The sequence below is a fragment of the Burkholderia sp. MSMB1498 genome (assembly GCF_001526245.1).
In the GTDB taxonomy this organism is placed as follows: domain Bacteria; phylum Pseudomonadota; class Gammaproteobacteria; order Burkholderiales; family Burkholderiaceae; genus Burkholderia; species Burkholderia savannae.
This window is the reverse complement of sequence record NZ_LOYJ01000064.1, coordinates 1-49540: the sequence shown is the minus strand read 5'-3', so window position 1 is coordinate 49540 and position 49540 is coordinate 1. Positions and strand designations below refer to the sequence as shown.

The following is a 49540-nucleotide window of genomic DNA, read 5'->3' as shown; positions in this document are numbered from 1 at the left end:
CGCCCTCGGCAGGAGCCTCGCGCTCCAGCTCCCGCCTCGACTCCCTTCTCGCTCGAGCGCGGGCGGGCCTCTCGGACCGTCCGCACGCGCTCTTGGGATTCGACCGACCCCCGCGTCTAGTCCGATCCGGTGCGTGAGTCCGAGGTTAAAGCTGGTGCTGCGTATGCGAACATCATAGGCTCAAGCATCCAGTGCTTCGCCGCGAACTCCGAGCCGCTATCAACGGTGATCGAGGTAGGCAACCCACGCATCTTGTCCAAGCGCTGCAAACCTGTACCGCGCGAAGTCAGGACAACGGGGTGTTGACCTCGATAACCCGGCATTTGCGCGTGTAGTCGTCGACCACATTCAGGCAGTGCACGCGCTGCTCATGAGCTCACCCGTCAGCGACAAAGTCCATCCGCCAGCTCTGGCTCGGGCCAGTTGGCAACAGCAGTGACATGCGCTCGACAGCGGCAATGCGCTTGTGTCGACGCTTGCGCACGCCTAACCCTGCAAGCGGAGATTCATATTGGGGCCAGATTATTGATTCTACTTTTACATCCGTGACGATTTCTTTTCGAGCCCAATCGCCGTTTGGCACTTGGCGGCGTTCTTCCAACGCCGTATGATTCAGGTCTTCCGTTTTCCGGCGCGTTTTTTGCCGGGCAGACGGGGGCGGCGACAGGCGGTACCAGACGTCCCGTTGGATTCAGTAGTACGCAAGCTCGGTCCTGTTGCCGATGCAATGACAACTGAAAAACGGCGGCGCAGGTCGAACGACATCGGCGCGCTCGAAGAAGATGCAAATAATCTCAACGAAGCGCTTGACACGAATTCGATGTACCCCCATAATCGTCAGTTCTCTACGGAGGGGTGCCCGAGTGGCTAAAGGGGGCAGACTGTAAATCTGTTGGCTTACGCCTACGTTGGTTCGAATCCAACCTCCTCCACCAAGACATAAGCACAGAGCGGTATAGGGAATCGTTGCTGGCCCTTGCGGGTGTAGCTCAATGGTAGAGCAGAAGCCTTCCAAGCTTACGACGAGGGTTCGATTCCCTTCACCCGCTCCAGTTCAGGCAGTTGAAGCGTAAAGCGCCCATGTGGCTCAGTGGTAGAGCACTCCCTTGGTAAGGGAGAGGTCGGCAGTTCGATCCTGCCCATGGGCACCAGCAGGTAGTCGGTGTCTGTTTGCGCGCGGCGCAACATGTGAAATTCCTTTCGGGAGTTGAAAATGGCCAAGGAAAAGTTTGAGCGGACCAAGCCGCACGTGAACGTTGGTACGATTGGTCACGTTGACCACGGCAAGACGACGCTGACGGCGGCGATCGCGACGGTTCTGTCGGCGAAGTTCGGCGGCGAAGCGAAGAAGTACGACGAAATCGACGCGGCGCCGGAAGAAAAGGCGCGCGGCATCACGATCAACACGGCGCACATCGAGTACGAAACGGCGAACCGCCACTACGCACACGTCGACTGCCCGGGCCACGCCGACTACGTGAAGAACATGATCACGGGCGCGGCGCAGATGGACGGCGCGATCCTGGTGTGCTCGGCAGCAGACGGCCCGATGCCGCAAACGCGTGAGCACATCCTGCTGGCGCGTCAGGTCGGCGTGCCGTACATCATCGTGTTCCTGAACAAGTGCGACATGGTGGACGACGCCGAGCTGCTCGAGCTGGTCGAGATGGAAGTGCGCGAACTGCTGTCGAAGTACGACTTCCCGGGCGACGACACGCCGATCATCAAGGGTTCGGCGAAGCTGGCGCTGGAAGGCGACAAGGGCGAGCTGGGCGAAGTGGCGATCATGAACCTGGCGGACGCGCTGGACACGTACATCCCGACGCCGGAGCGCGCGGTGGACGGTGCGTTCCTGATGCCGGTGGAAGACGTGTTCTCGATCTCGGGCCGCGGTACGGTGGTGACGGGTCGTGTCGAGCGTGGCGTGGTCAAGGTCGGCGAGGAAATCGAAATCGTCGGTATCAAGCCGACGGTGAAGACGACCTGCACGGGCGTTGAAATGTTCCGCAAGCTGCTGGACCAAGGTCAGGCAGGCGACAACGTCGGTATCCTGCTGCGCGGCACGAAGCGTGAAGACGTGGAGCGCGGCCAGGTTCTGGCGAAGCCGGGTTCGATCACGCCGCACACGCACTTCACGGCTGAAGTGTACGTGCTGAGCAAGGACGAAGGCGGCCGTCACACGCCGTTCTTCAACAACTACCGTCCGCAGTTCTACTTCCGTACGACGGACGTGACGGGCTCGATCGAGCTGCCGAAGGACAAGGAAATGGTGATGCCGGGCGACAACGTGTCGATCACGGTGAAGCTGATCGCGCCGATCGCGATGGAAGAAGGTCTGCGCTTCGCGATCCGCGAAGGCGGCCGCACCGTCGGCGCCGGCGTCGTCGCCAAGATCATCGAGTAAGCCAGTTACTCGCTGATCGACAGTTTGGGGGCCGGCGCCAGCCGGTCCCAACATGGTCTAGGGGTATAGCTCAACTGGCAGAGCGTCGGTCTCCAAAACCGAAGGTTGGGGGTTCGATTCCCTCTGCCCCTGCCACATAAGCCACGTTTCTTTGCGTGGCGTTTGTTTTAGAGTGTTATGGCGAATCCTTCCGTCGAAACTGTTAATACCTCCGGCGATAAGCTGATGCTGGCCCTGGGTGTATTGTTGGTCTTGGCCGGATTTGCGGGCTTCTTCTTGCTTGGCGGCAAGGAGTGGTATGTCCGCGGCGCTGCTTTGGCAGTGGGGGTGGTCGCCGGTGTGGGCGTCGCGCTGATATCGCTTCCTGGTAAGAGCTTCATCGCTTTTGCGAAGGATTCGTATCGCGAAGTGCGTAAAGTCGTTTGGCCCACGCGCAAAGAAGCCACGCAAACCACGCTCGTCGTCTTCGGTTTTGTGCTGGTCATGGCGCTCTTTCTTTGGCTAAGCGATAAGTCCATCGAATGGGTGATTTTCTCGGCGATTCTGGGTTGGAAATGATATGAGCGATACTCCGGCATCCCCGAGCGGAAAACGTTGGTACGTCGTGCACGCCTACTCCGGCATGGAGAAGAGCGTGCAACGCGCGCTTCAGGAGCGCATCGAGCGTGCCGGCATGCAGGACAAGTTCGGCCAGATCCTGGTTCCGACCGAGGAAGTGGTTGAAGTCAAGGGTGGTCACAAGGCGGTGACCGAGCGTCGTTTCTTCCCCGGCTACGTGCTGGTCGAAATGGAAATGACGGACGAAACGTGGCACCTCGTGAAAAACACCGCGAAGGTCACCGGTTTCGTCGGCGGGGCGCGCAATCGCCCGAGCCCGATTTCCCCGCGGGAAGTCGAAAAAATCATGTCGCAAATGCAGGAAGGCGTGGAAAAGCCGCGCCCGAAGACCCTGTTCGAAGTCGGCGAGATGGTGCGCGTGAAGGAAGGCCCGTTCACGGACTTCAACGGCACGGTCGAAGAAGTGAACTACGAAAAATCGCGAGTTCGGGTGTCCGTCACCATCTTTGGCCGAGCAACGCCGGTCGAGCTGGAATTCGGGCAGGTCGAAAAGGTTTGAGCAAGTTCAGGTGGGCAGCTCCGGGAGCTGCCCACCTTCGCGCTTACGGCCCGCGTTAATGGCTGTTGAGGAGCGCAAGTAGTCGCACGACGAACCCGCGTTATCACTCACCGAACGCTTGCATGCGTTCCAACGAGGTTTCCAAATGGCAAAGAAGATTGTCGGCTTTATCAAGCTGCAGATCCCTGCAGGTAAAGCCAACCCGTCGCCGCCGGTCGGTCCGGCGCTGGGCCAGCGCGGCCTGAACATCATGGAGTTCTGCAAGGCGTTCAACGCGCAGACTCAAGGCATGGAGCCGGGCCTGCCGGTGCCGGTCGTCATCACGGCATACGCGGACAAGAGCTTCACGTTCGTGATGAAGACCCCGCCCGCGACGGTTCTGATCAAGAAGGCGGCGAAGGTCGACAAGGGCTCGAGCAAGCCCCACACCGACAAGGTCGGCAAGATCACCCGCGCACAAGCGGAAGAAATCGCGAAGACCAAGATGCCGGATCTTACGGCAGCTGATCTCGACGCGGCCGTTCGCACCATCGCTGGTAGCGCACGCTCGATGGGCATCACTGTGGAGGGCGTGTAAATGGCCAAGATCTCGAAGCGCCGTCAGGCATTTGCCGCTAAGGTCGATCGTCAGAAGCTGTACGCGATCGACGAGGCCCTCGCTCTCGTGAAGGAATGCGCGAGCGCGAAGTTCAACGAATCGATCGACGTCGCGGTTCAACTCGGCATCGACGCGAAGAAGTCGGACCAGGTCGTTCGCGGTTCGGTCGTGCTGCCGGCCGGTACCGGCAAGTCGGTTCGCGTTGCCGTGTTCGCGCAAGGCGAGAAGGCAGAGCAAGCGCGCGCCGCCGGCGCCGAAGTGGTCGGCATGGAAGATCTGGCTGAGCAGATCAAGGCCGGTCAAATGGACTTCGACATCGTGATCGCTTCGCCGGACACGATGCGTATCGTCGGTACGCTGGGCCAGATCCTCGGCCCGCGCGGCCTGATGCCGAACCCGAAGGTCGGCACGGTCACGCCGGACGTCGCGACCGCAGTGAAGAACGCGAAGGCGGGTCAGGTGCAGTTCCGCGTCGACAAGGCCGGTATCATCCATGCGACGATCGGCCGTGCATCGTTCGAGTCGACCGCGCTGCGCACGAACCTGTCGGCGCTGATCGAAGCGCTGCAGAAGGCGAAGCCGGCGACGAGCAAGGGCGTGTACCTGCGCAAGATCGCGCTGTCGAGCACGATGGGTGTCGGCGTTCGCGTCGACCAAGGCTCGCTGGCCGCGCAGTAAGCGAAGTATTCGAGCCGCGTCCGGGAGAGGCGGCTCAAAAGGGCTTTGGGCGGTCGTTCGAAGGAGCACCATCGAGCGACCGGTTATCAAAGACCGTTGGTGGGAATGCAGCAGTCGGGCGCTCCCTTAATTCAAGCCAACGCAGATGGCGAACCCGAAAGAGTTTTGCAGTGGTGAAGCGAGAGATCGACGAGAGATCGGCGATCTTCAGCGGAAATACTCCTAACGAGTCGGACGCCGTTGTTGAACGAGGTGCGCGACGCGTCATGCGAAGCGTATCGTTTCTGGAGGCTAACCGTGCCGCTTAATAGAGAAGACAAGCAAGCCGTCGTCGCTGAGGTTGCCGCGCAAGTTGCGAAGGCCCAGACCGTTGTGCTCGCTGAGTATCGTGGAATTGCGGTTGGCGATCTGACCACGCTGCGCGCGAAAGCGCGCGAGCAAAAGGTTTACCTGCGCGTTCTGAAGAACACGCTGGCGCGCCGCGCCGTCGAAGGTACGCCGTTTGCTCCGCTGGCAGAGCAGATGACTGGTCCCCTGATCTACGGCATCTCGGAAGATGCAATTGCCGCTGCTAAGGTCGTCAACGACTTCAGCAAGAGCAATGACAAGTTGGTCATCAAGGCCGGTTCGTTCGATGGCAAGGTGATGGACAAGGCAGGCGTGCAAGCGCTCGCCAGCATCCCGAGCCGCGAAGAACTGCTCTCGAAGCTGCTGTTCGTCATGCAAGCGCCTGTTTCCGGCTTTGCGCGCGCTCTGGCCGCGCTCGCCGAGAAGAAGCAAGCCGAAGCTGCGTAATTGCTACGCGCGAACGCACATCAGCGTCACTGATCGCTGGCTGTATCCGAATTCAATTTAGGAGTATTTCAAATGGCAATCGCAAAAGAAGACATCCTGGCCGCAGTCGAAGGGATGACCGTTCTGGAACTGAACGAGCTGGTCAAGGCGTTCGAAGAGAAGTTTGGCGTGTCGGCTGCTGCTGTCGCCGTTGCTGGCCCGGCTGCCGGCGGCGCGGCTGCTGCTGCTGAAGAAAAGACCGAATTCACGGTCGTTCTGGCTGAAACCGGCGCCAACAAGGTTTCCGTCATCAAGGCCGTTCGCGAACTCACGGGCCTGGGCCTGAAGGAAGCGAAGGACCTCGTCGACGGCGCGCCGAAGCCCGTCAAGGAAGGCGTGGACAAGGCCGCTGCCGACGATGCGAAGAAGAAGTTGGAAGAAGCTGGCGCGAAGGTCGAAATCAAGTAAGTTTCGACGCGCTGTGCGAAGGCTGGCGGTTTTTCACCGCCGGCCTTTTTGTGCTTTGTGGGGGCAGTGTTTTGACACTCTTTGAAGAGGTTGGACGAGCCCCCTTAGAAGCCAAAGAAAAACGCCTATCCACGATCGATCGGCGATTCTCTTTGTCTTCTGAAGCGACTGCAGAAGGCAAGTTTGGTCGGGCAGCGGGCAACACAGGCATCCGCTGCCGTCAGCCAGCGGTTGGTAGCGGCCAACCACCAAGCTTCTCGGCTCGTGCCGTCGGACGGCCATCGGGTCTCAGTCGGTGAACACTCGGGTTTGACACGTCAAGGTATCCCGCCTCGATAGCGCCCGTCGTGATTCGGAGATCGTATGCAATATTCCTTCACCGAGAAGAAGCGCATTCGCAAGAGTTTCGCGAAGCGTTCCATCGTTCACCAAGTGCCTTTTCTGCTGGCCACCCAGCTTGAATCATTCAGCACATTTCTGCAAGCCGATGTGCTCACCGCGCAACGCAAGTCCGAAGGGTTGCAGGCCGCCTTCACGTCGGTGTTTCCCATCGTCTCGCATAACGGCTTTGCTCGTCTCGAGTTCGTGAGCTATGCGTTGTCGTCGCCGGCGTTCAACATCAAGGAATGCCAGCAGCGCGGCCTGACCTATTGCTCGGCGCTGCGCGCGAAGGTGCGCCTCGTGCTCCTCGACAAGGAGTCGCCGAGCAAGCCCGTCGTCAAGGAAGTGAAGGAACAGGAAGTGTACATGGGCGAAATTCCGCTCATGACGCCGACCGGTTCGTTCGTCATCAACGGCACCGAGCGCGTGATCGTGTCGCAGCTGCACCGGTCGCCCGGCGTGTTCTTCGAACACGACAAGGGCAAGACGCATAGCTCGGGCAAGCTGCTGTTCTCCGCGCGGATCATTCCGTACCGCGGCTCTTGGCTCGACTTCGAATTCGATCCGAAGGACGTGCTGTTCTTCCGCGTCGACCGTCGTCGCAAGATGCCGGTCACGATTCTGTTGAAGGCGATCGGCCTCACGCCGGAACAGATCCTCGCGAACTTCTTCGTCTTCGACAACTTCACGCTGATGGACGAAGGCGCGCAGATGGAGTTCGTGCCCGAGCGCCTGCGCGGCGAAGTCGCGCGCTTCGACATCACTGATCGCGAAGGCAAGGTCATCGTCCAGAAGGACAAGCGGATCAACGCGAAGCACATTCGCGATCTCGAAGCCGCGAAGACCAAGTACATCTCGGTGCCCGAAGACTATCTGCTCGGCCGCGTGCTGGCGAAGAACGTTGTCGACGGCGACACGGGCGAAGTGATCGCGAACGCGAACGACGAGATCACGGAAGGTGTGCTCGAGAAGCTGCGCGAAGCGAAGATCAAGGAAATCCAGACGCTCTACACGAACGATCTGGACCAGGGCCCGTACATCTCGTCGACGCTGCGTGTCGACGAAACCGTCGACAAGACGGCCGCGCGCATCGCGATTTACCGGATGATGCGCCCGGGCGAGCCGCCCACGGAAGAAGCCGTCGAGGCGCTGTTCAACCGCCTGTTCTACAGCGAAGACGCGTACGACCTGTCGAAGGTCGGCCGCATGAAGTTCAACCGCCGCGTCGGCCGTGACGAGATCATCGGCCCGATGACGCTGCAGGACGACGACATCCTCGCGACGATCAAGATCCTCGTCGAGCTGCGCAACGGCAAGGGCGAAGTGGACGATATCGACCACCTCGGCAACCGGCGCGTGCGCTGCGTCGGCGAACTGGCGGAAAACCAGTTCCGCGCGGGCCTCGTGCGCGTCGAGCGCGCGGTGAAGGAACGCCTCGGCCAGGCCGAGAGCGAAAACCTGATGCCGCACGACCTGATCAACTCGAAGCCGATTTCGTCGGCGATCCGCGAGTTCTTCGGTTCGTCGCAGCTGTCGCAGTTCATGGACCAGACCAACCCGCTGTCGGAAATCACGCACAAGCGCCGTGTTTCCGCACTGGGCCCGGGCGGCCTGACGCGCGAGCGCGCGGGCTTCGAAGTGCGCGACGTGCACCCGACCCACTACGGCCGCGTGTGCCCGATCGAAACGCCGGAAGGTCCGAACATCGGTCTTATCAACTCGCTCGCGCTGTACGCGCACCTGAACGAGTACGGCTTCCTCGAGACGCCGTACCGCAAGGTCGTCGACAGCAAGGTGACCGACCAGATCGATTATCTGTCGGCGATCGAGGAAGGCCGTTACATGATCGCGCAGGCGAACGCGGCGATCAGCGACGACGGCTCGCTCGTCGACGAACTGGTGTCGTCGCGTGAAGCCGGCGAAACGATGATGGTCACGCCGGACCGCATCCAATACATGGACGTGGCGCCGTCGCAGATCGTGTCGGTTGCAGCGTCGCTGATTCCGTTCCTCGAGCACGACGATGCGAACCGCGCGCTGATGGGCTCGAACATGCAGCGCCAGGCCGTGCCGTGTCTGCGTCCGGAGAAGCCCGTCGTCGGTACCGGCATCGAGCGCACCGTGGCGGTCGACTCGGGCACGACGGTGCAGGCGTTGCGCGGCGGCGTCGTCGACTATGTCGACGCGGGCCGTATCGTGATTCGCGTGAACGACGACGAAGCGGTCGCGGGTGAAGTCGGCGTCGACATCTACAACCTGATGAAGTACACGCGTTCGAACCAGAACACGAACATCAATCAGCGTCCGATCGTGAAGATGGGCGACAAGGTTGCGCGCGGCGACGTGCTGGCCGACGGCGCGTCGACCGACCTGGGCGAGCTCGCGCTCGGCCAGAACATGCTGATCGCGTTCATGCCGTGGAACGGCTACAACTTCGAGGATTCGATCCTGATCTCGGAGCGGGTCGTGGCCGACGATCGCTACACGTCGATCCACATCGAAGAGCTGAGCGTCGTTGCACGCGACACGAAGCTCGGGCCGGAAGAAATCACGCGCGACATCTCGAACCTGGCGGAAGTCCAGCTCGGCCGTCTCGACGAATCGGGCATCGTGTACATCGGTGCGGAAGTCGAAGCGGGCGACGTGCTGGTCGGCAAGGTCACGCCGAAGGGCGAGACCCAGCTGACGCCGGAAGAGAAGCTGCTGCGCGCGATCTTCGGCGAGAAGGCGTCGGACGTGAAGGACACGTCGCTGCGCGTGCCGTCGGGCATGAGCGGCACCGTGATCGACGTCCAGGTGTTCACGCGTGAAGGCATCCAGCGCGACAAGCGTGCGCAACAGATCATCGACGACGAACTGAAGCGCTACCGTCTCGACCTGAACGACCAGCTGCGCATCGTGGAAGGCGACGCGTTCCAGCGTCTCGCGCGCATGCTCGTGGGCAAGGTCGCGAACGGCGGTCCGAAGAAGCTCGCGAAGGGCACGAAGATCGACCAGGCTTACCTGGAAGACCTCGACCACTACCACTGGTTCGACATCCGCCTCGCGGACGACGAAGCGGCGGCGCAGCTCGAAGCGATCAAGAACTCGATCGAAGAAAAGCGTCACCAGTTCGACCTCGCGTTCGAAGAGAAGCGCAAGAAGCTCACGCAAGGCGACGAACTGCCGCCGGGCGTGCTGAAGATGGTCAAGGTGTACCTCGCGGTCAAGCGTCGCCTGCAGCCTGGCGACAAGATGGCAGGCCGTCACGGTAACAAGGGTGTCGTGTCGAAGATCGTTCCGGTTGAAGACATGCCGTACATGGCCGACGGCCGTCCGGCGGACGTCGTGCTGAACCCGCTCGGCGTGCCGTCGCGGATGAACGTGGGTCAGGTTCTGGAAGTGCATCTCGGCTGGGCCGCGAAGGGCCTCGGCTGGCGTATCGGCGAAATGCTCGCGCGCCAGACGAAGATCGAGGAACTGCGCGTGTTCCTGACGAAGATCTACAACGAGTCGGGCCGCGCGGAAGAGCTGGACAGCTTCAGCGACGACGAAATCCTCGAGCTCGCGAAGAACCTGCGCGAAGGCGTGCCGTTCGCGACGCCGGTGTTCGACGGTGCGACCGAGGAAGAGATGTCGAAGATGCTCGATCTCGCGTTCCCGGACAACATCGCCGAGCAGCTCGACATGAACCCGTCGAAGAACCAGGTGCGCCTGTACGACGGCCGCACGGGCGAGCCGTTCGAGCGCCGCGTGACGGTGGGCTACATGCACTACCTGAAGCTGCACCACTTGGTCGACGACAAGATGCACGCGCGTTCGACGGGCCCATACTCGCTCGTTACGCAGCAGCCGCTCGGCGGTAAGGCGCAGTTCGGTGGCCAGCGTTTCGGTGAAATGGAAGTGTGGGCGCTCGAAGCGTATGGCGCGTCCTACGTGCTGCAGGAAATGCTGACGGTGAAGTCGGACGACGTGACCGGCCGGACCAAGGTTTATGAAAACCTGGTCAAGGGCGACCACGTGATCGACGCCGGCATGCCGGAATCCTTCAATGTGCTGGTGAAGGAAATCCGCTCGCTCGGTATCGATATCGATCTCGACCGCAATTAATCGGACTACGGAGAGAAAGCAATGAAAGCTCTGCTCGATCTATTCAAGCAAGTCCAACAAGAAGAAGTTTTTGACGCGATCAAGATCGGTCTGGCCTCGCCGGACAAGATCCGTTCGTGGTCGTTCGGCGAAGTGAAGAAGCCGGAGACCATCAACTACCGTACGTTCAAGCCGGAACGCGATGGTCTCTTCTGCGCGAAGATCTTCGGGCCGATCAAGGACTACGAGTGCCTGTGCGGCAAGTACAAGCGCCTGAAGCACCGCGGCGTGATCTGCGAGAAGTGCGGCGTCGAAGTGACGCTGGCGAAGGTGCGCCGCGAGCGGATGGGCCACATCGAGCTGGCCTCGCCGGTCGCGCACATCTGGTTCCTGAAGTCGCTGCCGTCGCGTCTGGGCATGGTGCTCGACATGACGCTGCGCGACATCGAGCGCGTGCTGTACTTCGAAGCGTACGTGGTGATCGAACCGGGCATGACGCCGCTGAAGGCGCGGCAGATCATGACCGAAGAGGATTACTACAACAAGGTCGAGGAATACGGCGACGAATTCCGTGCCGAGATGGGCGCGGAAGGCGTGCGCGAGCTGCTGCGCGCGATCAACATCGACGAGCAGGTCGAGACGCTGCGCACCGAGCTGAAGAACACCGGCTCGGAAGCGAAGATCAAGAAGTACGCGAAGCGCCTGAAGGTCCTCGAGGCATTCCAGCGCTCGGGCATCAAGCCCGAGTGGATGATCCTCGAAGTGCTGCCGGTGCTGCCGCCGGAACTGCGTCCGCTCGTGCCGCTGGACGGCGGCCGTTTCGCGACGTCGGACCTGAACGACCTGTACCGCCGCGTGATCAACCGTAACAACCGGTTGAAGCGTCTGCTCGAGCTGAAGGCCCCGGAAATCATCGTTCGCAACGAAAAGCGGATGCTGCAGGAAGCCGTCGACTCGCTGCTCGACAACGGCCGCCGCGGCAAGGCGATGACGGGCGCGAACAAGCGTCCGCTGAAGTCGCTCGCCGACATGATCAAGGGCAAGGGCGGTCGTTTCCGTCAGAACCTGCTGGGCAAGCGCGTCGACTACTCGGGCCGTTCGGTCATCGTGGTCGGCCCGACGCTGAAGCTGCACCAGTGCGGCCTGCCGAAGCTGATGGCGCTCGAGCTGTTCAAGCCGTTCATCTTCAACAAGCTGGAAGTGATGGGGGTAGCTACGACCATCAAGGCTGCGAAGAAGGAAGTCGAGAACCAGACGCCGGTGGTGTGGGACATCCTCGAAGAGGTGATCCGCGAGCACCCGGTGATGCTGAACCGTGCGCCGACGCTGCACCGTCTCGGTATCCAGGCGTTCGAGCCGGTGCTGATCGAAGGCAAGGCGATCCAGCTGCACCCGCTCGTCTGCGCGGCGTTCAACGCCGACTTCGACGGTGACCAGATGGCCGTTCACGTGCCGCTGTCGCTCGAAGCGCAGATGGAAGCGCGCACGCTGATGCTCGCGTCGAACAACGTGCTGTTCCCGGCCAACGGCGATCCGTCGATCGTGCCGTCGCAGGATATCGTGCTGGGTCTGTACTACGCGACCCGCGAGGCGATCAACGCGAAGGGCGAAGGCCTGTCGTTCACCGGCGTGTCGGAAGTGATCCGCGCGTACGAGAACAAGGAAGTCGAGCTCGCGTCGCGCGTCAACGTGCGGATCACCGAAATGGTCCGCAACGAGGACACCTCCGAAGGCGCGCCGCAGTTCGTGCCGAAGATCTCGCTGTACGCGACGACCGTCGGCCGCGCGATCCTGTCGGAAATTCTGCCGGCCGGCCTGCCGTTCTCGGTGCTGAACAAGCCGCTGAAGAAAAAGGAAATCTCGCGCCTGATCAACACGGCGTTCCGCAAGTGCGGCCTGCGCGCGACGGTGGTGTTCGCCGATCAGCTGATGCAGTCGGGTTTCCGTCTCGCGACGCGCGCCGGCATTTCGATCTGCGTGGACGACATGCTCGTGCCGCCGCAGAAGGAAACGATCGTCGGCGACGCCGCGAAGAAGGTGAAGGAGTACGACCGCCAGTACATGTCGGGTCTCGTCACCGCGCAGGAACGCTACAACAACGTGGTCGACATCTGGTCGGCGACGTCGGAAGCGGTCGGCAAGGCGATGATGGAGCAGCTGTCGACGGAGCCGGTGACGGACCGCGACGGCAACGCGACGCGCCAGGAGTCGTTCAACTCGATCTACATGATGGCCGACTCGGGCGCCCGGGGTTCGGCGGTGCAGATTCGTCAGCTGGCCGGTATGCGCGGCCTGATGGCGAAGCCGGACGGCTCGATTATCGAGACGCCGATTACCGCGAACTTCCGCGAAGGCCTGAACGTGTTGCAGTACTTCATCTCGACCCACGGTGCACGTAAGGGTCTGGCTGATACGGCACTGAAGACCGCGAACTCGGGTTATCTGACGCGTCGTCTCGTCGACGTGACGCAGGATCTCGTCGTGGTCGAGGACGATTGCGGCACGAGCAACGGCGTCGCGATGAAGGCGCTCGTCGAAGGCGGTGAAGTCGTCGAAGCGCTGCGCGACCGTATCCTCGGCCGCGTCGCCGCGTCGGACGTCGTCAATCCGGAAACGCAGGAAACGCTGTACGAAGCGGGCACGCTGCTCGACGAAACGGCGGTGGAAGACATCGAGCGTCTCGGCATCGACGAAGTGCGCGTGCGCACGGCGCTGACCTGCGAAACGCGCTACGGCCTGTGCGCGTCGTGCTACGGCCGCGATCTCGGCCGCGGCTCGCTCGTGAACGTCGGCGAAGCGGTCGGCGTGATCGCCGCGCAGTCGATCGGCGAACCGGGCACGCAGCTGACGATGCGTACGTTCCACATCGGTGGTGCGGCATCGCGTGCGGCAGTGGCCTCGTCGGTGGAAGCGAAGAGCAACGGCACGGTGCGCTTCACGGCGTCGATGCGCTACGTGACGAACGCGAAGGGCGAGCAGATCGTCATCTCGCGTTCGGGCGAGGCGCTGATCACCGACGACATCGGCCGCGAGCGCGAGCGTCACAAGATCCCGTACGGCGCGACGCTGTTGCAGCTCGACGGCGCGGCGATCAAGGCGGGCACGCAACTCGCGACGTGGGACCCGTTGACGCGCCCGATCATCACCGAGTACGGCGGTACGGTGAAGTTCGAAAACGTCGAGGAAGGCGTGACGGTCGCGAAGCAGATCGACGACGTGACCGGCCTGTCGACCCTCGTCGTGATCGACGTGAAGCGCCGCGGCTCGCAGGCTGCGAAGAGCGTGCGTCCGCAGGTGAAACTGCTCGACGCGAACGGCGACGAAGTGAAGATCCCGGGCACGGAGCACGCGGTGCAGATCGGCTTCCAGGTCGGCGCGCTGATCACCGTGAAGGACGGTCAGCAGGTGCAGGTCGGTGAAGTGCTCGCACGTATCCCGACCGAATCGCAGAAGACCCGTGACATTACCGGTGGTCTGCCGCGAGTCGCCGAGCTGTTCGAAGCGCGTTCGCCGAAGGATGCGGGCATCCTCGCGGAAGTCACCGGCACGGTGTCGTTCGGCAAGGACACGAAGGGCAAGCAGCGTCTCGTCATCACGGACCTCGAGGGCAGCCAGCACGAGTTCCTGATCGCAAAGGAAAAGCAGGTGCTCGTCCACGACGGTCAGGTCGTCAACAAGGGCGAAATGATCGTGGACGGCCCGGCCGATCCGCACGACATCCTGCGCCTGCAGGGTATCGAGGCGCTGTCGCGCTACATCGTCGACGAAGTGCAGGACGTGTACCGTCTGCAGGGTGTGAAGATCAACGACAAGCACATCGAAGTGATCGTGCGTCAGATGCTGCGCCGTGTGCAGATCGTGGACAACGGCGACACGCGCTTCATCCCCGGCGAGCAGGTCGAGCGTTCGGACATGCTGGACGAGAACGATCGCATGATCGCCGAGGACAAGCGCCCGGCAACGTACGACAACATCCTGTTGGGTATCACGAAGGCGTCGCTGTCGACCGACTCGTTCATCTCCGCGGCATCGTTCCAGGAAACGACCCGCGTGCTGACCGAAGCGGCGATCATGGGCAAGCGCGACGATCTGCGCGGCCTGAAGGAAAACGTGATCGTCGGCCGTCTGATTCCGGCCGGTACCGGCCTCGCGTTCCACAAGGCGCGCAAGGCGAAGGAGCTGTCGGATCGCGAGCGTTTCGACCAGATCGCAGCGGAAGAAGCGTTCGAGTTCGGCACGCCGGCGGCGCCCGCCGAAGAGCCGCAACACCCGGCGGAGTGAGCGAGGCGGCGCGAGCCGCTTTGCCAGCCTGCTGATGAAGCCGCCCGGTTTCGACCGGGCGGCTTTTTTTATGCGCGAACCGTGCGGCGGCGAGTCGGCCGAACGGACAACGTGTGACCGCCGTCCTCCTTTCGCCGCGGGGACGTTGGTAAAATCCCACCCACCGGCTCTTTTCGCTGTCCATCATCCGATCCATGTCCCGCGCGCTCGAAATTCTCAACGAAGTCTTTGGCTACCCCGCCTTCCGCGGTCAACAGGGCGAGATCGTCGAGCACGTTGCGGCGGGCGGCGACTGTCTCGTGCTGATGCCGACGGGCGGCGGCAAGTCGCTCTGCTATCAGATTCCGGCGCTCGTGCGCAGCGAGTCGGGCCGCGGCGCGGGCATCGTCGTGTCGCCGCTGATCGCGCTGATGCAGGATCAGGTCGCCGCGCTGTCCGAAGTCGGCGTGCGCGCCGCGTATCTGAATTCGACGCTCTCCGGCGCCGAAGCGGCCGCGACCGAGCGCGCGCTGCGCGACGGCGACATCGATCTGCTCTACGTCGCGCCCGAGCGTCTGATGACGCCGCGCTTCCTCGATCTGCTCGAGCGCGCGCGCATCGGCCTTTTCGCGATCGACGAGGCGCATTGCGTATCACAGTGGGGGCACGATTTCCGGCCCGAATACATCCAGTTGTCGGTGCTGCACGAACGCTTCCCGGACGTGCCGCGGATCGCGCTCACGGCGACCGCCGACGCGATCACGCGCGACGAGATCGTCCAGCGCCTCGCCCTCGACGACGCCCGGATCTTCGTGTCGAGCTTCGATCGGCCGAACATCCGTTACCGGATCGTCGAAAAGGACAACGCGCGCTCGCAACTGCTCGACTTCATCCGCGCGGAGCACACGAACGCGGACGGCACGACCGACGCGGGGGTCGTCTACTGCCTGTCGCGTCGCAAGGTCGAGGAGACGGCCGAGTGGCTGAAGGCGCAGGGGGTACGCGCGCTGCCGTATCACGCGGGAATGGAGTTCGGAATCCGGCAGAAGCACCAGGAGATGTTCCAGCGCGAGGAAGGGGTCGTGATGTGCGCGACGATCGCGTTCGGGATGGGCATCGACAAGCCGGACGTACGCTTCGTCGCGCACCTGGATTTGCCGAAGAGCGTCGAGGGCTACTACCAGGAGACGGGGCGCGCCGGCCGCGACGGCATGCCGGCGAACGCATGGATGGCGTACGGGCTCGGCGATGTCGTCCAGCAGCGCAAGATGATCGACGAATCGGACGCGGACGATACGCACAAGCGCGTCCAGACGTCGAAGCTCGACGCGCTGCTCGGGCTGTGCGAGACGGCGTCGTGCCGCCGCGTGCGGCTCCTCGCGTATTTCGGCGAGACGAGCGGGCCGTGCGGCAATTGCGACACCTGCCTCGAGCCGCCGGCGACATGGGACGCGACGCGCGAGGCGCAGATGGCGCTGTCGTGCGTGTTTCGCGCGCAGCGCGCGAGCGGCTTCAATTTCGGCGCGAGCCACCTGATCGAAGTGCTGCGCGGCGCGCGCACCGAAAAGGTGTTGCAGCGCGGCCACGAGAGTCTCAGCACGTTCGGCATCGGCGCCGAGCTGTCCGAGGCCGAATGGCGCGCGATCTTCCGGCAACTGGTCGCGTTCGGCTATTTGGCCGTCGATCACGGCGGCTTCGGCGCGCTCGTGATGACCGAGGCGAGCAAGCCGGTGCTCAAGGGCGAGGAGACGGTCACGCTGCGCCGCTACGTGAAGCCCGCGCGCACCCGACAGTCGTCGGGCCGCAGCGGCGCGCGCGTCGATCCGACGGCGGGCATGAACGCGCGCGAGCGCGCGTGCTGGGAGCGGCTGCGCACGTGGCGCGCCGAAACCGCAAAGAGCGACGGCGTGCCGGCGTACGTGATCTTTCACGACGCGACGCTCGCGGAGATCGCGCGCAACGCGCCGGAATCGATCGACGATCTGCGCCATATTCCGGGCATCGGCGCGCGCAAGCTCGACCGCTTCGGCGACGAGCTCCTCGAGGTCGTCGAAGCGGCCTGATGACGCGGGGCGCTCGCCTTCGCATTCTGGCACCAAAAATCACGCAAGCTGTTGACTCGCTTGGGATTTTCGGAATATCATGCCGGGTTCCGGTTCTTGGTGGGTTGATTCCTGGGCGCAAGCCTGGGGGCCGCGCACGCGTTCCGGAGCGTCACGCGCGTCGGATTTCGCTTTGCCCGAGGCCGACGTGCCGATTTTGGTCAATTTCAGGAATAAACAATGCCAACCATCAATCAACTGGTTCGCAAAGGCCGCGCGTCGGAAACGACGAAGAGCAAGAGCCCGGCCCTGCAGGACTGCCCCCAGCGTCGCGGCGTGTGCACCCGTGTGTACACGACGACGCCGAAGAAGCCGAACTCGGCACTCCGTAAGGTCGCCAAGGTTCGTCTGACGAACGGCTTCGAAGTGATTTCGTACATCGGCGGTGAAGGCCACAACCTGCAGGAGCACTCGGTTGTGCTGATCCGCGGCGGCCGTGTGAAGGACTTGCCGGGTGTGCGTTACCACATGGTTCGCGGCTCGCTGGATACGCAGGGCGTCAAGGACCGTAAGCAGGCTCGCTCGAAGTACGGCGCGAAGCGTGCGAAGGCTGCGAAGTAAGCTGCGTCTGAATGGAGATCGCCTCCGGGCGGTTAAGGCGGTGGTGCCGGATTGCCGGTGCTGTCGAGTAAGTGGTCACCCGGCCAAGCTGGTTAGTCGAGCAGATGTGATCGGGTTAGTTGGTGGCCGCGGGGCTTTCGAGCTCCAACTGAACAGGTAAAGGAAGAAACATGCCGCGTCGTCGCGAAGTCCCCAAGCGGGAAGTGTTGCCGGATCCGAAGTACGGCAACGTAGATGTAGCCAAGTTCATGAACATGCTGATGCTGTCCGGCAAGAAGTCGGTGGCTGAGCGCATCGTTTATGGCGCTTTCGAACAAATCCAGACCAAGGGTGGCAAGGACCCGCTGGAAGTGTTCACGGTTGCGCTCAACAACGTGAAGCCGGTGGTCGAAGTGAAGAGCCGTCGCGTTGGTGGTGCGAACTATCAGGTTCCGGTCGAAGTGCGCCCGTCGCGTCGTATGGCATTGGCGATGCGCTGGTTGCGCGAGGCTGCGAAGAAGCGTAGCGAGAAGTCGATGGCTCTGCGCCTTGCAGGTGAACTCTCCGAAGCGGCTGAAGGCCGCGGCGGCGCGATGAAGAAGCGCGACGAAGTTCACCGGATGGCGGAAGCCAACCGTGCGTTCTCGCACTTCCGTTTCTAAGCGCCGGACTGGGCTTTTAGCGGAAAAATTCCGGGCGGGTGCGCTTTTTCGAGCGCCTCGCCCGTTTGTGTTGAGGCGCGCTGCGACAAGGGTCGCATCGCGCCAACCCAATAGAGGATCAAAGTGGCTCGTAAGACTCCTATCGAGCGCTACCGCAACATCGGTATTAGCGCTCACATCGACGCCGGCAAGACGACGACGACCGAGCGCATTCTGTTTTACACCGGCGTGAACCACAAGATCGGTGAAGTTCACGACGGCGCAGCCACGATGGACTGGATGGAGCAGGAACAGGAGCGTGGCATCACGATCACGTCCGCTGCTACCACGGCGTTCTGGAAGGGCATGGGCGGCAACTATCCGGAACACCGCATCAACATCATCGACACCCCGGGGCACGTCGACTTCACGATTGAAGTGGAGCGCTCGATGCGCGTGCTCGACGGCGCGTGCATGGTGTACTGCGCGGTGGGCGGCGTGCAGCCGCAGTCGGAAACGGTGTGGCGCCAGGCGAACAAGTACAAGGTGCCGCGTCTCGCGTTCGTCAACAAGATGGACCGTACCGGCGCGAACTTCTTCAAGGTCTACGACCAGCTCAAGCTGCGCCTGAAGGCGAACCCGGTTCCGGTCGTGGTGCCGATCGGCTCGGAAGAGAACTTCAAGGGCGTGGTCGACCTGCTGAAGATGAAGGCGATCATTTGGGACGAAGCGTCGCAAGGCACGAAGTTCGACTACGTCGACATCCCGGCCGAGCTCGCAGAGACCTGCAAGGAATGGCGCGAAAAGATGGTCGAAGTGGCTGCTGAAGCCAGCGAAGACCTGATGAACAAGTACCTGGAAGAAGGCGATCTGCCGGAAGCCGACATCGTCAAGGCGCTGCGCGACCGTACGATCGCGTGCGAAATCCAGCCGATGCTGTGCGGTACCGCGTTCAAGAACAAGGGCGTGCAGCGCATGCTCGACGCCGTGATCGACTTCCTGCCGTCGCCGGTCGACATCCCGCCGGTCAAGGGCGAGCTGGAGAGCGGCGAAGCAGCCGAGCGCAAGGCGTCCGACGAAGAGAAGTTCTCGTCGCTCGCGTTCAAGATCATGACCGACCCGTTCGTCGGCCAGCTGATCTTCTTCCGCGTGTACTCGGGCGTCGTCAATTCGGGCGACACGCTGCTGAACTCGACCAAGGGCAAGAAGGAACGCCTCGGCCGTATTCTGCAGATGCACGCGAACCAGCGCGAAGAAATCAAGGAAGTCCGCGCAGGCGACATCGCCGCTGCGGTCGGCCTGAAGGAAGCGACCACGGGCGACACGCTGTGCGATCCGCAGCACCCGATCGTGCTCGAGCGCATGGTGTTCCCGGAGCCGGTGATCTCGCAGGCCGTCGAGCCGAAGACGAAGGCTGACCAGGAAAAGATGGGTCTCGCGCTGAACCGTCTGGCGCAGGAAGATCCGTCGTTCCGCGTGCAGACCGACGAAGAATCGGGCCAGACCATCATTTCGGGCATGGGCGAGCTCCACCTCGAAATTCTGGTCGACCGGATGAAGCGTGAATTCGGCGTGGAAGCGACCGTCGGCAAGCCGCAGGTTGCGTACCGCGAAACGATCCGCTCGACGGCGAAGGACGTCGACGGCAAGTTCGTCAAGCAGTCGGGCGGTCGCGGCCAATACGGTCACGCGGTCATCACGCTCGAGCCGAACGAGCAGGGCAAGGGCTACGAGTTCTTCGACGAGATCAAGGGCGGCGTGATTCCGCGCGAGTACATCCCGGCGGTCGACAAGGGTATCCAGGACACGCTGAAGTCGGGCGTGCTGGCGGGCTTCCCGGTCGTCGACGTGAAGGTTCGCCTGACGTTCGGTTCGTACCACGACGTCGACTCGAACGAAAACGCGTTCCGCATGGCCGGTTCGATGGCGTTCAAGGAAGCAATGCGCCGCGCGAACCCGGTCGTGCTCGAGCCGATGATGGCCGTCGAAGTCGAGACGCCGGAAGACTACATGGGCAACGTGATGGGCGACCTGTCGGGCCGTCGCGGTATCGTCCAGGGCATGGAAGACATGATCGGCGGCGGCAAGATCGTTCGCGCCGAAGTGCCGCTGTCGGAAATGTTCGGCTACTCGACGTCGCTGCGCTCGCTGACGCAAGGCCGCGCGACGTACACGATGGAGTTCAAGCACTACGCCGAAGCTCCGAAGAACGTCGCCGACGCGATCATCAGCGCGAAGTCGAAATAAGCTGCATCTACCAACTGATTATTTTTTGAAAGAAGAGAATCATGGCAAAAGAGAAGTTTGAGCGGACCAAGCCGCACGTGAACGTTGGTACGATTGGTCACGTTGACCACGGCAAGACGACGCTGACGGCGGCGATCGCGACGGTTCTGTCGGCGAAGTTCGGCGGCGAAGCGAAGAAGTACGACGAAATCGACGCGGCGCCGGAAGAAAAGGCGCGCGGCATCACGATCAACACGGCGCACATCGAGTACGAAACGGCGAACCGCCACTACGCACACGTCGACTGCCCGGGCCACGCCGACTACGTGAAGAACATGATCACGGGCGCGGCGCAGATGGACGGCGCGATCCTGGTGTGCTCGGCAGCAGACGGCCCGATGCCGCAAACGCGTGAGCACATCCTGCTGGCGCGTCAGGTCGGCGTGCCGTACATCATCGTGTTCCTGAACAAGTGCGACATGGTGGACGACGCCGAGCTGCTCGAGCTGGTCGAGATGGAAGTGCGCGAACTGCTGTCGAAGTACGACTTCCCGGGCGACGACACGCCGATCATCAAGGGTTCGGCGAAGCTGGCGCTGGAAGGCGACAAGGGCGAGCTGGGCGAAGTGGCGATCATGAACCTGGCGGACGCGCTGGACACGTACATCCCGACGCCGGAGCGCGCGGTGGATGGTGCGTTCCTGATGCCGGTGGAAGACGTGTTCTCGATCTCGGGCCGCGGTACGGTGGTGACGGGTCGTGTCGAGCGTGGCGTGGTCAAGGTCGGCGAGGAAATCGAAATCGTCGGTATCAAGGCGACGGCGAAGACGACCTGCACGGGCGTGGAAATGTTCCGCAAGCTGCTGGACCAAGGTCAGGCAGGCGACAACGTCGGTATCCTGCTGCGCGGCACGAAGCGTGAAGACGTGGAGCGCGGCCAGGTTCTGGCGAAGCCGGGTTCGATCACGCCGCACACGCACTTCACGGCTGAAGTGTACGTGCTGAGCAAGGACGAAGGCGGCCGTCACACGCCGTTCTTCAACAACTACCGTCCGCAGTTCTACTTCCGTACGACGGACGTGACGGGCTCGATCGAGCTGCCGAAGGACAAGGAAATGGTGATGCCGGGCGACAACGTGTCGATCACGGTGAAGCTGATCGCGCCGATCGCGATGGAAGAAGGTCTGCGCTTCGCGATCCGCGAAGGCGGCCGCACCGTCGGCGCCGGCGTCGTCGCCAAGATCATCGAGTAATATCGGCGATCCGCGATTCCGCGGTACGTAGTTGTACCGTCCGAAACCGGGCGTCCAGTTTGTGCTGGCGCCCGGTTTGTCTTTTTGGGGAGCCCCGTTGCGTCGTCGACAAACTCGCCCCATCGCTGCGCAAATTCGTGTAGAATCGCGGGCTTAGCAGTGGAAGTACCGTTCGGAACGTGGCGCTTCGCTCCCCGCAGGCTCCGGGTTTCGCGTTCTTTTGGTGTCTGGCGATGCAATATCGCCTCGCTCTTTTCAAGGAATCGTCATGCAGCAACAGAAAATCCGCATTCGCCTGAAGGCTTTCGATTATCGTCTGATCGATCAATCGGCGGCCGAGATCGTCGATACGGCGAAGCGGACTGGCGCAATCGTCCGTGGCCCGGTGCCGCTGCCGACGCGCATCCAGCGTTTTGACATCCTGCGTTCGCCGCACGTCAACAAGACGTCGCGCGATCAGCTCGAAATCCGCACCCACCAGCGCCTGATGGACATCGTCGATCCGACCGACAAGACGGTCGACGCGCTGATGAAGCTCGACCTGCCGGCTGGCGTCGACGTGGAAATCAAGCTGCAGTAAGGCTGATCGAAGGCTTTCGGCGCCACGCGGCTCGCCGGATGGCGCTAAGTCTTTGATTGCTTGCGAAAAACGATGAGCCTCGCTATAATGTTGGGCTTTTCGCGTATTTGCGTAAAAAGCCGGTGACCTGAGCCTCTTCGGGTTGCGGCGTTTTGTAAATTAGCCCCGACCAATCGCAGTCGGGAATGGAGAAAACGATGAGCCTTGGACTCGTAGGTCGCAAGGTTGGCATGACCCGTATCTTCACGGCGGAAGGGGATTCGATTCCCGTCACCGTGCTCGACGTGTCGGACAACCGCGTGACGCAGATCAAGACTGTTGAAACCGACGGCTACACGGCCGTACAGGTTGCATTCGGCTCCCGCCGCGCATCGCGCGTGACGAAGCCGCTGGCAGGTCATCTCGCCAAAGCCGGTGTCCAAGCCGGTGAAATCCTCAAGGAATTCCGCATCGAAGCCGACAAGGCCGCCGAGTTGTCGAACGGCGCCGTGATCGGTCCGGATCTGTTCGAAGTGGGCCAGAAGGTCGACGTGCAGGGCGTGTCGATCGGTAAGGGCTACGCGGGCACGATCAAGCGCTACAACTTCGGTTCCGGCCGTGCATCGCACGGTAACTCGCGCTCGCACAACGTGCCGGGCTCGATCGGTATGGCGCAAGATCCGGGCCGTGTGTTCCCGGGCAAGCGCATGACGGGTCACATGGGTGACGTGACGGTGACGGTGCAGAACCTCGAAATCGCTCGTATCGACGCAGAGCGCAAGCTGCTGCTCGTCAAGGGCGCGATTCCGGGTGCGAAGGGCGGCAAGGTTTTCGTGACGCCGGCCGTGAAGACGCGTGCTGTGAAGGGGGCGAAATAATGGAACTCAAGCTCCTGAATGCGAATGGTCAGGAAGGTGCGGCGGTCAATGCGTCGGACGTCGTGTTCGGCCGTGACTACAACGAAGCGCTGATCCACCAGGTCGTCGTTGCATACCAGGCGAACGCTCGCCAGGGCAACCGCGCTCAGAAGGATCGCGAGCAAGTCAAGCACACGACCAAGAAGCCGTGGCGCCAGAAGGGCACGGGCCGCGCTCGTGCCGGTATGTCGTCGAGCCCGCTGTGGCGTGGCGGCGGTCGGATCTTCCCGAACTCGCCCGACGAAAACTTCTCGCACAAGGTCAACAAGAAGATGCATCGCGCAGGCCTCTGCTCGATCTTCTCGCAGCTGGCCCGCGAAGGCCGTCTGTCGGTTGTCGAGGACATCGTCCTCGAAGCGCCGAAGACCAAGCTGCTGGCCGACAAGTTCAAGGCCATGGGTCTCGATTCCGTGCTGGTCATCACCGACACGGTCGACGAAAACCTGTACCTCGCGTCGCGCAATCTGCCCCACGTGGCGATTGTCGAGCCGCGCTACGCTGACCCGCTGTCGCTGATCTACTTCAAGAAAGTGCTGGTCACGAAGGCTGCGGTCGCCCAGATCGAGGAGTTGCTGTCATGAGCGAGATTCGCAAGAACGATCATCGTTTGATGCAGGTCCTGCTCGCACCGGTGATTTCCGAAAAGGCGACGCTGGTTGCCGACAAGAACGAGCAAGTCGTGTTCGAAGTCGCGCCGGATGCCACGAAGCAGGAAGTGAAGGCGGCTGTCGAGCTGCTGTTCAAGGTTGAAGTTGATTCCGTCAACGTGCTGGTTCAGAAGGGCAAGCAAAAGCGCTTCGGCCGTTCGATGGGCCGCCGCAAGGACGTGAAGAAGGCATACGTGTGCCTGAAGCCCGGCCAGGAAATCAACTTTGAAGCGGAGGCCAAGTAATCATGGCAATCGTCAAAGTCAAGCCGACGTCGCCGGGTCGCCGCGCGATGGTCAAGGTGGTCAACAAGGAACTGCACAAGGGCAAGCCGCACGCGGCGCTGCTCGACACGCAGAGCTCCAAGGCTGGCCGCAACAACAATGGCCGCATCACGACGCGTCACCAGGGCGGTGGTCACAAGCAGCACTACCGCATGATCGATTTCCGTCGCACGAAGGACGGCATTCCGGCGAAGGTCGAGCGTTTCGAGTACGACCCGAACCGCAGCGCGAACATCGCGCTCGTGCTGTACGCAGACGGCGAGCGTCGCTACATCATCGCGCCGAAGGGCGTGACGGTGGGCCAGCAACTGATGTCGGGCTCGGAAGCGCCGATTCGCGTGGGCAACACGCTGCCGATCCGCAATATTCCGGTCGGTACGACGATTCACTGCATCGAAATGCTGCCGGGCAAGGGCGCGCAGATGGCGCGTTCGGCCGGTACGTCGGCGATGCTGCTCGCACGCGAAGGCGTGTACGCGCAGGTTCGTCTGCGTTCGGGCGAAATCCGCCGCGTGCACATCGAGTGCCGCGCGACGATCGGTGAAGTCGGCAACGAAGAGCACAGCCTGCGCCAGATCGGCAAGGCCGGTGCGAACCGTTGGCGCGGTATCCGTCCGACGGTGCGTGGCGTCGCAATGAACCCGATCGACCACCCGCATGGTGGTGGTGAGGGCCGTACCGCTGCGGGCCGCGACCCGGTGAGCCCGTGGGGCACGCCGACGAAGGGCTTCCGTACGCGTCGCAACAAGCGCACGACGACGATGATCGTCCAGCGCCGTCACAAGCGTTAAGGAGTAGGCAATGGCACGTTCTGTTAAAAAAGGTCCGTTCTGCGACGCCCATTTGCTGAAGAAAGTTGAGGCGGCTGCAGCTTCGCGCGACAAGAAGCCGATCAAGACCTGGTCGCGTCGCTCGACGATCCTTCCGGACTTCATCGGTCTGACGATCGCCGTCCACAACGGCCGTCAACACGTTCCGGTGTACATCTCGGAAAACATGGTCGGCCACAAGCTTGGCGAGTTCGCACTGACCCGTACGTTCAAGGGTCACGCGGCCGACAAGAAGGCCAAGAAATAAGGGGCTATCAAGATGGAAGTGAAAGCAATTCATCGCGGTGCCCGCATCTCGGCGCAGAAGACGCGCCTTGTGGCTGACCAGATCCGCGGTTTGCCGGTCGACAAGGCGCTGAACGTTCTGACGTTCTCGCCGAAGAAGGCGGCTGGCATCGTGAAGAAGGTCGTGCTGTCGGCGATCGCGAATGCGGAGCACAACGAAGGCGCCGACATCGACGAGCTCAAGATCAAGAGCATTTACGTCGACAAGGCTGCGTCGCTCAAGCGTTTCACCGCGCGCGCAAAGGGCCGCGGCAACCGCATTGAGAAGCAATCCTGTCACATCACTGTGACGGTCGGGAATTAAGGAGCCATACGATGGGACAGAAAATTCATCCGACTGGCTTCCGCCTGGCTGTCAGCCGCAATTGGGCTTCGCGCTGGTACGCGAACAACAACAATTTCGCGGCGATGCTGCAGGAAGACATCGGTGTTCGTGAGTACCTGAAGAAGAAGCTGAAGAATGCTTCGGTCGGTCGGGTCATCATCGAGCGTCCGGCGAAGAACGCGCGCATCACGATTTTCAGCTCGCGTCCGGGCGTCGTCATCGGCAAGAAGGGCGAGGATATCGAACTGCTGAAGACGGAACTGCAACGCCGCATGGGCGTGCCGGTTCACGTCAACATCGAAGAGATCCGCAAGCCGGAAACCGATGCGCAACTGATCGCCGATTCGATCACGCAGCAGCTCGAGCGCCGGATCATGTTCCGCCGCGCGATGAAGCGCGCGATGCAGAACGCGATGCGTCTGGGTGCCCAAGGCATCAAGATCATGAGCGCCGGTCGTCTGAACGGCATCGAAATCGCGCGTACCGAGTGGTACCGCGAAGGCCGCGTGCCCCTGCACACGCTGCGCGCCGACATCGACTACGCAACGTCGGAAGCAAAGACGACGTACGGTGTCATCGGCGTCAAGGTGTGGGTCTACAAGGGCGACACGCTCGGCCGCAACGACGCGCCGGTGGTCGAAGAAGTGACCGAAGACAAGCGTCCGCGTCGCAACGCGCGTCCGGGCGACCGTCGTCCGCGCCGTGACGGTGAAGGCGGCGCTCCGGGTGCTCGCCGTGGCGCACCGCGCCGTGGCGCCGGCAAGCCGGAAGACGGCAAGACTGGAGAATAACGATGCTGCAACCGAAACGCAGGAAGTATCGCAAAGAGCAGAAGGGCCGTAACACCGGTATCGCCACGCGCGGCAACGCCGTGTCGTTCGGTGAGTTCGGCCTGAAGGCTGTCGGTCGCGGCCGTCTGACCGCGCGTCAGATCGAGGCGGCGCGTCGTGCAATGACGCGTCACATCAAGCGCGGCGGCCGCATCTGGATTCGCATCTTCCCGGACAAGCCGATTTCGCAGAAGCCGGCCGAAGTGCGGATGGGTAACGGTAAGGGTAACCCTGAGTACTACGTCGCCGAGATTCAGCCGGGCAAGATGCTGTATGAAATGGATGGCGTATCCGAAGAACTGGCGCGTGAAGCGTTCCGTCTGGCCGCAGCGAAGCTGCCGCTGAAGACGACGTTCATCGTGCGTCAGCTCGGCGCCTAAGGAGAAAACATGAAGGCTTCCGAACTTCTCCAGAAAGATCAGGCCGCGCTCAACAAGGAGCTGTCGGACCTGTTGAAGGCGCAATTCGGCCTGCGCATGCAACTCGCGACCCAGCAGCTCACGAACACGAGCCAGCTGAAGAAGGTTCGTCGCGACATCGCACGTGTGCGGACCGTCCTGACTCAGAAGGCGAACCAGAAATGAACGATAGCGTGAAAACCTCGCTGAAGCGGACGCTCGTCGGTAAGGTCGTCAGCAACAAGATGGACAAGACCGTCACCGTGCTGGTCGAGCACCGCGTCAAGCACCCGATCTACGGCAAGTATGTCGTGCGCTCGAAGAAGTACCACGCGCACGATGAAGCGAACACCTACAACGAAGGCGATCTCGTCGAAATCCAGGAAACCCGTCCTGTTTCGAAGACGAAGGCCTGGGCGGTTTCGCGTCTCGTCGAGGCGGCCCGCGTGATCTAAGCGGGAAAGGCAGTAAAAAGTGCTTCAGCAGTAGAAGTGCTTGAAATCGCAAAGTTTTTGCTTGCGTGGCCGGGATTATTTGTTATAATCCCGGTCTTCCCTCTTTATGGGAGCCCCGTCGCGGGCGAAGTGACTGGTGGGGGAAGCGGACTGGCGTCAGGCCTGCTCCGAAGGATTCACCGATTGCGATGGCGGGTTTCGTTTGCCGTCGCTGCTGTTCCAACCCAAGCAGCCTCGGCTGACGGGACCAAGACTGACCGTATGCGCCATGGTGGCGTATCCGGATTAAGTTGGGAAAGACAAACCATGATCCAGACCGAATCTCGGCTTGAAGTGGCCGACAACACGGGTGCGCGTGAAGTCATGTGCATCAAGGTGCTCGGCGGCTCGAAGCGTCGTTATGCCAGCATTGGCGACATCATCAAGGTGAGCGTCAAAGAGGCAACGCCGCGCGGGCGCGTGAAGAAAGGCGAAATCTACAACGCCGTGGTGGTCCGCACCGCCAAGGGCGTTCGCCGTCAAGACGGCTCGCTGATCAAGTTCGACGGCAACGCCGCTGTGCTTTTGAATAACAAGCTCGAGCCGATCGGCACCCGTATCTTCGGGCCGGTCACGCGTGAGCTGCGTAGCGAACGATTCATGAAGATCGTGTCGCTGGCGCCGGAAGTGCTGTAAGGAGTCGCGATGAACAAGATTCGCAAGGGTGACGAGGTGGTCGTCATCACCGGCAAGGACAAAGGCAAGCGCGGTGTCGTGCTGGCCGTGGGCGCCGAGCATGTGACGGTCGAGGGTATCAACCTCGTCAAGAAGCATGTGAAGCCGAACCCGATGAAGGGTACGACGGGCGGCGTGGAAGCGAAGACGATGCCGCTGCATATTTCGAACGTCGCACTGGTCGACGCGAACGGCAAGGCTTCGCGTGTTGGCATCAAGGTCGAGGATGGCAAGAAGGTTCGCTTCCTGAAGACGACCGGTGCCGTGCTGAGCGCCTGACGCTGCGGAGTAGAGAAATGGCACGTTTTCAAGAGTTTTACAAAGAGAAGGTTGTTCCCGGCCTGATCGAGAAGTTCGGCTACAAGTCGGTCATGGAAGTGCCGCGCATCACCAAGATCACGCTGAACATGGGTCTTGGCGAAGCGGTCGCCGACAAGAAGATCATCGAGAACGCCGTCGGCGATCTGACGAAGATCGCGGGTCAGAAGCCTGTCGTGACGAAGGCTCGCAAGGCAATCGCGGGCTTCAAGATTCGTCAAGGCTACCCGATCGGCGCGATGGTCACGCTGCGCGGCCGCGCGATGTACGAATTCCTCGATCGTTTCGTGACGGTTGCCCTGCCCCGCGTGCGCGATTTCCGCGGCGTGTCGGGCCGTGCATTCGATGGTCGCGGCAACTACAACATCGGTGTGAAAGAGCAGATCATTTTCCCCGAAATCGATTACGACAAGATCGACGCGCTGCGTGGGCTGAACATCAGCATCACGACGACCGCGAAGACCGACGACGAAGCGAAGGCTCTGCTCGCCAGCTTCAAGTTCCCGTTCAGAAACTGAGGTTACCGTGGCTAAACTGGCACTGATCGAACGTGAAAAGAAGCGCGCTCGCCTTGCGCAAAAGTACGCTCCGAAGCGTGCTGAACTGAAGGCGATCATCGACGACGCGAGCAAGTCCGAAGAAGAGCGCTACGCCGCTCGCCTGGAACTGCAGCAACTGCCCCGCAACGCGAACCCGACCCGCAAGCGTAACCGCTGCGCGATCACGGGCCGTCCGCGCGGCACGTTCCGCAAGTTCGGCCTCGCGCGCAACAAGATTCGTGAAATCGCATTCCGTGGCGAGATTCCTGGCCTGACCAAGGCGAGCTGGTAATAGGAGAAACATAAATGAGCATGAGTGATCCTATCGCCGATATGCTGACTCGCATCCGCAACGCGCAGATGGTCGAGAAGGTTTCGGTGTCGATGCCCTCGTCGAAGGTCAAGGTTGCGATCGCGCAGGTCCTGAAGGACGAAGGTTATATCGACGATTTCGCAGTGAAGGCGGAAGGCGCGAAGGCCGAGCTGAACATCGCGCTGAAGTACTACGCTGGCCGTCCGGTCATCGAGCGCCTTGAGCGCGTGTCGAAGCCGGGTCTGCGCGTGTACCGCGGCCGTAACGAGATTCCGCAGGTCATGAATGGCCTCGGTGTGGCAATCGTGTCGACGCCGAAGGGCGTGATGACCGACCGCAAGGCGCGCGCTACCGGCGTCGGCGGCGAAGTCATCTGCTACGTCGCTTAAAGCCGAAAGGAGAGAGGAACATGTCTCGAGTAGGTAAGAGCCCGATCGCGCTGCAAGGCGCGGAAGTCAAGCTGGCCGACGGCGCGATCATCGTCAAGGGTCCGCTGGGCACCATCACGCAAGCGGTCAATCCGCTCGTGAACGTGGCGAACAACGACGGCACGCTGAACCTGTCGCCGGTCGACGACAGCCGCGAAGCAAATGCACTGTCGGGCACGATGCGCGCGATCATCGCGAATGCCGTGCACGGCGTGACCAAGGGTTTCGAGCGCAAGCTGACGCTGGTTGGCGTCGGTTATCGTGCGCAGGCGCAAGGCGACAAGCTGAACCTGTCGCTGGGTTTCTCGCACCCGGTGGTGCACCAGATGCCGGAAGGCGTCAAGGCTGAAACCCCGACGCAAACCGAAATCGTGATCAAGGGGATCGACAAGCAGAAAGTCGGCCAAGTCGCTGCCGAAGTGCGCGGCTACCGTCCGCCCGAGCCGTACAAGGGCAAGGGCGTGCGCTATGCCGACGAGGTTGTGATCCTCAAAGAAACGAAGAAGAAGTAAGGGTGCGCAATCATGGATAAGACTCAATCTCGCCTGCGCCGCGCTCGCCAGACGCGTATCAAGATCGCTGAGTTGCAGGTCGCGCGTCTCGCCGTGCATCGCACGAACACGCACATCTACGCTCAGGTGTTCTCGCCCTGCGGCACCAAGGTGCTGGCCAGCGCGTCGACGCTCGAAGCCGAAGTGCGCGCTCAGCTCGCCGACAAGTCGGGCAAGGGCGGCAACGTCGCCGCTGCCACGCTGATCGGCAAGCGTATCGCCGAAAAGGCCAAGGCCGCCGGCATCGAATCCGTCGCCTTCGACCGCTCGGGCTTCCGCTACCACGGCCGCGTGAAGGCGCTGGCCGAGGCAGCTCGCGAAGCTGGGCTCAAGTTCTAAGGAAGGAATCGTCATGGCAAAGATGCAAGCGAAAGTTCAGGCTGACGAGCGCGACGACGGCCTTCGCGAAAAGATGATCTCGGTCAATCGCGTGACCAAGGTCGTGAAGGGTGGCCGTATTCTCGGCTTCGCCGCACTGACCGTGGTTGGCGATGGCGATGGCCGCGTCGGCATGGGCAAGGGCAAGGCGAAGGAAGTGCCGGTTGCCGTCCAGAAGGCGATGGAGCAGGCCCGCCGCAACATGTTCAAGGTGCCGCTGAAGAACGGCACGCTGCAGCACGAAGTGCACGGCAAGCACGGTGCGTCGACGGTTCTCCTCGCTCCGGCGAAGGACGGTACCGGCGTGATCGCCGGCGGCCCGATGCGCGCGGTGTTCGACGTGATGGGCGTGCAGAACGTCGTCGCGAAGAGCCACGGCTCGACGAACCCGTACAACCTCGTTCGTGCGACGCTGGACGGCCTGCGCAAGCAGTCGACCCCGGCCGACATCGCGGCGAAGCGCGGCAAGTCCGTCGAAGAAATTTTGGGCTAAGCCCAGGTGGTCACCATGTCTGAAAAAACTGTCAAGGTTCAGCTCGTGAAGAGCCTGATTGGGACCCGCGAATCGCACCGCGCCACCGTGCGCGGTCTGGGTCTGCGCCGTCTCAACTCGGTCAGCGAACTGCAGGATACGCCGGCGGTGCGCGGGATGATCAACAAGGTCTCGTACCTTGTGAAGGTCATCGGTTAAGCGGCCGACTACGGATCAAGGAGTTGATATGGAATTGAATAACCTGAAGCCGGCGGCAGGCGCTAAGCATGCGAAGCGTCGCGTTGGCCGCGGCATCGGTTCCGGCCTCGGTAAGACGGCCGGCCGTGGTCACAAGGGGCAGAAATCGCGTTCGGGCGGCTTTCACAAGGTCGGCTTCGAAGGCGGTCAGATGCCGCTGCAGCGTCGTCTGCCGAAGCGCGGCTTCACGTCCCTGACGAAGGAATTCGTCGGTGAAGTGCGCCTCTCCGACCTCGAAAAGCTGCCGGTCGACGAAGTCGATCTGCTCGCTCTGAAGCAAGCCGGCCTCGTCGGCGAGCTGACCAAGAGCGCGAAGATCATCGCGACGGGCGAGCTGAAGCGCAAGATCGTCGTCAAGGGTCTCGGTGCGACGAAGGGTGCGCGCGCCGCGATCGAGGCGGCCGGCGGTTCGTTTGCCGAGTGACACGCAACGCGTGCCGTCACTAGCATTTGCATCGGAGAAGATACTTGGCTAACAGCCCGAGTCTCGCAAAACCCGGTCGAAGCACGGCGAAGTTCGGCGATCTGCGTCGGCGTGCAATGTTCTTGCTGCTGGCGCTGATCGTCTATCGCATCGGCGCGCACATCCCGGTGCCGGGCATCGACCCGGATCAACTGGCGAAGCTGTTCCAGAGCCAGGCGGGCGGCATCCTGGGCATGTTCAACATGTTCTCGGGTGGCGCGCTGTCTCGCTTTACGATCTTCGCGCTGGGGATCATGCCGTATATCTCGGCGTCGATCATCATGCAGCTGATGGCGATCGTGTCGCCGCAGCTCGAGGCGCTGAAGAAGGAAGGGCAGGCCGGACAGCGGAAGATCACGCAGTACACGCGGTACTTCACCGTGGTGCTCGCGACGTTCCAGGCTTTCGGCATCGCGGCCGCGCTGGAGAATCAGCCGGGGCTCGTGACCGATCCGGGCGCGGTGTTCCGTCTGACGACGGTCGTCACGCTGGTGACGGGAACGATGTTCCTGATGTGGCTCGGCGAGCAGATCACCGAGCGTGGTCTCGGCAACGGCATCTCGATCATCATCTTCGGCGGGATCGCAGCAGGGTTCCCGAATGCCGTCGGTGGGTTGTTCGAGCTGGTGCGCACGGGTTCGATGAGCATCATTTCGGCGATCATCATCGTCGTTCTGATCGCCGCGGTGACTTACCTGGTCGTGTTCATCGAACGCGGTCAGCGCAAGATCCTCGTGAACTACGCGAAGCGCCAGGTCGGCAACAAGATTTACGGCGGGCAGTCGTCGCACCTGCCGCTGAAGCTGAACATGTCGGGCGTGATTCCGCCGATCTTCGCATCGTCGATCATCCTGTTCCCGGCGACGATCCTGAGCTGGTTCAGCTCGGGCGAGCGCAAGGGCTGGCTGTCCGACACGCTGCACAACGTCGCGGAAGCGCTGAAGCCGGGCCAGCCGGTCTATGTGCTGCTTTACACGCTGGCAATCGTGTTTTTCTGCTTCTTCTACACCGCGCTGGTGTTCAACAGCAGGGAAACCGCGGACAACCTGAAGAAGAGTGGCGCGTTCGTGCCGGGCATCCGTCCGGGCGACCAGACCGCGCGATACATCGACCGGATTCTCACGCGTCTCACGCTGGCCGGTGCGATCTACATCGTCTTCGTGTGTCTGCTGCCGGAGTTCCTGGTGTTGCGCTGGAACGTGCCGTTTTATTTTGGTGGAACGTCGCTGCTGATCATTGTCGTCGTCACGATGGACTTCATGGCGCAGGTGCAGTCGTACGTTATGTCGCAACAGTATGAGTCGCTGCTCAAGAAAGCCAATTTCAAGGGCGGCAACATCCCAATGCGTTAAAAAGGACTTATGGCCAAAGACGATGTAATCCAGATGCAGGGTGAGGTGATCGAAAACCTTCCGAATGCGACCTTCCGGGTGAAGCTGGAAAACGGCCATGTCGTATTGGGACATATCTCCGGAAAGATGCGGATGCACTATATCCGTATCCTTCCCGGCGACAAGGTGACGGTTGAATTGACGCCTTACGATCTGTCTCGTGCGCGGATCGTGTTCCGGGCGAAGTGATTTAGAAAAAGGGTAATATCATGAAAGTGATGGCATCGGTTAAGCGCATTTGCCGCAATTGCAAGATCATCAAGCGCAAGGGCGTGGTTCGCGTGATCTGCAGCTCGGATCCGCGTCACAAGCAGCGTCAAGGCTGACTGCGCGTTTGTTTGCGCTTTTTGTTTGAGGAAAAACAATGGCTCGTATCGCAGGGGTTAACATCCCGAACCACCAGCATACCGAAATCGGTCTGACGGCGATTTTTGGTATCGGCCGCACGCGCTCGCGCAGCATCTGCGTGGCTTCTGGTGTGGCTTTCTCGAAGAAGGTCAAGGACCTGACCGACGCAGACCTCGAAAAGCTGCGTGAAGAAGTGGGCAAGTTTGTCGTCGAAGGCGATCTGCGCCGTGAAGTGACGATGAACATCAAGCGCCTGATGGACCTCGGCTGCTACCGCGGCGTGCGCCATCGCAAGGGCTTGCCCATGCGCGGCCAGCGTACGCGTACGAACGCCCGTACTCGCAAGGGTCCGCGTCGTGCAGCGCAAGCGCTGAAGAAGTAAGCGGAACTGACAGTTACAGGAAAACGTAATGGCTAAGGCTTCGAACACCGCGGCGCAACGCGTTCGCAAGAAAGTCAAGAAGAACGTCGCTGAAGGCGTGGTTCACGTTCACGCGTCGTTCAACAACACGATCATCACGATCACCGATCGCCAGGGCAATGCGCTGGCGTGGGCGACGTCGGGCGGCCAGGGCTTCAAGGGCTCGCGCAAATCGACGCCGTTCGCCGCACAGGTGGCTGCCGAGTCGGCCGGCCGCGTGGCGATGGAATATGGCGTGAAGAATCTGGAAGTGCGGATCAAGGGCCCCGGCCCGGGCCGCGAGTCGGCAGTGCGCGCACTGCACGGTCTCGGCATCAAGATCACCGCGATTTCGGACGTGACGCCGATTCCGCACAACGGCTGCCGTCCGCCGAAGCGTCGCCGCATCTAACGATGCGTTGGCGCCTTGCCTGTCGCCGCTTTGCGTCGACGGGCTGCGCTTTTTTGATTGCGCATTTGATTGATTAAGCCCACCGTTCGCCCCAAAGGGCGCGAACTAGCGCGGATTCCGGTTCGCGTCATAGATAGATAGAGGAATGCAAAGTGGCACGTTATATCGGCCCTAAAGCCAAGCTGTCTCGCCGTGAAGGCACCGATCTGTTCCTGAAGAGCGCGCGCCGCTCGCTCGCCGATAAGTGCAAGCTCGACAGCAAGCCCGGTCAGCACGGCCGCACCTCGGGTGCGCGCACGTCGGACTACGGCACGCAGCTCCGCGAAAAGCAGAAGGTCAAGCGCATTTACGGCGTGCTGGAGCGTCAGTTCCGCCGCTACTTCGCAGAAGCCGACCGCCGCAAGGGCAACACGGGTGAAAACCTGCTGCAACTGCTCGAGTCGCGTCTCGACAACGTCGTGTACCGCATGGGCTTCGGCTCGACCCGCGCTGAAGCGCGTCAGCTCGTGAGCCACAAGGCGATCACCGTCAACGGCATCGTCGCGAACATCCCGTCGCTGCAAGTGAAGTCGGGCGACGTGATCTCGATCCGTGAAAAGGCAAAGAAGCAGGCGCGTATCGTCGAAGCGCTGTCGCTGGCCGAGCAAGGCGGCATGCCGAGCTGGGTTGCGGTCGATGCGAAGAAGTTCGAAGGCACGTTCAAGCAAATGCCGGAGCGCGCCGACATCGCGGGCGACATCAACGAAAGCCTGATCGTCGAATTGTATTCGCGTTAATCCGATTGATGGCCGAGGAATCCTGTTCATTGCGTCGCGCAAGGCAGGGCCTCGGCTGTTCATTTTCAGGTTGTTACCGGTCAGCCTTATCGGTGTAACGAGCCGAGGGTATTGAAAAGGAAAACCTATGCAAACCAGTTTGTTGAAACCCAAGATCATCGCCGTGGAATCGCTGGGCGAGAACCACGCGAAGGTGGTGATGGAACCGTTCGAACGCGGTTACGGCCACACCTTGGGCAATGCGCTTCGCCGCGTGCTGTTGTCGTCGATGGTCGGTTACGCGCCGACCGAAGTGACGATCGCCGGCGTCGTGCACGAGTATTCGACGCTTGATGGTGTGCAAGAGGACGTCGTCAACCTGCTGCTGAACCTGAAGGGCGTGGTGTTCAAGCTGCATAACCGCGACGAAGTCACGGTGACGCTGCGCAAGGAAGGCGAAGGCGTCGTGACGGCCGGCGATATCGAACTGGCTCACGACTGCGAAGTCATCAACCCGAATCACGTGATCGCGCATCTGTCGAAGGGCGGCAAGCTCGACGTGCAGATCAAGGTCGAGAAGGGCCGCGGCTACGTGCCGGGCAACGTGCGCCGTTACGGCGACGAGACGGCGAAGATCATCGGCCGCATCGTCCTGGACGCGTCGTTCTCGCCGGTTCGCCGCGTGAGCTATGCGGTCGAGAGCGCGCGCGTCGAGCAGCGTACCGACCTCGACAAGCTCGTGATGAACATCGAAACGAGCGGCGTTATCACGCCGGAAGAAGCGATCCGCCAATCGGCACGCATCCTCGTCGACCAGCTGTCCGTGTTCGCCGCGCTGGAAGGCACGGAAACGGCCGCGGAAGCGCCGTCGCGCGCGCCGCAGATCGACCCGATCCTGCTGCGCCCGGTCGATGACCTCGAGCTGACCGTCCGTTCGGCGAACTGCCTGAAGGCCGAGAACATCTACTACATCGGCGACCTGATCCAGCGCACGGAAAACGAGCTGCTGAAGACGCCGAACCTCGGCCGCAAGTCGCTCAACGAGATCAAGGAAGTGCTCGCTTCGCGCGGTCTCACGCTGGGCATGAAGCTCGAGAACTGGCCGCCGGCCGGCCTCGACAAGTAATCCCGGTTGCCGCGGTAACTGGTCAAGATGCGGATTTTCTTTTAAAATCCGCATCTTGCTTTTTTTCATACCGGCCCGTGCGCCTGATTTTCTCGCGCGATAGAAGAGCTGGATCAAAACTTTGAATCAAGGAAACTGAAATGCGTCACCGTCATGGTCTGCGGAAACTGAACCGCACGAGCAGCCACCGTCTGGCTATGCTCCGCAACATGTCCAACTCGCTGATCGAGCACGAAGTCATCAAGACGACGCTGCCGAAGGCGAAGGAACTTCGTAAGGTGGTCGAGCCCCTCATCACGCTCGGCAAGAAGCCGTCGCTCGCGAACCGCCGGCTGGCGTTCAACCGCCTGCGCGATCGCGATTCCGTCGCGAAGCTGTTCGACGTGCTCGGCCCGCGCTTCGCGAACCGTCCGGGCGGCTATCTGCGCATCCTGAAGTTCGGTTTCCGCGTCGGCGACAACGCGCCGATGGCGCTCGTCGAGCTGCTCGACCGTCCGGAAGTCGGCGAGACCGAAAACGTCCAGGAAGCCGAATAAGCGTCTTCCCGCACGTAGCACGAAGGGCCAAGCAATGCTTGGCCCTTTTTGTTTTCGTTGACCGATTTCGTGCGTCGGATTGACGCGCACGCGCGGCCCACGCGCTCACCCGACGTGCGATACGATATGACGTTTCAACGAGCACACGGAGGCGCGAATGGTGATCGTGATGATGTTGACGACCGTGCCCGACGCCGCCGTCGCCCGCGCGCTCGCCGACGGCGCGCTGTCGGCCCGGCTCGCCGCGTGCGTATCCGAGCTCGGCGCGATCCGTTCGAGCTACCATTGGCAGGGCAAGGTCGAGATGGCCGACGAGATCCAGTTGCTGTTCAAGACGAGCGCCGTGCGGGCGCTCGAGCTCGAACGCTATATCCAGTCGCACCACCCGTACGACGTCCCGGAAATCGTCTCGTGGCAGGCGACGGCGTCCGCCGCCTACGGCCAGTGGGTGGCTACCGAAACTCAGCGTCTATTTCATGTTTAACCGTATTCCGCTTTACGCGCAGTCCCGCCTTTGCTTCCTGCTCGCCGTCGTCGCGCTGCTCGGTGCGCTGCTCGGGGCGTCGTTCGCGGCGCGCGCCGCTGACGACTTCCTCGACCCTTCCGTCGCGTTCAAATTCAGCGCGAGCAAGGCGCCGGGGCAGGTCGACATTCATTTCAAGATTGCCGACGGCTATTACATGTATCGCGAGCGCTTCGCGTTCGCCGTGAAAAGCGGCTCGGCGACGCTCGGCGAGCCGCAATTGCCCGCCGGACACGTGAAGTTCGATCCGACGTTCCAGAAGAACGTCGAGACCTACCGCGGCGACCTGACGATCCATCTGCCCGTCAAGCAGGCGGCGGGGCCGTTCGAGCTGGCGGTGACGTCGCAGGGCTGTGCGGACGAGGGGATCTGCTATCCGCCCGCCGAGCACGTCGCGCGGATCGACGGCGCGGCGCTCGGCGCAGCCGGCGCGCGCCCCGTCGCGGCGGCGGCCGGAGCCGATCCGGCCGCCGCCGACGGCGGCAGCTGGTACGAGCGCGTGACGAGTGCCGACTACGCACGTTCGTTGCTCGAAGGCCACGGATTCCTGACGATCGTCGCGCTCTATTTCGTGGCCGGCATGGTGCTGAGCCTGTTGCCGTGCTCGTATCCGATGATCCCGATCTTGTCGGCGATCATCGTCGGCGAAGGCGCGCATGCGACGCGCACGCGCGCGTTTGCGCTATCGCTCACCTATGTGATCGGCATGGCGCTCGTCTATACGGCGCTCGGCGTCGCGGCGGCGCTCGTCGGGCAGAGCCTCGGCGCGTGGCTGCAGAATCCGTGGGTGCTCGGCGCGTTCGCGCTGCTCCTCACGGTGTTCGCGCTGCTGCTGATCGGCGGAATCGACATCACGTTGCCGCAGCGCTGGCAAAGCGGCGCCGCGCAGACGACCGGGCCGCGCAAGGGCGGACGCTTCGCGGCCGTCGCGACGATGGGCGCGCTGTCGGCGCTCGTCGTCGGCGCGTGCATGACCGCGCCGCTTTTCGCCGTGCTCGCGTTCATCGCGCACACCGGCAGCGCGTTCCTCGGCGGCGCCGCGCTCTTCTCGATGGGCGTCGGCCTCGGCGTTCCGCTCCTCGTCATCGGGATCGGCGCGGGCACACTGTTGCCGCGCGCCGGCGCGTGGATGGACGGCGTGAAGGTGTTCTTCGGCGTCGTGCTGCTCGCCGCTGCGCTGTGGATCGTCTGGCCGGCGCTGAACGCCGCGTCGCAGCTCGGTCTGGGCGCGTTGTGGCTGCTGATCGCCGCCGCCGCGCTCGGGCTCTTCACGCCGCATTCGGGCTCGTCGTCGATCTGGCGTCGCCTTGGGCGCGGGCTCGGTGCGGCGCTCGCGATCTGGGCCGCGACGCTCCTCGTCGGACTCGCGGCGGGCTCGACCGATCCGCTGCGCCCGCTCGCGGTGCTCGCGGCGCGCGCGGCGCCGGTCGGCGCGGCCGCCGCGAGTGCCGGCTCGGTTGCGCATGAAGGGCCGGCGTTCGCGCCGGTGCGCTCGCTCGCCGAGCTCGACGAGATCGTGAAGACGTCGACGCAGCCGGTAATGCTCGACTTTTATGCGGACTGGTGCGTGAGCTGCAAGGAGATGGAGCATCTGACGTTCAGCGACGCGCGCGTCGGCGCGCGGCTCGCGCAAATGCGTCTCGTGCACGCGGACGTGACGGCGAACACGCCGGACGATCAGGCGCTCTTGAAGCGCTTCGGCCTGTTCGGACCGCCGGGCATCATCGTGTTCGAGCGGAACGGGCAGGAGCGCGGTCGCGTCGTCGGCTATCAATCCGCCGATCGGTTCCTGCGCAGTCTCGATCGGATGTCGCTGCCGGCTGCGTTGTCGGCGTCGTGACGGAATCGAAGCGGGCCCTGCGAGCGAATGCGCGGCGCGCGCCGCCATCGCCGCCGAAGTCGATCGGGCGCAAATAAAAATGGCGAGGCATCGAGCCTCGCCATTTTCGATTTCGCTATTCGCGCGTTCCGCTTCGCTTGCGCAAACGCCCGCGTCTGACGCTTACTTCTGCGCGCGCAGCAGCCGCGCCGCGTCGAGCGCGAAGTACGTGAGGATGCCGTCCGCGCCCGCTCGCTTGAACGCAAGCAGCGATTCGAGCACGACCTTGTCGTGATCGAGCCAGCCGTTCTGCGCGGCGGCCTTCAGCATCGCGTACTCGCCGCTCACCTGATAGACGTAGGTCGGAAAGCGGAATTCGTCCTTCACGCGGCGCACGATGTCGAGATACGGCATGCCGGGCTTCACCATCACCATGTCCGCGCCTTCGTCGATGTCGAGGCGCACTTCGCGCAACGCTTCGTCGCTGTTGGCGGGGTCCATCTGGTAGGTCATCTTGTTGCTCTTGCCGAGATTCGACGCGGAGCCGACGGCGTCGCGGAACGGGCCGTAGAACGCGGACGCATACTTTGCCGAGTACGCCATGATTCGCGTGTAGATGTGGCCGTCGCTCTCGAGCATCTCGCGCACGGCGCCGATGCGGCCGTCCATCATGTCCGACGGCGCGACGATGTCGACACCCGCTTCCGCCTGCGCGCGCGCCTGCTCGACGAGGATCTCGAGCGTTTCGTCGTTGAGCACGTAACCGGATTCGTCGAGCACGCCGTCCTGGCCGTGGCTCGTATACGGATCGAGCGCGACGTCGGTCAGCACGCCGAGCTCGGGGAAGCGGCGCTTCAGCTCGCGCACCGCGCGCGGGATCAGCCCTTCGGGATTGGTTGCCTCGCGGCCGTCGGGCGTCTTCAACGACGGCTCGATCGCCGGGAAGAGCGACAGGACCGGCACGCCGAGTTCGACGCATTGCTCGGCGACGCCCATCAGCAGATCCACCGACACGCGCTCGACGCCCGGCATCGACGGCACCGGCTGGCGCACGTTCGTGCCTTCGACGACGAACACGGGGTAGATCAGATCGTTCGTGGTGAGGATGTTCTCGCGCATCAGGCGGCGCGAGAAATCGTCGCGGCGCATGCGGCGAGGGCGGTGCAGGGGATGGATGCTCATGGCGGAATGGCTGGGATCTGTGCCCGACGGAACCTTACAGTTCCCTTCGGTAAACTTTTGAGACAATGGTATATGATAGCGATCGAGCAACGCGCACTGCGCAATGCTCCCCGCTTCTCCTCCCTGAGCGGGTGCCTGTCGTTTTTCGATTAGGCTGTTTAACCCGCCGTCAAACGGCGGGTTTTTTTATGGGCCGCACGAATCGAGACATCCGTCAGGTGGGACGTGCGTCACGCAGCACGTCGCGCGATCGTCATTCTGCTACAGCCGCGCGATCTTCGTCGGCGGCCGCGGGCCGCACCCAGCTCTCGATCAGCGCGTGCGCGTCGTCGAGCCCCGTGCGCTTGAGCGCCGAGAAAAGCTGCACCGTCAGCTTGCCTGCGTAACCCGCGTCCCGATACGCGTCGAGCCCCTTTTGCGTCGCACGCAGCGCGTTGATGCTCTCCTGCCGCGTCAATTTGTCGCACTTCGTCAGAAGCGTGTGAATCGGCTTGCCGGTCGGCGCGAACCATTCGATCATCCGGCGATCGAGTTCGGTGAGCGGCCGGCGCGAGTCCATCATCAGGATCATCCCGCGCAACTGCGGGCGCGATTGCAGGTACGTCGACAGCAATTGCTCCCAGTGCGCCTTCGCCGCGCCCGGCACTTCCGCGTAGCCGTAGCCCGGCAGATCGACGAGGTGCGCGACGGGCTCCGCGGCCGGGCCGACCGAGAAATAGTTGATGTGCTGCGTGCGCCCGGGCGTCTTCGACGCGAAAGCGAGCCGCTTCTGGTTGCAAAGCACGTTGATCGCCGTCGATTTGCCGGCATTCGAGCGGCCTGCGAACGCGATTTCGGGCTGCGCGGTCGGCGGCAGGTCGCGCAGATGATTGACGGTCGTGAAGAAGCGGGCTTGATGGAGCAAGAAGGCCATGGGACAGGAGGCGACGGGCGGCGTGGGCCGCGCGGTGGAAGGCGGGGAGCCCCGAAGTAGCCCTGATGGGCATCGGGGCTTTCATCGGGGTATTGTACAATACGGCGCATTTGCCGCAGCCGGCGGAAGCTGATGAGCGCGCTTCTACGGTAGACTGGGCGCCGTCGTTTTTTTCAGAACCTCACTACTCCCACAAGACGAAACAAGGTGTGCGAATGAATCGACTGAGCAAGTCTTCGGTGGTGCTTCAGTTCGCAGTAGCAGGGCTCGTTGGTTTCATGGCGGAGGCAAAGGCGGCGGATGCGGCGAAGCCGGATCTCGACCGGGGCAAGGCGATCGCGACGCAGGTGTGCGCGGCGTGCCACGGTGCCGACGGCAACAGCGCGACGGGTTCGTTCCCGAAGCTCGCCGGCCAGCATCCCGATTACCTCGTCAAGCAGTTGCACGATTTCAAGACGCAGCCGGGCGCGAAGGGGCCGGTGCGCGTCAACGCCGTGATGGTCGGATTCGCGAGCGCGCTGAACGATCAGGACGCGCGCAATGTCGCCGCCTATTACGGGTCGCAGTCGGCCAAGCTCGGCGCCGCGCGCGACGCGGCCACCGTGCCCGCCGGGCAGAAAATCTATCGCGGCGGCATCACCGAGAAGGGCGTGCCCGCCTGCGCGAGCTGCCATGGGCCGACGGGACAAGGGATTCCGATCCAGTATCCCCGGTTGTCGGGGCAGTGGGCCGACTACACGGTCGCGCAGCTGACCGCGTTCCAGCAGGGCACGCGCAGCAACGAGGCGATGCATCAGATCGCGCTGCGGCTGACGGACGGCGAGGTCAAGGCCGTCGCCGATTACATCGCCGGCCTGCACTGAGCCGATTTCGGTTCGCGAGCCGAATGAACGAGCCGTCCGCGTGCGCGGCGGCCGCTAGAACAAGAAAAGGGTGGGGCGCCGTCGAAGCACGGCCGCCTTGCCCTTTTTTGCTGTGAGTTGGAGTTTGAATGAGCGTTACCACGTCGGGGTTGCAGTCGAGAGCGGGACAGTCCGCAGTCAAGCGCGCGGTCGAGCTGCTGAGCTCGATGCGTTTTGCGATCGCGCTGCTCGTCGTGCTGTCGATCGCGAGCATCATCGGCACGGTCCTCACGCAGGACGATCCGTACCCTAACTACGTCAACCAGTTCGGCCCGTTCTGGGCGGACATCTTCCGCGCGCTCAGCCTCTACACGGTCTACAGCGCGTGGTGGTTCATGCTGATCCTGATCTTCCTCGTCGCGTCGATCTCGCTGTGCGTGATCCGCAACGCGCCGAAGATGCTCGCCGACGTGAAGAGCTGGAAGGACAAGGTCCGCGAAGGCAGCCTGCGCGCGTTCCACCACAAGGCCGAATTCGCGGTTTCGGGGGATCGCGCGCGCGCGACGCAGACCGTCGCAGCGTTCGTCGCGAAGGCGGGCTACAGGCACGTCGTGCGCGAGTCGGACGGCGCGACGCTCGTCGCCGCGAAGCGCGGCGCGCTGACGAAGTTCGGCTACATCGCCGCGCACCTCGCGATCGTCGTGATCTGCATCGGCGGCCTGCTCGACAGCAACCTGCCGATCAAATTCCAGATGTGGATGTTCGGCAAGAGCCCCGTCAACTCGAGCGCGACGATCAGCGAGATCGGGCCCGAGCACCGGCTGTCCGCGTCTAACCCGACGTTCCGCGGCTACGCATGGGTGCCGGAGGGCCAGTACGTGTCGACCGCGATCCTCAATCAGCCGACCGGCTCGCTGATCCAGGATCTGCCGTTCTCGATCCAGCTCGAGAAATTCATCGTCGACTACTACTCGACCGGCATGCCGAAGCTCTTCGCGAGCGACATCGTCGTCGTCGATCGCGAGACCGGCAAGCGGATTCCCGTGCGCGTCGAGGTCAACAAGCCGTTCACGTACAAGGGCGTGTCGATCTATCAGTCGAGCTTCCAGGACGGCGGCTCGCTGATGGAAATGACCGCGTATCCGATGGCCGGCTCGAGCGCCGCGACGTTCCCGTTCAAGGGCACGATCGGCAATTCGGCGCCGCTGCCGATGGCGGGCGCCGACGGCGAGACCGTCGAGTTCTCCGATTTCCGCGCGATCAACGTCGAGAACGTTACCGACGCGAACGGCAAGACCGACGCGCGCGGCGTCGCGGCGAACCGCTCGATCAAGGAGATCTTCGACGAGCGGCTCGGCTCCGGCGCGAAGACGTCGAAGCCGCTCGAACTGCACAACATCGGGCCGTCGGTCCAGTACAAGGTGCGCGGCAAGGACGGCCAGGCGCGCGAGTTCAACAATTACATGCTGCCCGTCGACATGGGCGGCGATCGCGTGTTCCTCGCCGGCGTGCGCGCGAGCCCGAACGATCCGTTCCGCTATCTGCGGATTCCGGCCGACAGCCGCGACACCGTCGGCGAATGGATGCGGCTGCGCGCGACGCTCGAGGACCCGGCGGCGCGCACCGAGGCGGCGCGGCGCTTCGCGCAGCATTCGCTGAGCGCCGGCGATGCCGCGTTGCGCGACCGGCTCGAAGACAGCGCGCAGCGCGTCCTGACCCTTTTCGCCGGCGCGGACGGCGGCATCGGCCGCGGCGCCGACGGCAATCCGGTGGGCGGCTTCCAGGCGGTCGCGACCTTCATCGACCGTTCGGTGCCGAAAGACGAGAAGGAGAAGGCCGCCGCGCTGCTGTTGCGGATGCTCGAGGGCTCGATGTGGGAAGTGTGGCAAATCGCGCGCGAGCGCGCGAGCGAGCCGCCCGTTCAGCAGACGCAGGACACGGTGCGCTTCGTGCAGAACGCGATCAACGCGCTGTCGGACAGTTTCCTGTACGGCGCGCCCGTCTATCTGCAGCTCGATTCGTTCAAGCAGGTGCAGGCGTCGGTGTTCCAGCTGACGCGCGCGCCGGGCAAGAATCTGGTGTATCTTGGCAGCCTGCTGCTCGTCGCCGGCATCTTCGCGATGTTCTACGTGCGCGAGCGACGCCTCTGGTTCTGGCTCAAGGATACGGGCGCGGGCGTCAGCGTGCTGATGGCGATGTCCTCCGCGCGCAAGACATTCGACTTCGAAAAGGAATTCGTGCAGACGCGCGACGCGGCCGGCGCCGCACTCGGCGCGCCGCCTGCCTCCCGCGCGCCCGACAGCGCCGGTTCCAAGGACTCGACTCGGTAACATCATGGATCTGACCCAAGTTTCGCCATCCCGCGCGCCGCGCGCTTCCGACGCGGCCGGGCGGGCGCTCTTCGACGATCGGCCGTTCCTGCGCCGCCTGTCGCTCGTCGACTGGCTGTTCGCACTGGCGCTCGTGGCGGGCGCGGGCTTCGCGCTCGCGCAGTACCACGCGCACATGGATTACTACGACAAGGCCGTGCTGATCGGCACCGTGCCCGCGCTCGTCGCGCTCGGCTGGCGCTGGAAGCCCGCGCGGCTTCTGATGGCCGCGATCGCCGCGCTGTCGCTGCTGTCGTTGCAGATCTATCACGGCGATCTCGCGCGCGCCGATTCGGCATTCCTGCTCAAGTACTTCCTGTCGAGCCAGTCGGCGATCCTCTGGATGAGCGCGCTCTTCGTGCTCGCGACCCTCTTCTACTGGATCGGCATGCTGTCGCGCTCCGAATCGGGCGGCGCGATCGGCCAGAAGCTCACGTGGGTCGCCGTGCTGATGGGCTTCACGGGCTTGATGGTGCGCTGGTACGAGTCGTATCTGATCGGCTCGGACGTCGGCCACATTCCGGTGTCGAACCTGTACGAAGTCTTCGTGCTGTTCAGCCTCATCACCGCGCTCCTCTATCTGTACTACGAAGGGCACTACGGCACGCGCGCGTTGGGCGCGTTCGTGCTGCTCGTGATCAGCGCGGCCGTCGGCTTCCTGATGTGGTACTCGATCGCGCGCGACGCGCAGCAGATTCAGCCGCTCGTTCCCGCGCTGCAGAGCTGGTGGATGAAGATTCACGTGCCCGCGAACTTCATCGGCTACGGCAGCTTCGCGCTGTCCGCGATGGTCGCGGTCGCGTATCTGGTGAAGGAGCGCGGCGTGCTCGCCGATCGGCTGCCGGCGCTCGAGGTGCTCGACGACGTGATGTACAAGTCGATCGCGGTGGGCTTCGCGTTCTTCACGATCGCGACGATTCTCGGCGCGCTGTGGGCGGCCGAGGCTTGGGGCGGCTACTGGAGCTGGGACCCGAAGGAAACCTGGGCGCTCATCGTGTGGCTGAATTACGCAGCGTGGCTGCACATGCGTCTGATGAAAGGGCTGCGCGGCACGGTCGCCGCGTGGTGGGCGCTGACGGGCCTGCTCGTCACGACGTTCGCGTTCCTCGGCGTCAACATGTTCCTGTCCGGCCTGCACAGTTACGGCAAGCTGTAAGATCCGCGCCGCTCGAACGACTAATAACCGCCGACGCACTGCGTGCTCGGCGGTTTTTTCTTGTACCGTCCGTTTGGCGCTAAGCTGTCGAAACGGTCGGTGCGGAACTGGGTCCAAGGTTTGTCGGGGCGCGCGCTCCGACTGGCAGAACGGAGCATCGACATGTTGATCAAGAAGACGCTGCGCGCCATGCTTGCGGGCGACGACATCCCGCGCAGCGAAATCACGCCGCAAGCGGTGTTCGAGAACCGCCGGCGCATCCTGCAGGCGGCGGGCGCCGCCGCGGCGGGCGGGCTGGTCGGCGCGCACCGGCTCGCGCTCGCCGCGTACACGTCCCCGGAGCCGAAGGCGCGCAAGCTCGCCGCGCCGACCAATCCGAAGTTCGTCGTCCCGGAGAAGGTGACGTCGTTCAAGGACATCACGACCTACAACAACTTCTACGAATTCGGCACCGACAAGGGCGATCCGTCGCGCTACGCCGGCACGCTGCGGCCGCGTCCGTGGCGCGTGTCGGTCGAGGGCGAGATCAGGAATCCGAAGGTGTACGACATCGACGAGCTGCTGAAGCTCGCGCCGCTCGAAGAGCGCGTGTACCGGCTGCGCTGCGTCGAAGGCTGGTCGATGGTGATTCCGTGGATCGGCTTTCCGCTCGCCGAGCTCATCAAGCGCGTCGAGCCGACCGGCAACGCGAAATACGTGCAGTTCGTCACGCTCGCGGACCCGTCGCAGATGCCGGGGCTGTCCGCGCCGATCCTCGACTGGCCGTATTCGGAAGGACTGCGGATGGACGAGGCGATGAACCCGCTGACGCTGCTCACGATGGGCGTCTACGGCCAGGTGCTGCCGAATCAGAACGGCGCGCCCGTGCGGGTGATCGTGCCGTGGAAATACGGCTTCAAGAGCGCGAAGTCGATCGTGAAGATCCGTTTCGTCGACCGCCAGCCGCCGACGAGCTGGAACACGTACGCGCCGAACGAATACGGCTTCTATTCGAACGTCAATCCGAATGTCGACCACCCGCGCTGGAGCCAGGCGAGCGAGCGGCGCATCGGCGAGGACGGCTTCTTCACGCCGAAGCGCAAGACGCTGATGTTCAACGGCTACGGCGATTGGGTCGCGTCGATGTATCGCGGCATGGATCTGAAGAAATATTTCTGAGTACGGCGAATGGAGAACGACATGCAACCCACGACATTCGCCGGGACGACCGCGAACGCCGGCGCGCCGGGGCGCGCGCCGCGCCGTGACGCCGGCCGCGCGGGCGGCGCGCCGCGCTGGCTTGCGCCCGTGAAGATCGCCGTATTCGTCGCATCGCTGTACCCGCTCGCGCGCATCGTGTTCTTCGGGATGACCGACCGGCTCGGCGCGAATCCGATCGAATTCATCACGCGCTCGACGGGGCTCTGGACGCTCGTGTTCCTGTGCATCACGCTCGCCGTCACGCCGCTGCGGCGTCTGACGGGCGTCAACGCGCTGCTGCGGCTGCGGCGCATGCTCGGGCTTTACGCGTTCTTCTACGCAGTGCTGCACTTTACGACCTACGTTTGGTTCGACAAGTGGTTCGACGTGATGGACATCGCGAAGGACGTCGTCAAGCGCCCGTTCGTCACGGTCGGCTTCGCCGCGTTCATGCTGCTGATTCCGCTTGCCGCGACATCTCCGCGCGCGATCGCGAGGCGGCTCGGCCGGCACTGGCAGACGCTGCACAAGGCGATTTACGCGATCGCCGCGTTCGGCATCCTGCATTTCTGGTGGATGAAGGCGGGCAAGCACGATCTCGTGCTGCCGAAGCTGTACGGTGCGATCGTGCTCGTGCTGCTCGGCTGGCGCGTGGCCGTGTGGGCGCGGCAGCGGTGGCGTGGGGCCCGGGTGGGCGGGCGCGTGTCGTAAGCGAGACTTGCTCGGCGCGCGCGATTCGCGATTCGCGCGAGCGCCGTGGGCGGGATCGCGCGGCGCGCAAAAAGAAAGGCGATGTCCGGTTGGACATCGCCTTTTCCGATCGGGCCCGACAGGCCGCGGGCTTGGCGATTCAGCGAAGCGCCGAAGCTACGATTGGCCGAAGTGCCGAAGTGCCGAAGTGCCGAAGTGCCGAAGTGCCGAAGTGCCGAAGTGCCGAAGTGCCGCGCGAGCGAGCCGGTTCTCGATTACTGGCCGTCGGGCAAGACCGCCTCGCGCTCGAACAGGCTTTCGATCGTTTCGCGCGGACGCACCAGATAGGCGTTCACGCCGTCGACGATCACTTCGGCCGCGCGCGGCCGCGTGTTGTAGTTCGAGCTCATCGTGAAGCCGTACGCGCCCGCCGAGCGGATCGCGAGCAGATCGCCCGGCGCGATCGCGAGCGAGCGCTCGCGCCCGAGCCAGTCGCCGCTTTCGCAGACGGGGCCGACGATGTCGTACACCGCCGCCGCTACGTCCGTGCGCGGCTTCACCGGCTCGATCGCGTGAAACGCCTCGTACATCGCCGGACGCGCGAGATCGTTCATCGCCGCGTCGACGATCGCGAAGTTCTTCTCTTCGCCTTGCTTCAGGAATTCGACACGCGTGAGCAGAATGCCGGCGTTGCCGGTCAGCGAGCGGCCCGGCTCGAACCAGATTTCGCGATGGCCGTGGCCGCGCGCGTCGATGCGCTCGAGCACCGCGCGCACGTAAGCGCCGATGTCGGGCGGCGTTTCGGCGTCGTACGTGATGCCGAGCCCGCCGCCGACGTCGACGTGACGGATCTTCACGCCGTCCGCCTCGATCTGCTCCACGAGGTCGAGCAGCTTGTCGATCGCGTCGAGGTACGGGCTCAGTTCGGTGATCTGCGAGCCGATGTGGCAATCGATGCCGACGACGTCGAGGTTCGGCAGCGCGGCCGCCGCGCGGTACGTCGCGCGCGCGTCGTCGAACGCGATGCCGAACTTGTTCGCCTTGAGCCCTGTCGAGATGTACGGATGCGTCTTCGGATCGACGTCCGGATTCACGCGCAGCGACACGGGCGCGCGCTTGCCGAGCGACGCCGCGACCGCGTTCAGCCGGTCGAGCTCCGGAATCGATTCGACGTTGAAGCACTTGACGCCCGCTTCGAGCGCAGCGCGCATCTCGTCCGCGCTCTTGCCGACGCCCGAGAACACGACATCCTGTGCGCGGCCGCCTGCGGCGAGCACGCGGGCGAGTTCGCCGCCCGACACGATGTCGAAGCCCGCGTCGAGCCGCGCGAACACGTTCAGCACGCCGAGATTGCTGTTCGCCTTCACGGCGACGTGAATCGACGCGCGGCGGCCCGCGCAGGCTTTCGCGTAAGCCTCGTAGGCGGCCGTCAGCGCGGCGCGCGAATAGACGAAGAGCGGGGTGCCGAAACGCTCGGCGAGGTCGGCGGCGCGGACGCGCTCGGCGTGGAGCGCGCCGTCGACATAGTCAAATGCAGCTTGAGTCATTTAGGATCGATCATTGGACGGAAGAAGCGCTCGGCGCGGGGGCCGCCTTCGGTGCGCGCTGCGTCGACAGGTCGGGCGACAGCGTGAGCGGCGCATCGGCGGCGCCGGATGCGCCGTTCCCGCGCGCCGAAGCCGTTTCCGCATCGGGCGTCACGTCCGACGGCGGCTGCGTCTGTTCAGTCGGCTTGGGCGGCAGCGGCGGCACGACCGGCATGTAGAGCGGGCCGCGCTGGCCGCAGCCCGCGAGCGCCAAAGCCGCTACAATCGCGCTCATCTGGAAAACGATACGCATGACCGTCCCTAAACAATTGAATCGATAGAGTTTAGCATGTCCGATACCGATTACCTGACCCTGGCCGAGGCCGTGCTGGCGGCCGTCGAGCGGTCGGTCGACGAAGCCAACGAAGGCGACGCCGACATCGATCTCGAGCGCAACGGCAGCGTGCTCACGCTCACGTTCGAGAACGGCTCGAAGATCATCGTGAACCTGCAGCCGCCGATGCAGGAAGTCTGGATCGCCGCGAAGGCGGGCGGTTTCCATTACCGGTTTGTCGACGGCGCGTGGCGCGATACGCGCAGCGGCCAGGAGTTATTCGCGGCGCTGACGGGCTACGCGACCCAGCAGGCCGGGTTGCCGGTCACGTTCAGCGCGTGACGCGCGCGTCGGCGGGAGGGCGAAGGCGGCGCATCGAGCGCGAGCGCGGCCGAGCCGAGCCCATTTGGCAAGAAAAAAGGTTCATCGCAGGAAACCGTGGAGGGTTTTCGAGCGATTGCATAATCTGACACCTGATTTTGAGGATATCGGAGGAAGCAATTGCTCGATCGAAAGGCACTTCAGGCACTGGGCTGCTGGACAGGTTATCGGCTGGAACGTGTGG

At 63.0% G+C, this 49540-nt stretch carries 55 protein-coding genes and 4 tRNA genes; 55 read left to right on the top strand and 4 right to left on the bottom strand.

Annotated features, from left to right (window positions below; translation table 11 throughout):
- The first annotated feature begins 849 nt into the window (after positions 1-849).
- The 49 genes from WS91_RS12200 (at position 850) to dsbD (ending at position 38805) form a co-directional block, all read left to right on the top strand.
- Positions 850-935: transfer RNA gene (locus WS91_RS12200), tRNA-Tyr, on the top strand.
- 43 nt (positions 936-978) lie between these two features.
- Positions 979-1052: transfer RNA gene (locus tag WS91_RS12195), tRNA-Gly, on the top strand.
- A 24-nt stretch (positions 1053-1076) separates the two neighbouring features.
- Positions 1077-1151 (top strand) — tRNA-Thr (locus tag WS91_RS12190).
- A 62-nt stretch (positions 1152-1213) separates the two neighbouring features.
- Positions 1214-2404: an elongation factor Tu gene (gene tuf / locus WS91_RS12185; RefSeq protein WP_059670342.1), complete on the top strand. Its 1191-nt coding sequence runs from the start codon at positions 1214-1216 to the stop codon at positions 2402-2404.
- A gap of 59 nt (positions 2405-2463) precedes the next feature.
- Positions 2464-2539 (top strand) — tRNA-Trp (locus WS91_RS12180).
- Positions 2540-2581: 42 nt separating this feature from the next.
- Positions 2582-2962, top strand: coding sequence for a preprotein translocase subunit SecE (gene secE, locus WS91_RS12175; RefSeq protein WP_038754729.1), 381 nt, complete (start codon positions 2582-2584; stop codon positions 2960-2962).
- A gap of 1 nt (position 2963) precedes the next feature.
- The gene (gene nusG / locus WS91_RS12170) at positions 2964-3521 is read left to right on the top strand and encodes a transcription termination/antitermination protein NusG (protein WP_004525645.1); all 558 of its coding nucleotides are present in this window, start codon (positions 2964-2966) and stop codon (positions 3519-3521) included.
- Between the two features lie 145 nt (positions 3522-3666).
- Positions 3667-4098: a 50S ribosomal protein L11 gene (gene rplK, locus WS91_RS12165; RefSeq protein ID WP_004198368.1), complete on the top strand. Its 432-nt coding sequence runs from the start codon at positions 3667-3669 to the stop codon at positions 4096-4098.
- Complete coding sequence (rplA, locus tag WS91_RS12160; RefSeq protein ID WP_038754732.1) at positions 4099-4797, top strand: 50S ribosomal protein L1; 699 nt, start codon at positions 4099-4101, stop codon at positions 4795-4797.
- A gap of 297 nt (positions 4798-5094) precedes the next feature.
- Positions 5095-5592, top strand: coding sequence for a 50S ribosomal protein L10 (rplJ, locus tag WS91_RS12155; RefSeq protein ID WP_006400668.1), 498 nt, complete (start codon positions 5095-5097; stop codon positions 5590-5592).
- 72 nt (positions 5593-5664) lie between these two features.
- Positions 5665-6039 carry a 50S ribosomal protein L7/L12 gene (gene rplL / locus WS91_RS12150; protein ID WP_038754735.1) on the top strand — a complete coding sequence of 125 codons (375 nt, stop codon included), beginning with the start codon at positions 5665-5667 and terminating at the stop codon, positions 6037-6039.
- 363 nt (positions 6040-6402) lie between these two features.
- A complete protein-coding gene (gene rpoB, locus WS91_RS12145) occupies positions 6403-10509 on the top strand; it encodes a DNA-directed RNA polymerase subunit beta (protein WP_038754738.1) in 4107 nt (1368 codons plus the stop codon).
- Between the two features lie 21 nt (positions 10510-10530).
- Positions 10531-14769, top strand: a complete 4239-nt coding sequence (rpoC, locus tag WS91_RS12140; protein ID WP_059670341.1) for a DNA-directed RNA polymerase subunit beta' — start codon at positions 10531-10533, stop codon at positions 14767-14769.
- A 194-nt stretch (positions 14770-14963) separates the two neighbouring features.
- On the top strand, positions 14964-16811 hold the full coding sequence (gene recQ / locus WS91_RS12135; RefSeq protein WP_059646861.1) for a DNA helicase RecQ: 1848 nt from the start codon (positions 14964-14966) through the stop codon (positions 16809-16811).
- Positions 16812-17030: 219 nt separating this feature from the next.
- Entirely contained in the window at positions 17031-17411 is a 381-nt protein-coding gene (rpsL, locus tag WS91_RS12130) for a 30S ribosomal protein S12 (RefSeq protein WP_004521903.1), read from the top strand.
- A 170-nt stretch (positions 17412-17581) separates the two neighbouring features.
- A complete protein-coding gene (gene rpsG, locus WS91_RS12125) occupies positions 17582-18052 on the top strand; it encodes a 30S ribosomal protein S7 (RefSeq protein ID WP_004198359.1) in 471 nt (156 codons plus the stop codon).
- A 123-nt stretch (positions 18053-18175) separates the two neighbouring features.
- The gene (fusA, locus tag WS91_RS12120; RefSeq protein WP_038754746.1) at positions 18176-20278 is read left to right on the top strand and encodes an elongation factor G; all 2103 of its coding nucleotides are present in this window, start codon (positions 18176-18178) and stop codon (positions 20276-20278) included.
- A gap of 41 nt (positions 20279-20319) precedes the next feature.
- Positions 20320-21510, top strand: coding sequence for an elongation factor Tu (tuf, locus tag WS91_RS12115; RefSeq protein WP_059577396.1), 1191 nt, complete (start codon positions 20320-20322; stop codon positions 21508-21510).
- Between the two features lie 268 nt (positions 21511-21778).
- Positions 21779-22090 carry a 30S ribosomal protein S10 gene (gene rpsJ, locus WS91_RS12110; RefSeq protein WP_004199280.1) on the top strand — a complete coding sequence of 104 codons (312 nt, stop codon included), beginning with the start codon at positions 21779-21781 and terminating at the stop codon, positions 22088-22090.
- A 197-nt stretch (positions 22091-22287) separates the two neighbouring features.
- Positions 22288-22947, top strand: coding sequence for a 50S ribosomal protein L3 (rplC, locus tag WS91_RS12105; protein ID WP_038749718.1), 660 nt, complete (start codon positions 22288-22290; stop codon positions 22945-22947).
- The gene (gene rplD / locus WS91_RS12100; RefSeq protein ID WP_038749629.1) at positions 22947-23567 is read left to right on the top strand and encodes a 50S ribosomal protein L4; all 621 of its coding nucleotides are present in this window, start codon (positions 22947-22949) and stop codon (positions 23565-23567) included. Before rplC ends, rplD begins: the two co-directional genes overlap by 1 nt.
- Positions 23564-23878, top strand: coding sequence for a 50S ribosomal protein L23 (gene rplW, locus WS91_RS12095; protein ID WP_004199275.1), 315 nt, complete (start codon positions 23564-23566; stop codon positions 23876-23878). The genes rplD and rplW overlap by 4 nt, the downstream gene beginning before the upstream one ends.
- A 2-nt stretch (positions 23879-23880) precedes the next feature.
- The gene (rplB, locus tag WS91_RS12090; protein ID WP_038749631.1) at positions 23881-24708 is read left to right on the top strand and encodes a 50S ribosomal protein L2; all 828 of its coding nucleotides are present in this window, start codon (positions 23881-23883) and stop codon (positions 24706-24708) included.
- A gap of 10 nt (positions 24709-24718) precedes the next feature.
- Positions 24719-24994: a 30S ribosomal protein S19 gene (gene rpsS / locus WS91_RS12085; protein ID WP_004199273.1), complete on the top strand. Its 276-nt coding sequence runs from the start codon at positions 24719-24721 to the stop codon at positions 24992-24994.
- A 12-nt stretch (positions 24995-25006) separates the two neighbouring features.
- The gene (rplV, locus tag WS91_RS12080) at positions 25007-25336 is read left to right on the top strand and encodes a 50S ribosomal protein L22 (RefSeq protein WP_004199272.1); all 330 of its coding nucleotides are present in this window, start codon (positions 25007-25009) and stop codon (positions 25334-25336) included.
- 11 nt (positions 25337-25347) lie between these two features.
- Positions 25348-26148, top strand: coding sequence for a 30S ribosomal protein S3 (rpsC, locus tag WS91_RS12075; RefSeq protein ID WP_038749633.1), 801 nt, complete (start codon positions 25348-25350; stop codon positions 26146-26148).
- Positions 26149-26150: 2 nt separating this feature from the next.
- Positions 26151-26567: a 50S ribosomal protein L16 gene (rplP, locus tag WS91_RS12070; protein WP_004199857.1), complete on the top strand. Its 417-nt coding sequence runs from the start codon at positions 26151-26153 to the stop codon at positions 26565-26567.
- Between the two features lie 9 nt (positions 26568-26576).
- Complete coding sequence (gene rpmC / locus WS91_RS12065) at positions 26577-26771, top strand: 50S ribosomal protein L29 (protein WP_004199856.1); 195 nt, start codon at positions 26577-26579, stop codon at positions 26769-26771.
- Positions 26768-27040 (top strand): 30S ribosomal protein S17, encoded by a 273-nt coding sequence (gene rpsQ, locus WS91_RS12060; RefSeq protein WP_004201274.1) that lies wholly within the window; start codon positions 26768-26770, stop codon positions 27038-27040. The genes rpmC and rpsQ overlap by 4 nt, the downstream gene beginning before the upstream one ends.
- A 306-nt stretch (positions 27041-27346) precedes the next feature.
- Positions 27347-27715 carry a 50S ribosomal protein L14 gene (rplN, locus tag WS91_RS12055; RefSeq protein WP_004197951.1) on the top strand — a complete coding sequence of 123 codons (369 nt, stop codon included), beginning with the start codon at positions 27347-27349 and terminating at the stop codon, positions 27713-27715.
- A 9-nt stretch (positions 27716-27724) separates the two neighbouring features.
- A complete protein-coding gene (rplX, locus tag WS91_RS12050) occupies positions 27725-28033 on the top strand; it encodes a 50S ribosomal protein L24 (protein ID WP_059670340.1) in 309 nt (102 codons plus the stop codon).
- A gap of 17 nt (positions 28034-28050) precedes the next feature.
- Positions 28051-28590 carry a 50S ribosomal protein L5 gene (rplE, locus tag WS91_RS12045; protein ID WP_004202757.1) on the top strand — a complete coding sequence of 180 codons (540 nt, stop codon included), beginning with the start codon at positions 28051-28053 and terminating at the stop codon, positions 28588-28590.
- Positions 28591-28597: 7 nt separating this feature from the next.
- Positions 28598-28903 (top strand): 30S ribosomal protein S14, encoded by a 306-nt coding sequence (gene rpsN / locus WS91_RS12040; RefSeq protein WP_010106961.1) that lies wholly within the window; start codon positions 28598-28600, stop codon positions 28901-28903.
- A 14-nt stretch (positions 28904-28917) separates the two neighbouring features.
- A complete protein-coding gene (gene rpsH / locus WS91_RS12035) occupies positions 28918-29313 on the top strand; it encodes a 30S ribosomal protein S8 (RefSeq protein ID WP_038749635.1) in 396 nt (131 codons plus the stop codon).
- 20 nt (positions 29314-29333) lie between these two features.
- On the top strand, positions 29334-29864 hold the full coding sequence (rplF, locus tag WS91_RS12030) for a 50S ribosomal protein L6 (protein WP_038749636.1): 531 nt from the start codon (positions 29334-29336) through the stop codon (positions 29862-29864).
- 12 nt (positions 29865-29876) lie between these two features.
- Positions 29877-30242 carry a 50S ribosomal protein L18 gene (gene rplR, locus WS91_RS12025; protein WP_004197946.1) on the top strand — a complete coding sequence of 122 codons (366 nt, stop codon included), beginning with the start codon at positions 29877-29879 and terminating at the stop codon, positions 30240-30242.
- A gap of 13 nt (positions 30243-30255) precedes the next feature.
- Positions 30256-30774, top strand: a complete 519-nt coding sequence (gene rpsE, locus WS91_RS12020) for a 30S ribosomal protein S5 (protein WP_004197945.1) — start codon at positions 30256-30258, stop codon at positions 30772-30774.
- A 15-nt stretch (positions 30775-30789) separates the two neighbouring features.
- A complete protein-coding gene (rpmD, locus tag WS91_RS12015; RefSeq protein WP_004202755.1) occupies positions 30790-30972 on the top strand; it encodes a 50S ribosomal protein L30 in 183 nt (60 codons plus the stop codon).
- A gap of 28 nt (positions 30973-31000) precedes the next feature.
- Complete coding sequence (rplO, locus tag WS91_RS12010; protein ID WP_038749639.1) at positions 31001-31435, top strand: 50S ribosomal protein L15; 435 nt, start codon at positions 31001-31003, stop codon at positions 31433-31435.
- A gap of 44 nt (positions 31436-31479) precedes the next feature.
- Positions 31480-32826 carry a preprotein translocase subunit SecY gene (gene secY / locus WS91_RS12005; protein WP_009906430.1) on the top strand — a complete coding sequence of 449 codons (1347 nt, stop codon included), beginning with the start codon at positions 31480-31482 and terminating at the stop codon, positions 32824-32826.
- A 9-nt stretch (positions 32827-32835) separates the two neighbouring features.
- Positions 32836-33054, top strand: a complete 219-nt coding sequence (infA, locus tag WS91_RS12000) for a translation initiation factor IF-1 (RefSeq protein WP_004521905.1) — start codon at positions 32836-32838, stop codon at positions 33052-33054.
- Between the two features lie 20 nt (positions 33055-33074).
- Positions 33075-33191 carry a 50S ribosomal protein L36 gene (gene rpmJ / locus WS91_RS11995; RefSeq protein WP_004199844.1) on the top strand — a complete coding sequence of 39 codons (117 nt, stop codon included), beginning with the start codon at positions 33075-33077 and terminating at the stop codon, positions 33189-33191.
- Between the two features lie 38 nt (positions 33192-33229).
- On the top strand, positions 33230-33595 hold the full coding sequence (gene rpsM / locus WS91_RS11990; protein ID WP_038749642.1) for a 30S ribosomal protein S13: 366 nt from the start codon (positions 33230-33232) through the stop codon (positions 33593-33595).
- Positions 33596-33623: 28 nt separating this feature from the next.
- Entirely contained in the window at positions 33624-34025 is a 402-nt protein-coding gene (gene rpsK / locus WS91_RS11985; RefSeq protein WP_004197937.1) for a 30S ribosomal protein S11, read from the top strand.
- Between the two features lie 152 nt (positions 34026-34177).
- Positions 34178-34801, top strand: a complete 624-nt coding sequence (gene rpsD, locus WS91_RS11980) for a 30S ribosomal protein S4 (RefSeq protein WP_038749644.1) — start codon at positions 34178-34180, stop codon at positions 34799-34801.
- A gap of 127 nt (positions 34802-34928) precedes the next feature.
- Positions 34929-35906: a DNA-directed RNA polymerase subunit alpha gene (locus tag WS91_RS11975; RefSeq protein ID WP_009888441.1), complete on the top strand. Its 978-nt coding sequence runs from the start codon at positions 34929-34931 to the stop codon at positions 35904-35906.
- Between the two features lie 140 nt (positions 35907-36046).
- A complete protein-coding gene (gene rplQ, locus WS91_RS11970; RefSeq protein WP_059577393.1) occupies positions 36047-36442 on the top strand; it encodes a 50S ribosomal protein L17 in 396 nt (131 codons plus the stop codon).
- Positions 36443-36599: 157 nt separating this feature from the next.
- On the top strand, positions 36600-36926 hold the full coding sequence (gene cutA, locus WS91_RS11965) for a divalent-cation tolerance protein CutA (protein ID WP_059577390.1): 327 nt from the start codon (positions 36600-36602) through the stop codon (positions 36924-36926).
- Complete coding sequence (gene dsbD / locus WS91_RS11960) at positions 36919-38805, top strand: protein-disulfide reductase DsbD (protein ID WP_059670339.1); 1887 nt, start codon at positions 36919-36921, stop codon at positions 38803-38805. The genes cutA and dsbD overlap by 8 nt, the downstream gene beginning before the upstream one ends.
- Before the next feature lie 162 nt (positions 38806-38967).
- Here dsbD and hemB read toward each other — a convergent pair whose 3' ends face one another.
- The gene (gene hemB / locus WS91_RS11955; protein WP_038749653.1) at positions 38968-39966 is read right to left on the bottom strand and encodes a porphobilinogen synthase; all 999 of its coding nucleotides are present in this window, start codon (positions 39964-39966) and stop codon (positions 38968-38970) included.
- 253 nt (positions 39967-40219) lie between these two features.
- Positions 40220-40879, bottom strand: coding sequence for a ribosome biogenesis GTP-binding protein YihA/YsxC (gene yihA / locus WS91_RS11950; RefSeq protein ID WP_059577384.1), 660 nt, complete (start codon positions 40877-40879; stop codon positions 40220-40222).
- Between the two features lie 215 nt (positions 40880-41094).
- Between yihA and WS91_RS11945 the strand changes: the two genes are divergently transcribed.
- The 5 genes from WS91_RS11945 to msrQ all read left to right on the top strand — a co-directional run bounded on the left by WS91_RS11945 (position 41095) and on the right by msrQ (position 47136).
- Complete coding sequence (locus WS91_RS11945; RefSeq protein ID WP_038749659.1) at positions 41095-41742, top strand: c-type cytochrome; 648 nt, start codon at positions 41095-41097, stop codon at positions 41740-41742.
- A 128-nt stretch (positions 41743-41870) separates the two neighbouring features.
- On the top strand, positions 41871-44051 hold the full coding sequence (locus tag WS91_RS11940; protein ID WP_059577381.1) for a cytochrome c biogenesis protein ResB: 2181 nt from the start codon (positions 41871-41873) through the stop codon (positions 44049-44051).
- Positions 44052-44055: 4 nt separating this feature from the next.
- Positions 44056-45246 carry a c-type cytochrome biogenesis protein CcsB gene (gene ccsB, locus WS91_RS11935; protein WP_059577378.1) on the top strand — a complete coding sequence of 397 codons (1191 nt, stop codon included), beginning with the start codon at positions 44056-44058 and terminating at the stop codon, positions 45244-45246.
- Between the two features lie 162 nt (positions 45247-45408).
- The gene (msrP, locus tag WS91_RS11930) at positions 45409-46404 is read left to right on the top strand and encodes a protein-methionine-sulfoxide reductase catalytic subunit MsrP (protein ID WP_059577376.1); all 996 of its coding nucleotides are present in this window, start codon (positions 45409-45411) and stop codon (positions 46402-46404) included.
- Positions 46405-46413: 9 nt separating this feature from the next.
- A complete protein-coding gene (msrQ, locus tag WS91_RS11925; RefSeq protein WP_038749669.1) occupies positions 46414-47136 on the top strand; it encodes a protein-methionine-sulfoxide reductase heme-binding subunit MsrQ in 723 nt (240 codons plus the stop codon).
- Positions 47137-47390: 254 nt separating this feature from the next.
- On the opposite strand, the gene lysA is transcribed toward msrQ, so the two are convergent.
- Positions 47391-48662, bottom strand: coding sequence for a diaminopimelate decarboxylase (gene lysA / locus WS91_RS11920; RefSeq protein ID WP_059670338.1), 1272 nt, complete (start codon positions 48660-48662; stop codon positions 47391-47393).
- A gap of 10 nt (positions 48663-48672) precedes the next feature.
- Positions 48673-48954 (bottom strand): LPS translocon maturation chaperone LptM, encoded by a 282-nt coding sequence (gene lptM / locus WS91_RS11915; RefSeq protein ID WP_059670337.1) that lies wholly within the window; start codon positions 48952-48954, stop codon positions 48673-48675.
- Positions 48955-48990: 36 nt separating this feature from the next.
- Between lptM and cyaY the strand changes: the two genes are divergently transcribed.
- On the top strand, positions 48991-49317 hold the full coding sequence (gene cyaY, locus WS91_RS11910) for an iron donor protein CyaY (protein WP_059670336.1): 327 nt from the start codon (positions 48991-48993) through the stop codon (positions 49315-49317).
- Positions 49318-49540 lie beyond the last annotated feature (223 nt).

Coding starts and splice junctions, on each gene's coding strand:
- tuf (WP_059670342.1), top strand. CDS start 1,214: ATGGCCAAGGAAAAGTTTGAGCGGACCAAGCCGCACGTGAACGTTGGT.
- secE (WP_038754729.1), top strand. CDS start 2,582: ATGGCGAATCCTTCCGTCGAAACTGTTAATACCTCCGGCGATAAGCTG.
- nusG (WP_004525645.1), top strand. CDS start 2,964: ATGAGCGATACTCCGGCATCCCCGAGCGGAAAACGTTGGTACGTCGTG.
- rplK (WP_004198368.1), top strand. CDS start 3,667: ATGGCAAAGAAGATTGTCGGCTTTATCAAGCTGCAGATCCCTGCAGGT.
- rplA (WP_038754732.1), top strand. CDS start 4,099: ATGGCCAAGATCTCGAAGCGCCGTCAGGCATTTGCCGCTAAGGTCGAT.
- rplL (WP_038754735.1), top strand. CDS start 5,665: ATGGCAATCGCAAAAGAAGACATCCTGGCCGCAGTCGAAGGGATGACC.
- rpoB (WP_038754738.1), top strand. CDS start 6,403: ATGCAATATTCCTTCACCGAGAAGAAGCGCATTCGCAAGAGTTTCGCG.
- rpoC (WP_059670341.1), top strand. CDS start 10,531: ATGAAAGCTCTGCTCGATCTATTCAAGCAAGTCCAACAAGAAGAAGTT.
- recQ (WP_059646861.1), top strand. CDS start 14,964: ATGTCCCGCGCGCTCGAAATTCTCAACGAAGTCTTTGGCTACCCCGCC.
- rpsL (WP_004521903.1), top strand. CDS start 17,031: ATGCCAACCATCAATCAACTGGTTCGCAAAGGCCGCGCGTCGGAAACG.
- rpsG (WP_004198359.1), top strand. CDS start 17,582: ATGCCGCGTCGTCGCGAAGTCCCCAAGCGGGAAGTGTTGCCGGATCCG.
- tuf (WP_059577396.1), top strand. CDS start 20,320: ATGGCAAAAGAGAAGTTTGAGCGGACCAAGCCGCACGTGAACGTTGGT.
- rpsJ (WP_004199280.1), top strand. CDS start 21,779: ATGCAGCAACAGAAAATCCGCATTCGCCTGAAGGCTTTCGATTATCGT.
- rplC (WP_038749718.1), top strand. CDS start 22,288: ATGAGCCTTGGACTCGTAGGTCGCAAGGTTGGCATGACCCGTATCTTC.
- rplD (WP_038749629.1), top strand. CDS start 22,947: ATGGAACTCAAGCTCCTGAATGCGAATGGTCAGGAAGGTGCGGCGGTC.
- rplW (WP_004199275.1), top strand. CDS start 23,564: ATGAGCGAGATTCGCAAGAACGATCATCGTTTGATGCAGGTCCTGCTC.
- rplB (WP_038749631.1), top strand. CDS start 23,881: ATGGCAATCGTCAAAGTCAAGCCGACGTCGCCGGGTCGCCGCGCGATG.
- rpsS (WP_004199273.1), top strand. CDS start 24,719: ATGGCACGTTCTGTTAAAAAAGGTCCGTTCTGCGACGCCCATTTGCTG.
- rplV (WP_004199272.1), top strand. CDS start 25,007: ATGGAAGTGAAAGCAATTCATCGCGGTGCCCGCATCTCGGCGCAGAAG.
- rpsC (WP_038749633.1), top strand. CDS start 25,348: ATGGGACAGAAAATTCATCCGACTGGCTTCCGCCTGGCTGTCAGCCGC.
- rplP (WP_004199857.1), top strand. CDS start 26,151: ATGCTGCAACCGAAACGCAGGAAGTATCGCAAAGAGCAGAAGGGCCGT.
- rpmC (WP_004199856.1), top strand. CDS start 26,577: ATGAAGGCTTCCGAACTTCTCCAGAAAGATCAGGCCGCGCTCAACAAG.
- rpsQ (WP_004201274.1), top strand. CDS start 26,768: ATGAACGATAGCGTGAAAACCTCGCTGAAGCGGACGCTCGTCGGTAAG.
- rplN (WP_004197951.1), top strand. CDS start 27,347: ATGATCCAGACCGAATCTCGGCTTGAAGTGGCCGACAACACGGGTGCG.
- rplX (WP_059670340.1), top strand. CDS start 27,725: ATGAACAAGATTCGCAAGGGTGACGAGGTGGTCGTCATCACCGGCAAG.
- rplE (WP_004202757.1), top strand. CDS start 28,051: ATGGCACGTTTTCAAGAGTTTTACAAAGAGAAGGTTGTTCCCGGCCTG.
- rpsH (WP_038749635.1), top strand. CDS start 28,918: ATGAGCATGAGTGATCCTATCGCCGATATGCTGACTCGCATCCGCAAC.
- rplF (WP_038749636.1), top strand. CDS start 29,334: ATGTCTCGAGTAGGTAAGAGCCCGATCGCGCTGCAAGGCGCGGAAGTC.
- rplR (WP_004197946.1), top strand. CDS start 29,877: ATGGATAAGACTCAATCTCGCCTGCGCCGCGCTCGCCAGACGCGTATC.
- rpsE (WP_004197945.1), top strand. CDS start 30,256: ATGGCAAAGATGCAAGCGAAAGTTCAGGCTGACGAGCGCGACGACGGC.
- rpmD (WP_004202755.1), top strand. CDS start 30,790: ATGTCTGAAAAAACTGTCAAGGTTCAGCTCGTGAAGAGCCTGATTGGG.
- rplO (WP_038749639.1), top strand. CDS start 31,001: ATGGAATTGAATAACCTGAAGCCGGCGGCAGGCGCTAAGCATGCGAAG.
- infA (WP_004521905.1), top strand. CDS start 32,836: ATGGCCAAAGACGATGTAATCCAGATGCAGGGTGAGGTGATCGAAAAC.
- rpmJ (WP_004199844.1), top strand. CDS start 33,075: ATGAAAGTGATGGCATCGGTTAAGCGCATTTGCCGCAATTGCAAGATC.
- rpsM (WP_038749642.1), top strand. CDS start 33,230: ATGGCTCGTATCGCAGGGGTTAACATCCCGAACCACCAGCATACCGAA.
- rpsK (WP_004197937.1), top strand. CDS start 33,624: ATGGCTAAGGCTTCGAACACCGCGGCGCAACGCGTTCGCAAGAAAGTC.
- WS91_RS11975 (WP_009888441.1), top strand. CDS start 34,929: ATGCAAACCAGTTTGTTGAAACCCAAGATCATCGCCGTGGAATCGCTG.
- rplQ (WP_059577393.1), top strand. CDS start 36,047: ATGCGTCACCGTCATGGTCTGCGGAAACTGAACCGCACGAGCAGCCAC.
- cutA (WP_059577390.1), top strand. CDS start 36,600: ATGGTGATCGTGATGATGTTGACGACCGTGCCCGACGCCGCCGTCGCC.
- dsbD (WP_059670339.1), top strand. CDS start 36,919: ATGTTTAACCGTATTCCGCTTTACGCGCAGTCCCGCCTTTGCTTCCTG.
- hemB (WP_038749653.1), bottom strand. CDS start 39,966: ATGAGCATCCATCCCCTGCACCGCCCTCGCCGCATGCGCCGCGACGAT.
- yihA (WP_059577384.1), bottom strand. CDS start 40,879: ATGGCCTTCTTGCTCCATCAAGCCCGCTTCTTCACGACCGTCAATCAT.
- WS91_RS11945 (WP_038749659.1), top strand. CDS start 41,095: ATGAATCGACTGAGCAAGTCTTCGGTGGTGCTTCAGTTCGCAGTAGCA.
- WS91_RS11940 (WP_059577381.1), top strand. CDS start 41,871: ATGAGCGTTACCACGTCGGGGTTGCAGTCGAGAGCGGGACAGTCCGCA.
- ccsB (WP_059577378.1), top strand. CDS start 44,056: ATGGATCTGACCCAAGTTTCGCCATCCCGCGCGCCGCGCGCTTCCGAC.
- msrP (WP_059577376.1), top strand. CDS start 45,409: ATGTTGATCAAGAAGACGCTGCGCGCCATGCTTGCGGGCGACGACATC.
- msrQ (WP_038749669.1), top strand. CDS start 46,414: ATGGAGAACGACATGCAACCCACGACATTCGCCGGGACGACCGCGAAC.
- lysA (WP_059670338.1), bottom strand. CDS start 48,662: ATGACTCAAGCTGCATTTGACTATGTCGACGGCGCGCTCCACGCCGAG.
- lptM (WP_059670337.1), bottom strand. CDS start 48,954: ATGCGTATCGTTTTCCAGATGAGCGCGATTGTAGCGGCTTTGGCGCTC.
- cyaY (WP_059670336.1), top strand. CDS start 48,991: ATGTCCGATACCGATTACCTGACCCTGGCCGAGGCCGTGCTGGCGGCC.